Below are 46432 nucleotides of genomic sequence, written 5' to 3'. Positions count from 1 at the left end.
GGGAGGGCCCGGGCCCTCCCGCCGCGGCGCGCCTACCCGGGGATCCCGTACCAGTGGCGCGCGGTGCCGCCCTCCACCCGGGCGAGCCCGGCCGCCGAGGTCGCGGCGGCGACGGCCGCGCGCAGCGAGCCCCAGGCGGTGGCGTGGTCGGCCGCGAGGCGGACGACCGGCCAGTTCCCGGCCAGCATCGCCCGTTCCGGACCGAAGGCCTCCAGCGCCCGCCCGACGTAGGGGGCCAGGGCACCGGCGTCCCAGTCCCACCCGGTCAGCACGTCGCCCCCGACGGAGACCTTCACCGCGACCGAGGGCAGAGCCGCCAGACGGGCGATCCACTCCCCCCACGCCCCGGTGTCGGGGCGGCCCAGCGGCGGCGTGGCCAGGTGGTCCACCACGATGCCCAGGGAGGGGTGGGCCGCGGCCACCTCCTCCACCAGCCGCACGTGGGACTCGCCGGTCACGACGATCTCCCACACCAGCCCGGCCTCCCCCGCCGCCGCCATCACCCGCAGCAGCTCCCCGTCGGCGCGGGTGCCCGGCGGGACGGCCGCCCGCAGGCCCCGGACCAGCGGCGTCAGGGCGCGCACCCGCGCCAGCTCCCGCTCCGCAACGCCGGCGTCGTCCAGCGGCAGCCAGGCCACCACGGCCCCGACCGGCGCGAAGGCCGCCGCGTACGCGGCCAGCCGGTCGTTCTCCGCGGGCCCGGCCGCGCACTGCACCAGCACCGTGCGCGCGATCCCGCCGGCCAGTTCGCGTTCCAGGTCGGCAGGGGCGAACGCGCGGTCGAGCACCGCCGTCCGCGGATCCCTCGGGCGCACCCCCGCGGGCCAGAAGTGCTGGTGGGCGTCCACCGCCCCGGACGGTGGTGAAGAGGTCTGCACGGGGGGCTCCTCGCTCTGGACGACCGGTCCCCGAAATTGTAGACAATAGATCGCTAGCTGATAGTCGAACCAACCCCACGCTCTCCCCTCCAGAGACGGTGAGAGCGGATGAGGCCTCATCGTCGGCCCCCGTGTGCTTCGGCATGGCGGCCGAGCCGCCGGTGCGGTCCAGGCCGGCCTCCCCGGAAAGCGGCCGTTGGAGCCGGCGGTACCGAATCCGGAATGGGGGCGAGGAATCCGGGGCAGGCGCCCGACACCACCGCGATCCGCACTACAGGTCGACCCCGGCCGGAACGTCTCCAGGGGCCGCCCGGTCACCCGGGGCGGCCCCTGATCGGCGCCCTCCGAAGCCTTTGTGGAGAACACCGGCCGATTCAGTCGACCTGGACCGTGACGGGCTCCTCCATGGAGAACGCGTCCTGGATCTCGACGGCCGTGATCTCGGTCCCCTCGGGAACGTCGAAGACAGCGGTCCCGGACTTCTGGTTCCCGGGATTGATCTGCTCCAGGAACAGGGAGTCCTCACTCCCCGTGGTCGACGCCGAGTGCGTGTTGCCGTCGGCGTCGATGAGGGACAACGCGCTGCTGTCGAAGGTCGTCGACTCGGTGCCGATGTTCTCGACGGTCAGCGCCACGAGTTTGAACTCGCCCTGAGGGCTCGTCTCTTCGTAGCTCGACGCCGTTTCGATCGATTCGATCGTGACGCGCCACTGCCCCAGGTCGGCGGGCTCCCCGAGACCGACAGAGGTCTCCTGGGCCCCGTCGCCGGACGTGTCCTCCGCAGGCCCCGTGAACGCGGAGAAGAACGCCCCCGTGCACGCGACCGCCAGAATGATGACCAGCAGGGCCGCGATCCCGCAACCGAGCAGCACCCAGGGCCACTTCTTCTTTCGCGGAGGGGGCGGTCCCTGCTGCCAGGGTGGCTGTGGCCCGCTCGGCGGCTGCGCTCCGCTCGGTGGTTGCTCGTACATGGGCGTGCTCCTTCGAGAACGAAGGGATCGACCGGCCATCGATTCCTCCAGCCTTCACACAAGGATCGCCCAGCGACAGCCGAAAAATGGAATAAAAGCCCCAAAAACCACCGAAGGAGATCACAGATCAGCGGAAATTCCTGTGAATATCTCATCCACAGGAACAACCACAACAGACCGCATTCTCTCAACCGCAAAGGGCGACGACTTTCCCGAAAAACCGACTCGCCCACCCCTGGACGGATTCCTCGGAAAAAGACCTGCGGGTCTTCACTCCTCCCGAGACGACAACCCTAGTCCAACAGGATTTCCAGCGGGGCGCCGGCCCCGGAGACCTCCAGAACAGTGGACTGCGCCCCCTCGGGAAGGTCGAAGGCGACCGTGCCCGTCACCCGGTTCCCGGGGTTCACCTGCTCCGAAGACAGGGCATCGTCGGCGAGGATCGAAGTGTCGGCCTCGTGTCTGTTGCCTTCCGCATCGATCAGGGTCAGATCCTCCTCGGAGAAGTGACCGACCTCGCGCCCGATGTTCTCGACGATCAGGCCGACGAGGTGGAACTCTCCTTGGGCTTCCTCCAGGGAGTACCCGTCACCGTAGGTGGGAGAGGTCTCCACCGAATCGACGGTGATGCGCCAGTCGGCCATGACCCCGGGCTCCCCGATGCCTATGTCCTGACTCTCGCCTTCGGCACTGGTACCACCGTCACCATCGCCGGGGGCATCAGGACCTCCCGAGGTGTCCTCGGAGGTCCCGGCCCCGCCCTCGCCGCTCCCCGAGGGACTCAGGACGGTACCGAAGAACGAGGCCGTGCAAGCGACCATCAGGATGAGGACCAGCAGAGCGGCGATCCCACAGCCGAGCAGGACCCAGGGCCAGTTCCCCTGGGACGGCGGGGGTCGCCGCCACGGTTGCTGTGGCTCGCCGGGGGGTTGCTCGTACATGGACGCCCCTTACCGAAAGACGGCGGAATCGACTCTCCACCGACCGCTCAATCCTCATTCAAGGATCCTCCATCCGAAGAAGAAAAACCGGCAATCCCCTCCAAAGATTCATTGAAGGATCTCCAAGGCCAGGAAAACGCCTATTCATATACCACCCCAGGGCGGCCCGACCCTCCCAGCATTTCTCCAGACCACCCGGCGGGGTCGACTCGGTTTTTCAGAGCAGACCCCGCGCAACGCCCATCCGAACAGAATTCGGAATCGATCGGTTTCGGATGCCCGATGCCGCGCATGATCCAGGAGAGCACGCGATCGCGCGGGGCAGAAGTAGGGTCCAACAGGCCCTGGGCGCCGTCTCGGCTTTTTCGAACGTGCTCGACCATGGGCTCGTCTCCGATGACCTCCAGGGCCGGGAGACGGTCCTCACGGCAATGCCTCGCGCTGATCCACGGACGCCTCTGCCCTATCACCGCCGCACCGTCCGCCCCGGGGGTTCCCGGGGCGGACGGTGGGGTGCGGGTCAGGCCGACGGGGCCGAGGCCGTCCAGTACAGGGCCTGGGCCACCTGGGCGAAGAGGCCCTTGGGGTGGTGGCGGAACATCGGCTCGGTGCCGAAGAGCACCACCGCGGCGCCGTCCGCCGTGCCGCTGACGACCGCGGCCCGCCCGGCGGCCGCGTCCGGGCCGCCGGCGCCGTTCGCGTCGGCCCGCCAGTGCCCCGCCACCAGCGGGTCGTCGGCGTAGGTCTGCTCCACCGAGACCCCGGCGCCGAGGTCGGTGAACCAGCCCGGCGAGTACACGAACGTGTGCCCGCCCGTGCCGGTGAGCACGCCCTCGCCCGCCTCCGCGGCCACCACGCCGTTGGCGTCGGAACGGCCCGCGGCGCGGGTCACGTCCAGCAGCCCCGCCTGGTCGTTGAGCCGGGCGCCCGTCGCGCCGCGACCGACCAGGCCCCCGCCTCCGGCGAGGAACCCGTCCAGGGCCGCCCGGGCGCCGGCGTCCAGGTCGGCGTACACCAGGCCCGAGCCCGCGTACAGCACGTCCACGTCCGACCAGTCGAACCCGCCGTTGAGCACCGCGGTGGACACCGGCACCAGGTCGAAGCCGAGCGCCTGGAGCGTGAACACCTCGTCGGCGGCGCCCGCCACCGCCACGGTCACCGGTTCCAGGGCGGCCCCGCCCGGCTCGTCGGCGGCCGCGAACACCGCCCCGTGCCGGTCGGCGGCCTCGGCGACCGCCCCGGCCGCCTCCGGTGCGACCACCGCGCCGCCCCCGTCCCAGGTCACCGCGGCCCCGGCCGCGAGCAGGCCGTTGAGGGCCGCGGCGTCGGAGCCGTCGGCCACCTCCAGCCGCCACCCGGCCGCGCCGGGCTCCTCCACCCGGCCGGTGGGCGCGGCCGCGGCCACCGGCCCGGTCGGCGCCGCCACCGCCTCCTGGACGGGGTCGACCCGGGCGCCCCACAGCAGGCCGTGGCTCCATCCGGAGATGTCGTACATCGCCTCCACGTCGCCGCTGATGTCGCGGCCCGCCTCCAGCAGCACGTTGGCCATGCCGCGTTTGGGCTGGTGCATGTCGACCACGTAGGACCCCGCCGGGTAGGTGCTCCCCCCGGCGGTGAACCCCTCCTCCGCGCGGTCCACCCGCACGTCGTTGGCGATGAGGAAGTCGACCAGCCGCGCGGTGGCGCGGTCCCGTCCCGGGAGCACGTAGGCCTGCGGGAACTCGGTGGTGTACACGTCCTCGGGGCCGAACCCGGGCACCCACCCCTGGGGCGGGACCACCTGCTCCTCGCCGGCCGCGCCGCGGCGGAACACCTCGATCTGGTCGGCGATCAGCTCCTCCCGGTTCTCCCGGGCGAACTCGATGGTCGCCTCGATGGTGGCGGCGGAGATGTCGGTGTTGATGGACGAGCGCCGCCGCAGCTCCTCCTCCGGCAGGTCCCTGTAGTCGGCGTTGTTGACCCGCATCGGGAACTCGACCGTGGCCGAGGCGACCGCGCCCTGGTAGGGCGCGTACATGGGCGTGAAGATCGGCGGCCAGTCGTCCCAGCCGTCGGCACTGTCCCGGAACGGGATCTGCGGCGGCCGCACCCCGTCGTCCTCGGGCGTGTAGCCCAGCTCCAGGATCGCCTCCTCCATGGCCAGGGCGTTGGCGTAGGTGTTCTTGATGAACAGGTCGTACTCGTAGTTCTGGCCGTGCGGGGGCGTGCACGGCTCGATGAGGGTGCCGTTCACGTACCCGTGCTGGTCGACCATGACCAGCGGCTGGGTGTCGATCATGACCTGGCGCACCGCCGCGGTCTCCGGCTGGGACACCGTCACGAAGTCCCGGTTGAGGTCGAACCCGGCCGCGTTGGCCCGGATCCCGGCGACCCGCCCGTCGGGGTTGGCGGTGAGCACGAAGTACAGCCGCGCGCCCTCCAGCAGCTCCTCGGTGGCGGGCTCCTCGCTGTGGGCCAGCTCCTCGATGACGCGCAGCGAGGCGTCGGTGCCCTCCCACTCGTTGCCGTGGATGTTGGCGTTGACGAGCACCGGGGTCTTGTACCGGTCGGGCAGGGTGCGGTCGCGGGCGGCCCGGGCGGGGTCGTCGGCGATGAGCTCGCGCATCCGCCGCTGCTGGTCGGCGCGGGCCCGGTTCTCCGGCTCGGTGAGGGTGACCAGGTACAGGTCCCGGCCGCGGGTGCTGGTGCCGATGATCTCGGCGCTGACCCGGTCGGAGTCGTCCATCAGCTCGTTGAGGGCCGGGGCGAGGTCGTGGTACGGGGTCAGGCCCAGTTTGACGGAGTGGTCGCCGGGGTCCTCGGGGTGGACCGGCAGTTCGCTCTGGCGCGGGTAGGGGGTGTCGGGGTCCACCCCGGGCACCTGCGGCGGGGCGGGGGCGGTGAGGGTCCGGGCGGGGTCCTGGAGCGGGACGGCCGCGACGTCGTTGCGTTCGGGCCCGTTGCCGTGCTCGCGCAGGGCGGGGTCGGCCAGGGCCGGGGCGGGGGCGGCGAGCACGCCGGCGGCGACCGCTGCGGCCACGGCCGTCAGGGCGCTGCGGCGGCGGGCGGATGGGGGTGCGTACACGGGGGTCCTTCCTGGGGGCTCTCTGCTTCCTATCCCGGCCGCGGCCGGGGGGACAAGACGGCCTGCCGTGAAAACCGTGTTTCGTGCGACGCCACGCCTCTTGACCGGCCCTTTCCCCCGACACGGTGTCGTCCGGATCCGGGGGCGGGGTCCGGGTCGCCGGGCGTCGGCCGCGTCCCGGGCGGTCCGGAGGGAGGGCCCCGGTGGCGGCCGTCACGGACGACCCGATTGAATTTGCAGCTACTGTTACTTAAGATACAGTTGCTGCACATTGACATGGAAAGGAGTCCGTGATGAGGACCACGGGAAGCACGGGAGGTCCGGCGGCCCTCAGGGCCGCCGGGGTGATGCGCACCTACGGGAAGGGAGGGGCCGCCTTCACCGCACTGCACGGGGTCGACGTGGAGGTCGCACAGGGGCGTTCACTGGCGATCGTCGGGAGATCCGGATCGGGGAAGTCGACGCTGATGCACCTCCTCGCCCTGCTCGACCGCCCGACGGCCGGCGACGTGGAGGTCTCCGGCCGATCCGCCTCGTCCCTTCGCGCGGACGAACTCGACCTGATCCGCAACAGGACCTTCGGCTTCGTCTTCCAGCAGTTCTTCCTCACCGCGGGGCAGACGGTCCAGGAGAACGTGAGCCTGCCCCTCGTCATCGCCGGGGTGCCCCCGAAGGAGCGTCGGGAGCGGACCACGGCCGTCCTGGAGGAGCTCGGTCTCGCCGACAAGGCCGGAAACCGCGCCAACGAACTCTCCGGCGGCCAGAAGCAGCGGGTGGTCATCGCCAGGGCACTCGTCAACGAACCGTCCGTGATCTTCGCCGACGAGCCCACCGGGAACCTGGACACCGCCACGGGCGCACAGGTGGAGGACATCCTCTTCGGGCTACAGCGCGACCGTGGCCTGACTCTCGTGGTGGTCACCCACGATCCGGACCTCGCCGCCCGCTGCGACGGCTCCATCACGATCGCCGACGGGCGCATCGTCGAGCGGGTGGAGGCGGCGTGAAGACCTCCGATGTCATCCGCATGGCGGCGCGCAACGCCTTCCGCAGCAGGCTCCGGACCCTGCTCACCGTCCTGAGCCTGTTCGTGGGCGCCTTCACCCTGACACTCACCACGGCCCTCGGAGCCGGCGTCAACGACTACGTCGAACGCCAGGTCGCGACACTGAGCGCGGGGGACATCCTGCTCGTGAGCCCCGCCGCGGCGACCGGCCCGGAAGAAGGCCCCCGGGAATGGGACCCCGACGGCCGGCAGCGGTCGGGGGAGACCGCACCGCTCACCACCGGCACCCTTCTGAACGCCGACGACATCGAAGCGATGGAAGGCATCGCGGGTGTGCGGCGGGTCCAGCCGATCGACCAGGTCTCGGTCGAATGGATCACCGCCCGGGGCGTCGGCGACGGCACCCGGTACGACCTGGACGTCAACCCCACCTCCTCCATCGGCCGCAGCGACCTGGTGGCCGGTCGGCAGCTGGACCAGGACGGCTCACGGAGCGAGATCGTGCTACCGGAGGACTACGTCGAAGCCCTCGGGTTCTCGGATGCGGAGCACGCCGTGGGCCGGGTCGTGGCCCTCGGCTACAGCGACGCCGCGCAGGGGCCGCAGGAGATCGAGGCGACCGTGGTGGGCGTGGCCCGGGAGAGCCTGTTCGCCGCCGGGGCCGGCGCGAACTCCGCTCTCACCGAGACGGTCTCCGACGCCCAGGCCGCGCCCGGCAGCCCGGAGGCGTGGCCGCTCGCCGTGGTGCAGGTGGAGCCCGGCGAGGGGGGCACCGTCGACACGGCAGAACTCGAACGCGTGAAGGACGAACTCGCCGACGCCGACCTGGCGGGTCAGACGATCGAGGACCAGCTGGGTGTGGTGCAGACGGTCATCAACGGCATCATCGGGGTACTGAGCGCCTTCGCGGTGGTCGCACTCGTCGCAGCGTCGTTCGGCATCGTGAACACCCTGCTCATGAGCGTCCAGGAGCGGACACGGGAGATCGGGCTCATGAAGGCTCTGGGGATGTCGAACAGGCGGGTCTTCGGCCTGTTCAGCCTTGAGGCCGTCGTGATCGGCTTCCTGGGTGCGGCGCTCGGGGCCCTCGTCGCGGTCGGCCTGGGCTCGGTGATCGCCGCGTCCGCCGCAGGCACGGTGCTGTCGGCTCTTCCGGGGTTGCAGATCCTGCTGTTCCAGCCGGCGACCGTCGTCTCCGTGGTCCTCGTGGTCATGCTGATCGCGTTCGTCTCCGGCGTTCTCCCCGCCCGCCGTGCGGCACGGCAGGACCCGATAGAGTCACTGCGTTACGAGTGAGGGAAGGGACCGCGGAACATGTCGACCCCACCGCCTCGGCGTCGTCGGGACGCGATGGAGAAGGCCGCGGCCATCGAGCGGGCCGCCACCGATCTCGTCCTGGAACACGGCTACGACGCGGTGACGGTCGACATGGTCTGCGAGCTGGCGGGCGTGAGCCAGCGCACGTTCTTCAACCACTTCAGGACGAAGGACGCCGCGCTCCTCGGCCTTCGGCCGCCGGAGATCGACGAGCGCGCGGCGAGGGAGTTCGTCGTGTCCACGGGGCCGTTGCTGTCAGAGGCGGCGCGGCTCATCCGGGTGGACCCGGGCGCACTGGGCGACGACCCGGCCCAGCTGGCGCGTCGCATCCGCGCCGTCGGTTCGAGCCCGACACTGATGGCACGGCAGATGGACCGCGTCCAGGCCCTGGAGGGCGAGGTCCGCGAGATCGTCCTCCTCCGGTTGCGGGCCCAGTACCCCGGCGAGGACGAGGCCGACCTCCGCGGTCAGGCGGACCTCGCCACCCAGCTGGCGATGGGCGTGATGCGCTTCGCCGCGCACAGCTGGGCGGAACAGGCCGACGCGGGCGAGATCCCCGTGACCGACCCGGCTGCCATCGAAAGGCTCCTCGGGCGCCTGGTCGAGAAGCTCTCCTCGGCCTGAGCCGACGCCCGCCCTCCGGAGGCGCCGCGTTGCACCGACGGAACCGCCCGGTGCCCCGGCCGTCTGGCACCGGATACCCGGACCCGCGGCGGAGCGGTCGCACCACGGGGACCGCTGCCCACCCCCCGACGCCGGCGGCCCGGGCCGCCTCCCCGCGGCGGCGTGCCCCCGAGCGCCCGGTTGCGGCGGGCGGGTAGGGCACCGCCCACGGGGAACCGCCGTGCGGACGAGGCGGTCCGCCGTGAAAAGGGCCGTCCGTGCGACACCCCGCCCTTGACCTGCGCCTGGGGCCGACACGGTGTCGTCGGGATGCGGCCTTTACCCGATCCGGGCCTCCGGTCGGTGCGGTTCCGCCCGTGGGGGTCGCCACTGTGCCCCTTTTCCCCTGTCGCGCAGGGGTTCGCGCCACCGTAATCCGGATCACGGGGTTCTTCCCGCGCGTCCGGGATTTTCCCGGCCCCGGACCCTTGTTGGAGCCGGGAGTGCGGCCCTTCGGGGTCACTCCACGGCGCCCCGCCCGAAGGCGGTTCTCGGCGCCGGCGCACCGCGCGTTCCGCGCACCCCTGAACGTCCCGATCCCGGTAGGAGATTCTCCGGTGACCCTTGCCTCCGTGCGCCCCGATCGCCGCCACGCGGCGACCCCGACAACCGTTCCCGCGGCCCCGGCGCCCGCGGCCCCCGCGCCGCAGCCGAACGCCACGGCCGCCCCGGCGGCCCCGGCGGCCCGGCCGCCCCGCCCCGCTCCGGGCCGGGCCCGCGCCCTGCTGCTCGCCGTCGTGCTGGGCGCCCTGTCCGCCGTCGGCCCGCTGGCCACCGACCTGTACCTGCCCGCGCTCCCCGACATCGCCGCCGACCTGGGCACCAGCGAGTCGGCCGTCAAGTTCACCCTGACCTCGGTCATGGCCGGGATGGCCCTGGGCCAGCTGGTGGTGGGGCCCCTCAGCGACCGCTGGGGGCGCCGCCTCCCGCTGCTCGTCGGCACCGCCGTGTTCACCGCGACCACGGTCGCCATCGCCTTCTCCCCCACCGTCGAGGTCTTCTCCGTCCTGCGGTTCCTGCAGGGGCTGTCGGCGGCCGCGGGGCTGGTCGTCTCCCGCGCGATCGTGAGCGACGTCTTCGACGGCGAGGCCGCCGCCGTGTTCTTCTCCCGGCTGGTGCTGCTGTCGGGCCTGGCCCCCATGCTCGGGCCGATCCTGGGCGGGCAGCTGCTGCTCCTGGGCCCGTGGCCGGTGCTGTTCGGCGCGCTGGGCGCGGTCGGCCTGCTCGCCACCGCCCTGGTCTGGTGGGCGCTGCCCGAGAGCCTGCCCCGGGAGCACCGCACCGCGGTGGACCCGCGCGGTCAGCTGCGGGTGTTCGGCGCGCTGCTGCGCGACCTGCGGTTCCTGCTGCCGACCCTGACCCTGGCGCTGGGCTTCGGCATGTCGTTCACCTACATCTCCGCGTTCTCGTTCGTGTCCCACAACGAGCTGGGCGCCGACGCCCAGCGGTTCGCCCTGGTGTTCGCGGTGACCACGCTCGGGATGATCCTGGGCAACCAGGTCAACGCCCTGCTGGTGCGGCACGTGGAGATCCACCGGCGGCTGCTGCTGGGCCTGGCCGGTTCGATCGCGTCGGTGGGGGCGCTGGTCGCGCTGGACGCCGCCGGCGCGGCGTCGCTGCCGTCGGTGACCGCGGCCCTGTTCGTGATGATGCTGTTCACCGGGCTGGTCTCGCCCAACGCCACGGCGCTGGCGCTGGCCCACCTGCCCGCCGACCGGGCCGGGAGCGGCTCGGCGCTGCTGGGGACCCTCCAGTTCGGCCTGGGCTCGGCGGTGGCGGCGCTGGCCGGCTGGGGCGGCGCGGTGACCCTGGCGGGCATGAGCACGGTGATGCTCGCCTCCGCGGTGGGCGCCGCCGCGGTGTTCTCCGTGACGGCGGTCGGCGCGCGACGCGCCCGGACGCAGACGGCGTGAATCCGGGGTGAATGTCGGCCGGGGCCGTTAACCTGGGCGGTTCGTGCAAGGCGACCAGGGGGAAGCGGTATGTCCACCTTTCCGAACCCGCAGGCCCGTCCGCTGACCGGGCGGGGACCGGCCGAATGGCAGGAGGCGCTGGCCCGGCTGTCACGGGGGGCGGGGGCCGCGTGGCTGACGGCGGTGCGCCCGGACGGGGCCCCGCACACCCGGCCGGTGCTGGCGGTGTGGGTGGACGGCCAGCCGTTCTTCGCCTCCGGTGCGGGCACCGCCAAGTCCCGGCTGCTGGCGGGGGCGCCGCGGGTGAGCCTGGCGTTCACGGTCGCGGGGATGGACGCGGTCGTGGAGGGGGCGGCCGAACCGGTGGGCGACCGCGACCGCCTCACCTGGGTGGCGGCCGCCTACGCCGAACTCCACGGCTGGGCCCCGGTGCCGGGCGAGGGCGAGCTGACCGGCCCGGAGGGGGCCCCGACGGCGGGTCCGCCCCCGTACGAGGTGTACACGGTGGTGCCCTCCGACGTGTACGCGTTCCCCACCGACGAGGACGGCCCGGCGCCCACCCGGTGGCGGTTCGACGTGTGGCCGTGATCACGGGAAGGTGAAACGCCCGATCTCAGGGGTAAAGGTCTGCTGAAGACAAAGGACGGTACAGCCTCGACCCCCCTTGCGGAGGCGGACCCATGCGAACGAAGATCGTGATCTCCGTACTCGTCGTGATCTGGCTGGTGATCGGTGTGATCGCCGTGTTCCAGCGCGGCCTGTTCAGCGACGAGCCCTCGTGCTCCAACGTCGGCTACACCCTCGGGACCGTTTTCGTCGGCCCCCTGAACTACATGGGCGTGAACCCGACCATCGAGTGCCCGCCCCTGCCCGAACCCTCGGAATGACCCGCGGGTCCTCGGCCGTGCCGGGGGATCACCTCCCCGGCACGGCGCCGCGCCCCCTCAGTCCAGCAGGCGTTCGACGAGTGCCTGCCAGCTGTCCGCCAGCGGGTGGCAGGCGCCCGGCTCCGGCGGAGCGGCCTCGTCCCTCGACAGGAACAGCGTCAGGGGCCCCTCCAGGGCCCCGGTGAGCTGCACCGCGAGGCCGTCCAGGTGCGGCGGGGGGACGGGGAGGGCGGCCAGCAGCATGCGGAAGTGCGGGAGGGTCATGCTCACCGCACCGCCCGGGGCGGGCTGCGCGTAGTCCACCGCGGCCCGGACGACGGCCAGGTGCTCCAGTAGGAAGCCGATGCGCAGGCGTCCGTAGGCGATCAGCCGCTCCCGGGGCGGGGCGCCCGGCCCCAGGGGCGGCGGACCGGACAGCACGCGCTCCTGGAAGCGGTACTCGCTGTCGTCGAGCAGCGCCCGGAAGATGCCCGCCCGTGTGCCGAAGCGCCGGAAGACCGTGCCCTTGCCCACACCGGCGCGCTCGGCGAGGGCGTCCATGGTCACGTTCTCCACGCCGTTCTCGGCGATCATCGCGCGCGCCGCGGCCAGGAGGAGTTCGCGGTTGCGCGCCGCGTCCGCGCGTTCGGGGCGCGGTTTCCCGAAGGGCACCAGTGGGAGGTTCACGGGGCCAATCTACCCCGGGAACAATAAGCGGGGTAAAGTCCGTTTAGGATGGCGTGCGAACGCGCGACCCGGGTCCCCCGGTGCGCCGCCCGTCCCGTGCGCCGTACCCGGCGCGCCCGCAACCCCGGCTGAAACGAGTGAGTTCCGTGAACCTGTTCCGTCTGGACGCCAGCATCCTGCCCGCCGCCTCCGCGAGCGCCGAGATCGCCGACCTGACCGAGGCCGAATGGGCCGCCGCCCACCCCGGAGGCCGCGTGGTCCGCCGCCACCTGGGCACCGACCCGCTGCCCTCCGACGCCTGGGCCCTGGCCACCACCGCCGGTTTCACCGCCGAGGCCGACCGCACCCCGGGCCAGCGCGAGGCGCTCGACCTGGCCGCGTCCCTGGCCGCCGAACTCCAGGACGCCGACGCCGTCATCCTGGCCGTGCCGCTGTACAACTACGGCGTCTCCCAGCACTTCAAGGCCTGGGCCGACCTGGTGATCTCCGGCGGCGGGGCGGGCACCCCGCTGCTCAAGGGCACCCCGACCGTCCTGGTCACCACCCTGGGCGGCGGCTACGGGCCCGGAGCCCCGCGCGAGGGCTGGGACCACTCCACGCCCTACCTCCAGCGGCTGGTCGCCGACCTGTGGGAGGCCGACCTCACCCTCATCAAGCGCGAACTGACCCTGGCGGCCACCACGCCCGCCATGGAGGGGCTGCGCGGCCTCGCCGAGGAGCAGCGCGCCCGGGCCCTGGACACCGCCCGCGACGCGGGCCGCGCACTCGCCGTCGAGTAGCCCCCGGGTGGGGCGGGCCCGCCGGCCCGCCCCAGCCGGAACCCCGGCCCCGGTCGCCGTCAGGCGCGAACGGTGAAGGGGGCCCGCAGCAGGTCCTCCTCGCGGGAGGACGGGCCGACCCGCAGCTCGAAGCCGCCCGGCTCCACCCGCCGCACCCCTGCGGCGTCCACCAGGGTGCAGTCGGCCACCGGCACCTCCAGCGCCACCCGCCGGACCTCCCCCGGGGCCAGCTCCACCTGCCGGAAGGCCTTGAGCTCCCGGTCGGCCCAGGTGACCGAGGTGACGGTGTCGGAGACGTACACCTGCACGGTCTCCAGCACCGGCCGGCCGCCGGTGTTGGCGACGGTGACCTCGGCGCGCACGGTGTCGCCCGGGCCCAGGTCGGCCTCGGCGACCACCAGGTCGGAGTACTCCACCCGGGTGTAGGACAGCCCCTCGCCGAACGCGAACGCGGGCCGCTGGGTGAGGTCGGCGTACCGGTCCCCGTGCTGGCCGCGCACCTGGTTGTAGAAGGTCGGCTGCTGCCCGGCGTGGCGGGCGTAGGAGACGGGCAGCCGGCCGGACGGCTCGATCAGCCCGAGCAGCAGTTCGGCGACCGCCCGGCCGCCCTGCATGCCGGGGTTGGCGGCGTGCACCAGGGCGGCGGCGTTCAGGGCCGACTCCGGCAGCACCAGCGGCTTGGAGGAGACGACCACGACCGTCATCGGCGTGCCGGTGGCGGCGAGCGCGTCCAGCAGGGCGGTCTGGGCGCCGACCAACTCCAGGGTGGCGGTGGAGCGCCCCTCCCCGACCAGCTCGATGCGGTCGCCCACGACCGCCACGACGTGGTCGGCGGCCTCGGCGGCGGCGACCGCCTCGGCGATCATCGCCTCGTCCGGTTCGGCGGGGTGGACCACGGGCGGCCGGGGCTGGCCGTCGGGGAAGGCGGCCCCGGCGGGGTCCGGTCCCAGGCTGCAGATGTCGGCCCCGCGGGCGTGCACGACCTTCCAGCCCTCGGGCGCGTGGTCGCGCAGGCCGTCCAGGACGGTGCGGGTCAGTTCCCGGGGGTGGCCCTCGGGCAGCCAGTCCACCTGGCCGGAGGCGCCCGCCCAGTCGCCGAGCTGGGTGTGGGGGTCGTCGGCGTTGGGGCCGACGACGGCGATGGTGCGGGCGGCCTCGCCGGTGCGGGCCACGGCGCGGCCGTCGGGGCCGGGGGCGCGCTCGTCGGTGAGCGGCAGCGTTCCGTCGTTGGCGAGCAGGACCAGGGAGCGGCGGGCGACCTCCAGGTTGAGGTCGGTGTGCTCCCGGCGGCCGATGACGGCCCGCTGGCGGGCGGGATCGGGGTGGCGGGGGTTCTCGAACAGGCCCAGCTCGAACTTGAGCGCGAGGATGCGAGCGACGGCGGCGTCGATCTCCTCCTCGGCGAGCATGCCCCGGGCGACGGCGTCCTGGGCGCCCTCGAAGAAGCCCGGGGTGGTCATGACCATGTCGTTCCCGGCCCTGACGGCGGCGGCCGCGGCGTGGGTGTGGTCGGGCTGGATCTTCTGCTCCCACACCATGCGGCCGACGTTGTCCCAGTCGGTGACGAGGGTGCCGGTGTAGCCCCACTCGCCGCGCAGCACCTCGTCGAGCAGCCAGGAGTTGACCGTGATCGGCACCCCGTCCATGGACTGGTAGCCGAGCATGAAGGTGCGGCAGCCCTCGCGGGCGACCCGCTCGAACGGGGGCAGGAACCAGGAGCGCAGCTTGCGCCGGGAGATGTCGGCCTCGGTGGCGTCGCGGCCGCCCTGGGTCTCAGAGTACCCGGCGAAGTGCTTGGCGCAGGCCAGGATCGCGGTGGGGTCGTCGAGGCCGTCGCCCTGGTAGCCGCGGACCATGGCCGAGGCGAACTCGCCGATCAGGTGGGGGTCCTCGCCGAAGGTCTCGCCGACCCGGCCCCAGCGCAGGTCGCGGGTGATGCACAGGACCGGGGAGAAGGTCCAGTGGATGCCGGTGGCGGCGACCTCGACGGCGGTGGCGCGGGCGGCGCGCTCGATGAGCCCGGGGTCCCAGGTGGCGGCCATGCCGAGCTGGGTGGGGAAGACGGTGGCTCCCTCCCAGAAGGAGTGGCCGTGGATGCAGTCCTCGGCGATGAGCAGGGGGATGCGCAGCCGGGTCCGCTCGGTGAGGGCGGCGGCCTCCAGGACGAGCTCCGGGGAGGTGTGCAGCAGGGAGCCGGCGTGCATGTCCTCGACCAGGGGGCGCACCCCGCCCCGGGCGTCCAGCTGGAGCATCTGGCCGACCTTCTCCGGCAGGGTCATCCGCGCGACCAGGTCGGCGACCCGTTCGGCGACGCTCAGCGCGGGGTCGAGGTAGGGGTGCGGGGCGTTCACCAGGGGTTCCTCCTGCGGTGGCGGATTGTAGCGGTCGGTCACGGACAGGCATGGGAGCGATCCCACGGCGTCTACGCTACGACATCGGGCCATGGGACGAGGGGGCGGGGACGCGTCATCCCCTCGCCGGCCGCGCACCCCCGTCCCGGCGTCCGGAAGCCCGCTCCCCACAGGCCCGGCCGCGCGCTCCGAGAGGGGCCGGGCTCAGGCGATCGGTCCGAACAGGTCGGTGCGGTCCAGGTCCCCGGTGTCCAGGGCGTCCAGGGCGGCGCCGATCCTGCGCTCCTCGTACCCGAAGTGGGTCTCCATGACCGCCTCGATGCCGTCGAGGTGGCGGTGCAGCTCCTCGGCGTCCCCGCCCCGCTCCAGGGCCTTCTCCAGGGCGCCGATGAGGTGGTCGAGCATGGAGTGGTCCTGCTTGAGCTGCGCGACGACCGGGGCCAGCCCCGGGTCGGCGGCGACCAGCAGGGGGAAGAGGGTGGTGTCCTCGCTGCGGTGGTGGCCGGTGAGGGCTCGGCAGAACCCGTGGCAGTACAGCAGCAGGTCCTGTGCCGCGCTCCCGGTGTCCTCACCGCGGTCGACGGCGGCCCGTGCGACGCCGATCGCGTCGCGCAGCCTGCGGTGGACCGCCTCCAGCTCCCGCCGCCACGCCGCGGCCCGTCCCTCGCCCATCGTCCCCCTCGTCGCCTCGGTCCCCGTGAAGAGCCTCCGGAAGGCTAGCAGCCGCCCGGCCGCGGGGTCAGGCGGCGGGCAGGCGGTGGCGGGCCGCGAACAGCCACAGCTCCCGGTACGCCGGGACGGTGTCGGTGGTGCGGCCCGGACCGCTGGCGGAGGCCGCCCCCGGCCAGGTGTGCCCGCCCCGGGCCACCACCAGGTGCCGGACGTCGGCGCCCCCGGCGCAGCCCGTCCACTCCAGCGCGGTCACGTCGGGTCCCAGCCGCTCCGCCCGCGGACCCCGGAGGCAGCCGTTGGCCGCGGCCCGGTCGGCGTTCCACCGGGCGACGTCGGGCAGCCCGCGCCCGGGGTCCCCGGTGTAGGGGATGGTCTCGTCCGCCGTGCCGTGGAAGGAGACCACCGGCACCGCCCGGGAGGTGTCGCACTCCAGGCCGTGCGGGTAGAAGGCCGCCGCCACCGGCGCGATCGCCGCGATCCGCCGCGGCGCCGCGCAGGCCAGCACGGCGGTGAAGCCGCCCCCGTTGGACATGCCCGCGGCGTAGACCCGGGTGCGGTCCACGCAGGTCAGCGACTCCACCGTGTCCAGGAGCGCGTGGGTGAAGGCGACGTCGTCGGCCCCGGGCGGGGAGTAGGGGGCGCCCTGCCAGGCCGACCGGTCGTCCTCGCCGGTCAACGCGTCGGGCAGCACCACCACCGCGGGCAGCCCGGTCAGCCCCGAGTACCCGGCCATGCCCTCGGCGCTGCCTCCGCGCCCGTGGTAGGCCAGCAGCACCGGCCAGGCGCGGCCGGGGGTGTACCCCCGGGGCAGGTGGACCAGGTACTCGCGCTCCACACCACCGCTGACCAGGGAGTACCGCACCGCCTCCCCCGGCTCCTGGGGCGCGGGCAGCCCGCAGCCCGTGGAGCGGTACCCCGGGTCCGGGTCGTGCGGGACCGCCGCGCCGGGGGCGGCCACGGCCAGGGCCGCCAGGGCGAGCACCAGCACCGAGCGGACGAGCATGCGCAGGGGCACGCGATACTCCTTCCGGCGACGACATTCGGACAACGGAGACGTTATCGACTTCCCGGTTATAAATCGGTTCTCTCGCGCGCGGCTGTTTTGCTACGTTCGACCCGCGGGCCGTGGGACTTCGGCCGTGACTTCCGAGAACTGCCTTGTACGCACCATTCACGCCGGTCACGCCTACATCACCCCGGTCCGCACCCCTTCTTCTCCCTCCCGGACCCTCCCCGAACGATGACCGACACCTACACCGACCTGCTGGCCTGCGAGGACCTGCTGCTCTTCGCGGCCGCGGCGATCTCCTCCACCGGTCAGCACGAGTTCCACGTCGACGCGGAGGGCCAGCGCCTGTCCCTGGACTTCCTGCACGAGTACGTGCACGGCACCCTGCCCGACCTGTACGCGCTCATGCTCACGCTGCACGTCAACGACCACAACGCCGCCCGGATCGTGCACACCCTGCTCGCGCACCCGCGCCCCGGGCAGGACCCGGATGCCCGGGACCGGGAGAACTCCCTGATCCGCCGTCGGCTGGCGCTCATGCCGCCCCAGCGCGTGTACCGCCTGTTCCGGGCCCTGGCCGCCGAACGCGTCAACAACCGCCGCACCCGCGCGGTCATCCGCGCCTGGATCGCACGGCGCCCCCTGGAACTCGACGCCCTGAAGTACCGCGACGGCCTGCGCGCCGCCGTCCGCCACGCCCGCGTGCGGCTGCCCGGCGAGGTGGCCCGGTTCCTGTTCTCCTCCCCCGCCGTCCGGCGCTCCCTGCCCTACACCGCCCCGCTGCTGGAGGCCCACCGCCGCGCCCACTACTCGGCCCGGGCCCTGTACGGCCTGCCCTTCACCGTCGCCGAGGGGTTCGCCGCCCACCACCGGGTGCCCCGGGCCGTGTTCCTGGAGGGCATCGCCGAACACGCCACCGCCGCCGAGCGGCTGCGCCTGGACCGCACCGCGCGACGGCACGGACTGGACTCCCCATTGGCCGACCCGGGCTCGGCCCCGCTCCTGCGGCTGTGCTCCCACGTGCTGGCCCTGCCGGTCGCCGAACGCCGCGAGCGGCGCGCGGAGCTGGAGTCGGCGCTGGAGCGGGCCGCCCGGCGCACCGCCGGCCCGCTGGCCGGCACCTGGCCCCGGACCGCCGCCGTCCTGGACGACAGCTACTCCTCCATCGGCTCGACGGCGCGCCGCAACCGCCCGCTCGCCCTGGCCCTGGCCTGCCACCACCTGCTGCGGGTGCTGTCCCCGCAGGGGACCTCGCACTGGGTGTCGGGGCACACCGACCCGCTCACCGTCCGCCCCCAGGGCCCCACCCGGCTCGCCGAGCCCGTCCTGGACGCCCTGGACACCGGGCCCGCCCGGGTGGTCGTGGTCTCCGACGGGTACGACGACACCCCGCCGCTGCTCTCCGACGCCCTCCTGCTGTGGCGGCGGCGCGTCGACCCCGACCGTTCGGTGACGATGGTGCACCTGTCCCCGGTACTGGACGACTCCTGGTCCCCGCACCGGCTGTCCCCGGCCGTGCCCACCATCGGCCTGCACGACCCCGCGGTGCTGCCCTCCCTGGTGGAGCTGGCCCGGTTCGGCGAAGGGCGGCTGGGCCTGTCCGACCTGCGCGCGCACCTGGTGGCCACCGCCGACACCCTGCTGGCCGCCGACCGGCGGAAGGGGGCGGCGTGAGCGACGCCCAGGGCCTGGACCTGACCGGGGTCACCACCGGCACCGCCCAGCAGTGGGGCGCCGTCCGCCTGGTGCCGCTGCTGCGCGCCGCGCCGGTCCCGGGGCTGCGGCTGCACCCGCTGGCCGCCGACGACCTGCGCGACGACCCGCCCCTGGCCCGGGAGTACGCGGACGCGTGCTGCTACGTCCCGCACGCCTACGTGCTGACCTGGCAGGAGGACGACGCGCCCAGCGCCGCCTACGGGACCCGGATCGTTCCTCCCGGGCGCTCGTCGGCGCCCCGGCGCATGCACCTGGACCCGCGCGGCCGCGGCGTGCGCACGGCCTACCGGGGGCGGGGCCGGTTCCTGCCGATGCGCCTGGCCGTGGACGGGCTGCTGTCGCTGTTCTCCGGCGGACCCGAGATCGCCTGGGCGGAGTGGTCGCGGCACCTGCTCCTCCAGGGGCTGTCCGCCCCCGCGATGGACACCTACATCGGTGCGGAGATCCACGGCCTGGCCGCGGCGCTGCGGGTCTTCGAGATCCACCGGGACCAGTGCGGTGTGGCGGTGTACGTGGCCGACGCCCTGGCGTCGGTGCACCTGTACCCGCACCCGGACGACTACCGGGCGCTGCACACGAGCATGCTGATGGACCTGTTCGGCGAGACCCTGTACACCTACGGGATGCTGCGGGCGACGGTCCCCCCGCTGTACACGCCGTTGCGGGAGTCGCGGGTGCGCTCCCTGGCGGACCTGCGCCGGGAGGTCGCGCGCAGCCGCGACCGGACGCGGGAGGGCCACGACTCCCTGATGCTGTCGGCGCTGACCGACGGGCTGTACCGGAGCGGGCGCGGTGTGGACTTCGGCGGATGGGAGCACGCCGGGCCGGACGGCGGGGACCGCCGGCCCCGGTTCCGCACGGGGTGGCTGGCCCCGGAGCCGACCCGCGGGGACGACCTCCACGTCGGCGAGGTGATCCAGGACCGGCACGGCCGGACCGCCTACCTCAAGACACTGCGGCTGTCGGCCGCCCAGGCGCGGCAGGCCCGCCTGCTGTACGCGCTGGGCGCGGCGCAGTGGCGGCTGAAGCAGGCCGCCGCCGATCTGGGGATCACGGAGCCGGCGCTCATCGACCGGCTGGACCGCGCGGGGCTGGGCCACCTGCTCGCCCCGGGCCTGCTGCAGGCCCACCGGGCCGAGCGCCGCCGCGCGGCCCGGCGCCGCTGACGCGGGCGCGGCCGACCGGCCCGCCGGCGTGCGGCGGCAAGAGGCGGACCGACGTGCGGCGGGCCGGGCGGCGGCAGACAGGCCGACGGGCGATGGCGACAGGCGGGCCGGGCGGCGGGCGCGGCCGCTCAGCGGTCGGCGGACCGGCCGTCGGCGATGCGGCGTTCGACGCCGTCGAGCAGCCAGGACAGGCCCTCCTCGAAGACCTCCTCCGTCCCCGGGCCCGGTTCGGTGAGGCGCTCGACCGCGGGGAACCGGCCGGAGGGCGCGCGGTCGGCCAGGTACTCCAGCTGGGCGTCCGACCAGGCGCGGCCGCCCGGGGCGACCCGGCGGGCGGTGCGGTCGGCGTCCACCGCCCGGGCGGCGTGGCCGCGCACGTAGCCGTCCACGGCCCCGATCACCGCGAGGGCCTCCCGGTCGGCCAGGCCGGTGCCCCCGAACACCCGCAGCGCCGAGTCGGTCCAGGCCAGCGCGCCCGGGCCGACGGGGCGCTCCGTGCCCATGAGGTCCACCAGCCAGGGGTGGGCGCGGTAGCCCGCCAGGTCGGCGCGGGCCCAGGCCGCCACCTTGTCCCGCCAGGTCCCGGGCAGGGTGTGCGGCAGCGGCGCCTCCGCGATCACCGTGTCCACCATCAGGGCCAGCAGGGCCGCCTTGTCCGGGATGTAGGTGTACAGGGTGGCCGCGCCCACGCCCAGGGCGGCGGCGACGCGGCGCATGGACAGGGCGGCCAGGCCCTCCTCCTCCGCGACCGCGGTGGCGGCGCCGACCACGCCCCGGACGGTGAGCCGGTGCCGGGGTCCGCGCCGGGGCGGGTCGATGCCGTTCCACAGCAGGTCGAGGATCGGCCGCGGGTCGTCCTCGGTCGCCACTGGCGCCTCCCGTCCCCCCGACGTACATTGAAACTCCGAACGTTGTACGGAGTATAGCCGGGAGGCCCCATGACCACCCCGCCACCACCCCCCTCCCCCGGCCGGGCGCGGGCCGGGGCGGTGGCCGCGGCCGCCGGGTTCGCCCTCCTCGCCGCCTTCGCGCCCCCGCCGGCGGTCCCGCCCGGCGCGGCGCTGCTGCTGTGGGTGCTGCTGCGCGCCACCGGGACGCCGCTCCCGGCCCTGGGCCTGACCGGCGGAGCCCGGTCCGCGCTGGCGGCCGCGGGGACCGGGCTGGCCGCGGCGCTGGCCGGGGCGGCCCTGGTCCTGGGCGCGGCGCTGGCCCTGGGCGCCTGGACCCCGGCCGCACCGCCCGCGGCGGCCTGGGGCGCGGCCGCGCTGGCGCTGGTCGCGGTGGTGCTGCCCGAGGAGGCGGTGTTCCGGGGCTACGTCCAGTACGCCCTGGGCACCCGCCGGCGGGGACTCGGCGCGGTGGCGGCGCAGGCCGCGCTGTTCGCCCCGGCCGCCGCGCTGGTGCAGGGGGACCCGGGCACGCTGGCCACGGGTTTCGCCTTCGGGTTCCTGCTGGGGTACCTGCGGCTGCGCTCGGGCCGGCTGTGGACCGCCCTGGGGGTGCGCGCCGGCCTGCTCCTGGCCGGGGTCTGGGCCGCCGGGCTGTCCCCCGGCTGGGCGGCGGCGCTGTCGGCCGCCGCGGGCCTGGCCGCCCTGGCGGCCGTCCGCCCTGCGGCCCCGGCCCGTTCAGCGGCGGCCGGGGACCCGCCCCCGCGCCGCACCCTGGCCCAGAGGGGCGTGCTGTACGACGTCGGCTCCTCCTACCTGCCGGGGCAGCACTCGCGGGAGCGGTGGCGGCCCGACGTGGTGGCCGGGGAGATGCGGGTCATCGCCCAGGACCTGCACTGCAACGCCGTCACCGTGTTCGGCCACGACCTGGGCCGGCTGGAGGAGGCCGCCCGGTCGGCGCTGGACCACGGGCTGTTCGTGTGGGTGCAGCCGCGCCTGGTGGACGGGACCCAGGACGAGATCACGGAGCGGCTCGGCCGCGCCGCCGCCTTCTGCGAGCGGCTGCGCGCCGACCACCCGGACCGAGTGGGGCTCAACGTCGGCTGCGAGCTGTCGGTCTTCACCCAGGGCATCGTCCCCGGGGACACGTTCGCGGTGCGCACCGCCCGGCTGGCCTGGCTCTTCCCCCTGTCGCCGCTGTTCGACCGGAGGCTGGACCGGCTGCTGCGGCGGCTCGCCCGCACCGCCCGGGCCGGGTTCGCGGGCCCCCTCACCTACGGGTCGGGCGGCTGGGAGAACGTGGACTGGTCCCCGTTCGACCTCGTGGGCGTGGACCACTACCTCGACGGCAGGGGCCTGCGCGCCTACCGCGACGGGCTGCGGGCGCTGCACGGCTGGGGCAGGCCGGTGCTGGTCACCGAGTTCGGCTGCTGCGCCTACGAGGGCGCCCGCGAGGCGGGCGGGTCGGGCTCCGACATCCTCGACTGGAGCGACCCGGACGACCGCAGGGTGCGGCCGGGGTACCGGCGCAGCGAGAAGGTGCAGGCCGACACCCTGGACGAGCTGCTGGACGTGTTCGAGACCGAGGAGGTGCACGGGGCGTTCGTGTGCATGTTCATCGAGGGCGACTGCCGGTACTCCGAGGACCCCGAGCGCGACCAGGACAAGGCGTCCTTCGGGATCGTGCGCCCGCCCTCCCTGGAGTCGGGCCTGTCCCCCGACGACGGGCACTGGGAGCCCAAGGAGGCGTTCCACCTCCTGGCCCGCCGCTTCGCCGCCGCCCCGGAGCCCGGTCCCGGCACCGGCCCGCGGCACGGGTGAGGGGCGTCACGGGGCGCCCGGGCTCCCGCCGGGAAAGGTGGGATGACAGACTTCCACCATGCTCGGCATCACCGACCTGCCCACCTACCTGGCGGGTCTCGTCCTCATCGTGCTCCTGCCCGGCCCCAACTCCCTGTACGTGCTCTCCGTCGCCGCGCGCGGCGGGACCCGTTCCGGGTACACGGCCGCCGCCGGGGTCTTCACCGGCGACGCCGTGCTCATGCTGCTCGCCGCGGCCGGGGCCGCCACGCTCCTGAAGACGAACCCGGTCGTGTTCGCGGTCGTGAAGTTCGCGGGCGCCGCCTACCTGGTCTGGATGGCCTTCGGGATGCTGCGCTCCGCCTACGCCATGTGGACCACCCGGCACCGGCGCAGCCTGGAGCAGCAGGCCGCCGACGCCTCCGGGGCCGAGGCCGCCGAGCGCCCCTACCGGCGGGCCCTGGTGGTGTCGCTGTTCAACCCGAAGGTGATCGTCTTCCTGATCTCCTTCTTCGTCCAGTTCGTCGACCCCGCCTACCCCTACCCCGCGGTGTCCTTCCTGGTCCTGGGCCTGCTGCTGCAGCTGGTCAGCTTCCTGTACCTGTCGGCGCTGATCTTCAGCGGCACCCGCCTGGCCGCCGCCTTCCGGCGGCGGCGCAGGCTCTCGGCCGGGGCCGCGTCCCTGGCGGGCGCCCTGTTCCTGGGCTTCGCGGTGAAGCTGTCCCTGAGCTCCGCCTGACGCCCGCGGCCGGTGCGGGGCGGCTCAGGTGCCGCGCAGTTCGCGCTTGAGGATCTTGCCGGAGGCGTTGCGGGGCAGGTCGTCGACCAGCCGGACCTCCTTGGGCGCCTTGAACGCCGCCAGGCGCCCGCGCACGTGCTCGGCCAGCGCCTCCTCCAGCCCCTCGGTGTCCGCCCAGGCGGCGGGCACCACGAACGCCGTCACCGCCTCGATCCACTTCTCGTCCGGCGTGCCCACCACGGCCGCCTCCGCCACCGCCGGATGGGTGTACAGGGCGTCCTCCACCTCGCGGGAGGCCACCAGCACCCCGCCGGTGTTGATGACGTCCTTGATCCGGTCCACCACCTCGATGTAGCCCTCGGCGTCGGCGCGGACCAGGTCGCCGGAGTGGAACCAGCCGCCGCGGAACGCCTCCTCGGTCTCCTCCGGCTTGTCCCAGTACCCCTGGCACAGTTGCGGCGACCGGTACACCACCTCGCCCGGCTCCCCCGGCGGGACGTCCTCTCCCTTGTCGTCGACCACCCGCAGCTCCACGAACAGGGCGGCCCGCCCCGCCGACGCGGGCCGGTCGGCGTGCTCCTCCGGGCGCAGCACGGTGGCCAGCGGGCCGATCTCGCTCTGCCCGAAGCAGTTGTAGAACCCCAGGTCGGGCAGGGCTCCGCGGAGCTTCTCCAGGACCGGTCCGGGCATGATCGACGCCCCGTAGTAGGCCTTGCGCAGGCTGCCCAGGTCGCGTTCGGCGAACTCGGGGTGGTTGGCCAGCGCCACCCACAGGGTGGGCGCGGCGAAGAACGCCCCGTGCCGGCCCGCCTCGATGCGGCGCAGCAGGTCGGCGGGGTCGGGCGCCTCCACCAGGGTGTTGCGCGCGCCCACCGCCAGCCACGGCATGAGGAAGACGTGCATCTGGGCGCTGTGGTAGAGCGGCATGGCGTGCAGGGGCTCGTCGTCGGCGCGCAGGTCCAGGCCCACCACGCACGACAGGTACTCGTGCACGAGCGCCCGGTGGGTCATCATCGCGCCCTTGGGCCGGGAGGTGGTCCCGGAGGTGTACAGCAGCTGCACCAGGTCGGTGTCGGCGGTCTCCACCCCCAGGTCGGGGACGGGTCCCTCGGAGGCCGCGGCCAGCAGGCTGCCGGGGGTGTCGCGCAGCTCCACGACCTGTTCCACCCCGGCGCCGTCGCGGACCGCGTCGACCGCCGAGCGCAGCGCGGGGTCGGCGAGCACCATGGTGCTGCCGGACTGCTCCAGCAGGTAGAGGAGCTCCTCGCCCTGGAGGGCGTGGTTGACGGGGACGTGGACCAGTCCGGCCCGCGCGCAGGCCAGGAACCCGATGAGGTAGGCGTCGGAGTTGCGGCCGTAGGCGGCGACCCGGTCCCCCCTGGCCGCCCCCAGGGCCAGCAGCCGGGCGGCGGCCCGGGTGACGGCCGCGTCGAGCCCGGCGTAGGTCCAGGTGCGGTCGCCGAAGACCAGCGCGGTGCGGTCGGGGGTGCGCGCCGCGCTGCGGTGCAGGACGCCGTCGACGGTGCTGGAGGTGGTGGGGCTCAAGTCGCCTCTCCCTGTTCGCCGGTGCGCCCCTCCGCGGGGCGCGGACACCCCCATCCTGGTGTGACCGGGGCCACTCGGACAAGGGCCGCCCGGTCGGCGGGGCGGCTCCGCGCCCGGGCCCCGCCGGCCGGGCGTCAGCCCTTGAGGGCCCCGGCCATCAGGCCGCGCATGAAGTAGCGGCCCAGCACCAGGTAGACCACCAGCGTGGGCAGCGACGCCAGCACCGCCGCGGCCATCTGCTGGTTGTAGGGCACCACCATCGACCCGGCGACGTTGTTCAGCTGCACCGTCACCGGCCAACTGCCGGGGCCGGTGAGGAAGACCGCGAACAGGAAGTCGTTCCACGCCGAGGTGAACTGCCAGATGAGCGTCACCGCGAACGCCGGCGCCGACACCGGCAGCACCACCGACGCGTAGGTCCGCAGCATGCCCGCCCCGTCCACGCGCGCCGCCTCGATCAGGGTCCGCGGGATGCCCGCGTAGTAGTTGCGGAAGATGAGCGTGCAGATCGGGATCCCGTACACGGTGTGCGCCAGGATCAGCGGGAACACCCCGCCCATCAGGTTCGCGCCCACCAGCATCTGCTGGAGCGGGATCATCACCGCCTGGTAGGGGATGAACATCCCGAACAGGAACAGCGTGAACACCGTGTCCGCGCCGGGGAACCGCCAGCGCGCCATGACGAAGCCGTTCATCGACCCCAGCACCGCGGAGACCGCCGCGCTGGGCACCGCCACCGCCACGCTGTTGCGCAGCCCCGAGGACAGGGCCTCCCAGGCCGCCGCCCAGCCCTCCGTGCTCCAGGTCTGGGGCGGCGACCACGCCCGGGCCGCGGTGGCCTCGGCGAAGGGCTTGAACCCGGTCACCAGCAGCACGTACATCGGCAGCAGGAACAGCACCGCCAGCGCGAACAGGACGGCGAACTTGACCGCCTGCCCGCGGCGGGTGGTCCCCGCCGCCCGGCCGCCGGGCGCGGTCACCCGGTCGGGCGCGCTCTGAACACTCAACGGCCCTCGCTCCGTTCCTTGCGCACCGTCCACACCAGGTAGGGGACGACGAACAGCGCCACCGCGAACAGCAGGTAGGAGGCGATGGTCGCGCCCTTGGCCGGGTCGCGGACCTCGAACACCATCGCCCACATGTACACGGCGGGCACGTCCGCGACGATCTGCTGTCCGGCGATGGCGATGATCAGGTCGAACACCTTCAGCGACATGTGGCCCAGGATGATCACCGCGCTGAGCAGGACCGGCCGCAGCTGCGGCATGACCACGTGCCGGTACACGCCCCACTCCGAGCAGCCGTCCACCCGGGCCGCCTCGCGCAGCTCCTCGGGCACCCCGCGGAACCCGGCCAGGAACAGCGCCATGATGTACCCGGCCAGCTGCCAGATCGCGGGCAGCGCCATCGCCGCCATCCCCAGGTCCGGCGCGGTCCACCAGTCGTTGACCAGGAAGTCCAGGTTGAAGTGGACGAACAGGGCGTTCAGGCCGGTGGCGCGCTCGGCGGGGGCCGGGTTCATCAGCCACCGCCACACCACGCCGGTGGCGATGAAGGACACGGCCATCGGCGCCAGGAACAGGGTGCGGAAGACCGGCTCGCCGCGGATGCCCTTGTCCAGCAGCAGCCCCAGCAGCCAGCCCAGCACCAGGGCGCCGCCGACGAACACCACCGTGAACACGACCGCGTTGCCCACCGCGGCCGGCCAGCGGGCCTCCTGCCACAGCGCGACGAAGTTGGCGAGGCCGACGAACTCGCCCTCCTGGATCGGCGCGTGCTTGTCGCTGAGCGCCAACCGGAGGTTCCAGCCGATCATGCCGTAGACGAAGACGCCGATGAGCAGGATCGACGGGGAGACCAGCAGCAGCCCGGGCAGCCAGGCGCGGGCCCGGTGCAGCGCGCGGCGCGGCGCCGGGCGCGGGCCTCCGCCGGAGGTGCGACCGGGGCCGCCGACGGCGGCCCCGGACCGGTTCGGCGACGTGCTCATTCGGCCCGCGCGGCCGTGACCAGCGCGTCCTGGAGCGCCTCGACGTCGCCGTCGCCCAGGTAGAGGCCGACTGCGGTGTCGACGTCGTTCTTCCACCGGTTGCCGACCGTGACCCCGTGCCAGAACGAGCCCGCCAGCTCCGGCCCGGCCTGCCACTCGGCCAGGGCCGACTCCAGGTAGGGGCTGTCGGCGTAGTTGGCGGGGTCGGCGTCCTCGCGGGCGGGGATGGAGCCCTTGAGGGGGTTGAAGATGTCCTGGCCCTCCCGGCTGCCGACCAGCGCGAGCCAGGTCAGCGCCGCCTCCTCGTTGGGCGCGCCCACGGGGAGGGTGAAGCTGTCGGAGAGCCACATGTAGGTGCCCTCGGTGCCGGGGAAGGCGGCCCAGTCGTAGTCCTCGCCCGGGACCGCTCCCAGTTCGTCGAAGTACCCGGCGGCCCAGTCGCCCATGATGTTGAAGGCGGCCTCGCCGTCGGCGACCCGGCGCGCGGCCTCCTGCCAGTCCTCGGCGGCCGACTCCTCCTGGGTGTGCTCCATGATCCGGTCGAACGTGGCCAGCGCCGCGGCGACCTCGGGGGTGTCCCAGTCGGCGCCGGGCTCCCACAGGGCGTTGTAGGCGTCGGTGCCCAGCGAGCCCAGCAGCACCGACTCCAGCAGGTGGTCGACCGTCCACTGGGCGCCCACCGCCATGGGGATGGCGTCGGTCTCCTCGGCGACGGTCTCCAGCGCCTCCACCAGCTCCTCGGGGGTCTGCGGCGGGGCCTCGATCCCGGCCTCCTCCAGCACCGCGGGGCTGTACCACATCACGTTGGAGCGGTGGATGTTCACGGGGACGGAGTAGACGCTGCCGTCGTAGGTGATCTGCTCCACCAGCTGGTCGGGCAGGGCGTCGTGCAGGCCCTGCTCCTCGAAGAAGTCGTCCAGCGGGCTGAGGTAGCCCGCCTCGATGTAGTCCTGGAGCTCGGCCCCGGCGTGCCCCTGGAAGGAGTCCGGCGGGTCCTGGCTCTGCAGGCGCCCCTCCAGGACCGCCTGGGCGTTGGTGCCCGAGCCGCCGGCGACGGCGGCGTTGACGAACTCGATGTCGGGGTTCTCGTCCTCGAAGCGCTCGATGAGCGCGTTCAGGCCGGCCTCCTCGCCGCCGCCGGTCCACCAGGAGAACACCTCGACCTGGTCGCCGCCCCCGTCCCCGCCGCCCCCGCACCCCGAGGCCACGAGCGCCAACCCGAGCGCTCCCGCCGCGACCGACCACCGCCGTGCACGCATGATCTCTCCTCCCGGAGCGGCGGGGCCGTCTCACGAAGGCGCCCGCCCATCGTGTCGTGGATCACAAAAGCCGTCTGCCGTGCCATCCTTTGCAGTCCGCGCACAACGGGTCAAGGGCTGTAGGGATCCGACGCCGAGGCGTGACCTGACGGCCGTTCCCGTATATGGGAGCGTGACCACACCCGCCTCAGGGCACCAGCCCGTTGACGACCACGGACCCCACGCCGACCCCTATACCGCTGTCCCGGCGGGAGTAGGCGACGACCGCGCCGGGCACCGGGACGACCAGGGCCCGCCCGACCCCGGGGCCGGCGCCGATCCCGATGCGCCGCGGTTCTCCACCGGCGGCACCGTCCAGATCGATGACCAGCACCGTGTCCGAGCCCTGCGTTCCCACCATCGCCTCCCCCAGGGGCAGGCCCCGGGCCACCTCCTCGTACCGTTGCGAGAGCTCGGTGGTGCCGGCCACTTCCCCGGCTGCGCTCGTGCGGTGCACCAGCACGGGTTCGGAGCCGCCGGGGTCCTCCATCACCACCGCGCCCCCCGTGTCCAGGCGCAGGTAGGCGCTCCGGTCCGGTATGCCCCCATCGGCGAACAGCAGGTGGTCGGGGACGATGCCGACCTCCTCCCCGGTGTGCACGTTCAGGGCGACGTCCGAGGTCAGGACCACCGGATCGGTCCCGGGGCGGGCCGGACCGCCCAGGACGAGGATCGGGGCCGCCTTGTCCGGATCGCCCGGACGCTCGTCCCGCCACAGCAGCTCACCGGTGGCCAGGTAGTACCCCGTCACCACGGCCCTCTCCCCGAGGCGCTCCATCTCGTCGCGCTGCTCCCTGTACTCCAGGTCGGCCCAGCGGGGTTCGGCGCCGGGGTCGCGGTCGGTGCACTGCGCACCGACCAGGACGACCCCCTCCTGGACCGCGAGCCCGCCTGTGTCGGCCGTACAGGCGCGGTCGGGGTCCGACGACCCCACCGGCAACCGCCACTCCCCGCCGCCGAAGGGGTCGTAGAAGGTCAGGACCTCGTTCCACTCCGAGATATGGGAGGGAGAGTGCTGCGGGAAGCGGGCCACCGAGAAGGCCGGCCCGTCCGCTTCCCGCTCCTCGAAGGGTCCCTCCTCGACCACCCGGCCGGTGGCGGTGTCCAGGACGGTGCGGATCCACTCCGTCTCCCCGGCCGACGGCTCCTCCTGCGGGTGCGGAGCGTGAACCACGTAGGCGCGCTCCGGCCCGTCGGGGAGCACCCCGGTCTCCAGCACCGGGCTGTAGGGCCTGCGGTAGGTCCACAGCACCTCACCGGTCTCTCCGGCCAGGCCGACCAGGCCGTCGTCCAGAACGACCAGCGGACCGTGCGTCCCGGCCTCCACCCGTCGCACCGCGGTGCTCTCGGGGGACCGCCAGGTCCACCCCGCCCGGGTGATGTCGGTGGGCACCTCGGGGGCGGTCCCCGGGGCCGCGTCGAGGAAGGTGTGCTCCAGCGGCCGGTACCGGGCCGCGGGCCCCACCAGCGCGGCGCACAGCGCCACCACCAGCGCGCCGGCCGCCAGGCCCCCGTACCGGTACCGCCGCGCCCTCTCCGGCCACGTGGCCGATCCGGCCAGGAACAGCACCGCTCCCAGGGAGACCAGCGGCAGCACCGCCCACAGGGCGAGTGTCCGCTCCGACTCCCCGAACACCGTCGGGTCCGCGGTCGGCGCGAAGGAATCCGCGGGGAAGGCCGGGACAGAGCACAGCACGGCGAGGGCGGCCGCCCCCGCCGACCACAGCACCAGGCTCCGGGGCGGCGGCTCCTCCGGCCGGCTCATCCGGTACCCGGCCGCGAACGCGACCACCGTGGCGGTGATCAGCGCCACCGGCACCGCGAACACGCCGTTGCGCACATCCTCGTGGGGACCCTCCGGAGGTGCCCCCGGGGGCAGAGTGAACGCCCACACCCCGAACACCACCGCGGCCGCCGTCACCCCGATCCCCGCCCATGCCAGCGTGTACCCGAACGGCACCCGAGCCCTGGCTCGCTCCACGTCCGCCCCCACCTCTTCCGTTCTCCTCACGGCACCAGCCCGTGGAGGGGCGCGGGGGTCGCCGCGCCGTCGATGAAGGACACCACTGCCCCGGGCACGGCCACGACGCGGTGGGCGGGCGGCCTGTCGCCCGGCCCGTCGCCGGGAACGCGCTCGCCCTCGAAGCGGATCTCCTCCGCCTCGCCCGCCGCGACCGTTCCGCCCAGCGGGACCAGCGTGACGGCGCGGTCCCGCGGGGCCCCGGCCGCTTCCGGGGACGGGAGCACCGCCGTCCGCGCGAGCGGCACCGCCCGTTCCACAGCGGTGTCCGCGGGCAGTCCGTGGACCCTGGTGCGCTGGACGACCCCGCCGTCGGTCCCGGTGCGCAGCAGCTCCACCGGAGCCCCGCCGTCACCGGAACGGCGCAGCACGACCGCCCCCCGGGTGTCGGCGGCGATCCACGCCCGGCCGGCCTCCGTGTCCGTCCCGGGCAACAGGGGCAGCTCCTCCCCGGTGGACGCGTCGAACACCGCGTCCAGGTCCACGACCACGGTCCGCGCGCCCTCCTGCTGCGGTGCGCCCCCGGTCACGGGCGGGTGGTCGTCGTACCTGTTCCGGGCCGGGGCCTCGTGCCGCCAGACCTGTTCCCCCGTGGCCGCGTCCAGGGCGGTGACGCTGCGGACCGCCCCCTCGGGCACCTCCGAGGGCGGGTACAGGCTCCCGCCCTCCTCGACGAGTCCCTCCTCGTCCATGCCGTGCCGGGCGATGAGGACCCGGTCCCCGTGCACGACCATTCCCTCGTCCCCGTTCCAGTGGCACCACCGGCCCGGGGCCTCGTCCTGCACGGTGTGCTCCCACAGTTCCCCGGTGGAGTCCGGGGAGTGCGCGACCACGGTGGCCCTTCCGTCAGCGCGGACGACCCGGACCCGGACGTCGGCGCCCAGGTGCCCGACCCGGATGGGGTCCTCCGGGTCCGGCTCGGGCATGGGCGCGTCGTGCACGACCTCGCCGGTGGCGGTGTCCAGCACGACGAGGGTCCGGGTCCCGGTCGACGGATCCTGGCGGTGCAGCAGGAAGGCGCGCTCCGGTACGCCGCGGAAGACCCCGGTCTCCACCTCCCGCCCGTAGCGCAGCCGGTAGGTCCACAGCTCCTCGCCGGACGCCCCGTCCAGCGCCGTGAAGCCGTCGGCATGGCGGACGACCGGTCCGCGCGGCCCCGCCTCCACTCCCAGGACGGGCGACCCGGGCTCCCACGTCCACCCCACCCGCGCGACCTCTTCGGGGACCGGCGCGCCCTCGCCCCCGGCCGCCACGGTGTGCTCCAGGGTCAGGAGGGGGCGTGCGAGCGGCACACCCGCCCAGACAAGGCTCGCCGCCGCGGCGCCCGCCAGTGCCCCGGCCGCGGGCCCCTGCCAGGGGCGGGCCCGCAGCCGCCACGGGCCGAACACGGACAGGAGCAGGCCCAGGGCGACGGCGCACACACCGCCCCAGAGGGCGAACAGCGGGACCGGGTACATGCGGTAGCCGTCGTTGACCAAGGTGAGGGCCATGTGCCGGGTGGGCAGGGTCCACCACACCAGCAGCGCCCCCAGGGCGGCGGCGGCCACACGCACCGCGAGGGCGGCCCGGATCCGCCACCGGTCCGGGGCGTCCTCCCCGTCCGGCTGGAAGATGAACGCCCGGGCGACCACGGTGCACACCGCCGTGCCGCCCAGGGCGAGCGCCGCCATCAGGAGCGGCCGCAGGTCCTCCGAGACGCCCTGCGTCTCCTCGGCGAACCGCTCGTAGTCCGGATAGAGCAACGCCACACCCGCCACGAGGGCGGCCAGGCCCGCCCATCCGAACGCCGACCGCACCCGAGCGCCCATCGGCGGCCCCCTGTCCCTCGTGTCCCGATTCCGCACGCGGGAGGACAGCGTAGACCGCCGGTGGGTGCGCGTTCACAGCGGGTCGCGGTTCACCGGAGGGCGAACTCCCCCTTCGGGCCGCGCAGGACGGCCTCCAACAGGGGCTCCGGGCCCTGTGCCAGGTCCAGGTCCACGCCCAGCGCCGCCAGTGCCCGGCCCGCCTCGTCCGGGTCCGGGTGCTCGGCGCGCAGCGACACCAGCTCCAGCGCGGGCAGGTCGCCCAGCCCCGGCTGCGGGGTGCCGCCCCAGTCGATGAGGAACGGCACCGGCTCCGGGTACCGCTCGCTCTCCTTCTTCGCCAGCGACCACCGCAGCTCGCGCCCGTCCGGGGTGGCCCGCGACCACGGCTCGGCGTCGCCCGGGTCGTGGCCCGCGGCGCGGGCCCGCGCCACCGCGGCGGCCAGGTCCGCGACCCCCACCGCGAACGTGGCCAGGTGCGGCCGCTCCAGCGACGCCAGCCCGAACACCCGCACCGGCCCCGGGTCGGCCCGCTCGGGGTCGGGCCCGATGACCTCCAGGTAGTGCGGCGCCCGCTCGCCGCCCACGGTGAGCGCCACCAGCGCGTTCGCGCTCCCCACCGGGTGCCGCCCGCCCGGGGCCGGCCGCACCCCGGTCAGCTCCTCGAACGCGTCGACCCCCTCCGCCAGGTCGGGCACCGCGTACACCAGGTGGTCGAGCGCCTTCGGGAATCCCATTCACTGCTCCTCGGTCGGTCGGGGCCGGCCGCCCCCGCGGCGGGCGCGGCGGGCGCGCGGTCGGGCCGCGGAGCGGCCGCTCCACGACCGGGCCCGGTACGGTCCCGGCCACGGTATCCCCCGGTCCCGGGGCGCCGCCGCACGGACCCGGGGGAACGGCGTTGACCCGGCGCGCCGGGGTCGGTACCTTCTCCGGGTTCCCCCGCTTCTCCCCGTGCCCCCGCCAGAGAAGGCCCCGCAGCCCCACCTTCTTTGAAAGGCCCCTCCTTGCCGTACGGCACCCACGAGCAGCAGGCCCCCGCCCCCTCCCGCCGCAGGGCCCTGGCCCTGGCCGCCGGGCTCGGCGCGGCGGTCCTCGCCGCCGACGCCCTGCCCGCGCACGCCGCCGAGCGGACCTGGCGCACCTCGGGCCCGAACGTCCCCGCCATGGCGCACTTCGACACCGTCATGCGCGACTACATGCAGGCGCGCGGGATCAGCGCCGGGTCGCTGGCCGTGTCCCGCCAGGGCAGGATCGCCCTGGCGCGCGGCTACACCTGGGCCGACCCCGCGGTGGCGACCACCCGGGAGACCGACGTGTTCCGCATCGCCAGCCTGAGCAAGAACATCGCCGGGACCGCCGCGATGCTCCTGGCCCAGCGCGGCGACCTGGACCTGGACGCCCCGGTCGGCGACTTCGTCGACCTGTCGCCGCTGCCGGGCCGGACCGCGGACCCCCGCCTGGGACAGGTCACCGTCCGGCGCGCCCTCCAGCACCTCGGCGGCTGGAACCGGGACGTCTCCGGGGACCCCCTGTGGCGCGACCACGCCCTGGCCGCCGAGTCGGGGTTCGGTCTGCCGCTCTCGGAGGAGGACGTGGTGGCCCACGTCAGCGGCCTCCCGCTCGACGCCGCCCCGGGGACGGCGTACTCCTACAGCAACTACGGCTACCTCCTGGTGTCGCGGGTGATCGCCGCGGTGTCCGGCTCGACCTTCGAGGACTTCACGGTCTCGGACGTCCTGGGGCCGGTGGACGTGGCGCGCATGCGCGCCGGGCGCTCGCTCGCGCAGGGCCAGGCGGGCGAGGTGCGCTACGAGTCGAAGTACACCGCGACCACCGTCCTGGACGCCTCCGGCGCGAAGGTCCCCACCCCCTACGGCGGGTTCAACCTGGAGAACCAGCTGGGCAACGGCGGGTGGGTGGCCTCCGCCGTCGACCTCGTGCGGTACTGCACCGTCTACGACACCCCCGGCGCGGCCGGGGTGCTGACCCCCGCGTCCATCGACGAGGTGATGGCGGTCCCGGAGACCGGCGGCGGGGCCACCCACTACGGGCTGGGCTGGTACGTGCGGCCGACCGCGAACGGGCGCAACACCTGGCACTTCGGCAGCATGCCCGGCACGTACACGTTCCTGGCCCGGTCCAACGGGTACACGATCGCGGCGCTGTTCAACCGGCGCGGCGAGGGCGACGGGCTGAACTGGGGCGAGATCGACCCCAAGCTGTGGTCGGCGGTCAACGCGGTCGGCACCTGGCCGTCCGAGGACCTCACCCCCCGCTACTTCTGACCGGCGGCGCGGGCGGGGCCGCCCCGGCCCCGCCCGCGCGGGACGGCGGGACCCGCCCCGGCCTTGCCGCGAGCCATCCCATGGCCCTACGTTGTTCGATGTTCAACGAACCACTCCATGGGAGCAACAGTGAGAATCCTTGTCGTGGGCGCGGGCGCCGTCGGCGGCTACTTCGGGGCCCGCCTGGTCCAGGCGGGCCGGGACGTCGACTTCCTGGTCCGCCCGGCCCGGGCCGACCTCCTGAACGAGCACGGCCTGCGGGTGCGCGACCTGGACGGCTCCGTGGAGACGGTCCCCGTCACCGCGGTCACCGCCGACACCCTCGCCCCCGACTACGACCTGGTGGTCCTGGCCGTGAAGTCCTACGGGTTCGACGCGGCGCTCAAGGACATCGCCCCCGCCGTGGGCCCCGGCACCGCCGTGCTGCCCTTCCTCAACGGCATGCGGCACATGGACGCCCTCATCGACCGGTTCGGCGCCGACCGCGTGTACGGCGGAGTGGCCATGGTGCAGACCCGCCTGGGCGAGAACGGCGAGATCGTCGAGGTCGGCCGGATGGCCCAGCTCATCTACGGCCCGGTCTCCGACACCCCCGTCGTCCCCCTGGACGCGGTGCACGCCGCCCTGGACACCGGGACGTTCTCCGCGACCGCCGCCGAGGACGCGGTGCAGGAGCTGTGGGACAAGTGGGTGTTCCTGGCGAGCATGGGCGCCTGCAACTGCCTGATGCGCGGCCCCATCGGCCGCATCAACTCCGCCGAGGGCGGCCGGGAGTTCTCCCGGGCCGTGTTCGAGGAGGCCGCCGCCGTCGCCGCCGCGTCCGGGTACCCGGTCCGGCCGAAGGTGCGCGAGCGCGCCGACCGGATGCTGGGCGACACCACCGCCGGGACCACCACCTCCCTGTACTGGGACCTCACCCACGGCAACCCGGTGGAGGCCGACCACATCATCGGCGACCTGGTGGCGCGCGGCCGCGCCCTGGGCGTGCCCACGCCGATGTTCGCGCTGGCCGACCTGCACCTGCGTGTGTACGAGGCCGGGCGCGCCTGAACCGCCGTGTGTCCGGCGGGGCGGCGGGTATCCTCCCCGCACGCCCCCTCGATCGGAGTCCCATGCCCCGCCGCCACCGCCCCCTCCCCCTGCTGCTGTGCGCCCTGCTCGCGACCGCCTGCGGGAGCGGCCCCGCCGCCGACGGCGACCGGGGGGAGGGGGCGGAGCAGGTGCGCGACCACCCGTCGGCCCCCGTCCCCGAGGGCACCGGGTCGCGGACGGCCGGGGACGTCAACGGCGACGGGTACCCCGACCTGGTCTTCGCCGCCGGCATGGACACCGAGAGGCTGACCGACACGGCCGACCGCGTCATCGTCGTGTACGGCTCCGCCCGGGGCCTGGACCCCGCCACGCGGACCGTGCTGGACCCGGGGCCGGTCCGCGCGGTGGCCGTTCCCGGCACCGGCGGCGACGGCACCCGCGGGGAGGCCGCCGACCTGGACGGGGACGGGTTCGCCGACATCCCCCTGGTCCACCACCCGGAGGGGGAGGACGGCCCCGCGGTGCACGCGGTGTACCGGGGCGGCCCCACCGGGCCCGGCGCCGACCCGGTCCCGCTGGCCCTGCCCGAGGACGGGAGGTCACCGTCGGGGTGGCCCCCGGCCGCGGTCGGCGACTTCGACGCCGACGGGGCGGCCGACCTGGCGCTGGTCCGCGAGGACGGCACCGGCGGGCAGGAGGAGATCACCGTGCTGTACGGCCCGATCGGCCCGGACGGGGCCCCGGCCCGCACCGGCTCGCGCCCCTTCCCGTCCTGGATCGGCTCCCTGGTCGCCGGCCCCGCCGACCCCGCCGGAACCGGCGGCTCCCCGCTGCTGGTGCAGCACTCCAGCGACGGCGAGCAGACGAGCAACACCCTGCTCCTGACCGGCCCCGGCGACCCGTCCGGCTGGGCGCAGGCCGACACGGTGGGCGGGTCCATGGCCGCCTTCGGGGACCTGGACGGGGACGGCGCCGCCGACCTCGTCGTGGGCGACGACGGCAACCGCAACAACGAGCCCGGGTACGAGACCGAGCCCCCTGAGGTCCACCACCGCCTCAACCTCTACCCCGGCCCCCTCACCGCGGACCCGGGCGACCCGGTCGGCCTCGACCTGCCCGGGGAGGCGACCGCCGCCTACGGCGGCACCCGGGCCCTGGCCCTGTGCGACACCGACGGCGACGGCACCCGGGAGGCCGCCGTGGGCCGCGCCGGGCACGGGGTCGACACCGTGCACTGGGCCGACGGGGCCCTGCGGATCGCCGACACCCCGCCCCTGGTGCGCTCGGGCCCCGAGGAGGGCCCGCTGGCCGGCGGCTCCGGGACCGAACGCGTGGCGGGCCTGGAGGGCTGCGCCGACCACGACGCGAACGGCTCCGACGAACTCCTGCTCTCCTACTCGCCCGGGCCCCGGACGCCCTCCCCGGCCCGCTGGTGGGTCACCGACGGACGCGAGGACCTGGCCTCCTTCGACAGCGCGGCGTTCGGGGACTGACCCCGCGCCGCGGCGGGGTTCGGCCGGGCCCCGCGGCGGGCAGGACCCTGGGAACGCACCGCGCCCCCGCCCCGCCGCCGGGGGCCGGTCGCCGGCCCCGGGGACCGCGCCGGTTAGGTTACCCCTGCAAACGTGCGGGGCGTACACGGGATGCGCCCACCGTCGACGGGGCCGGTGGCGCACGCGCGATGCGGCCCGTGCCGTTCCCACCGACCAGAAGGACACCATGTTCCGTACAGTGCTTGTGGCCAACCGGGGCGAGATCGCCATCCGGGCCCTGCGCGCCGCCTACGAACTGGGCGCCCGGACCATCGCGGTCTTCCCCCATGAGGACCGCAACTCACTGCACCGGCTCAAGGCCGACGAGGCCTACCAGATCGGTGAACCGGGCCACCCGGTCCGCGCCTACCTTTCCGTCGACGAGATCGTCCGCGCGGCCCGCGAGTCCGGGGCCGACGCCGTCTACCCCGGGTACGGGTTCCTGTCGGAGAACCCGCAGCTGGCCCGCGCCTGCGCCGAGGCCGGGATCACGTTCGTGGGCCCGCCCGCCGACGTCCTGGAGCTGACCGGCAACAAGGCCACCGCGGTGGCCGCCGCCCGCGAGGCGGGCGTGCCGGTCCTGGCCTCCTCCGCCCCCTCCGCCGACGCCGACGCCCTGGTCGGGGCCGCCGCGGAGATCGGGTTCCCGCTGTTCGTCAAGGCGGTCGCCGGGGGCGGCGGCCGCGGCATGCGCCGGGTGGACCGCCCCGACCGGCTGCCCGAGGCCCTGGCCGCGGCCATGCGCGAGGCCGAGTCGGCGTTCGGCGACCCCACCGTGTTCCTGGAGAAGGCGGTCGTCGACCCGCGCCACATCGAGGTGCAGATCCTCGCCGACGGCGAGGGGAACGTGGTGCACCTGTACGAGCGGGACTGCTCCCTCCAGCGCCGCCACCAGAAGGTGATCGAGCTGGCCCCCGCGCCGGGCCTGGACCCGGAGCTGCGCGCGCGGATCTGCGACGACGCCGTCCGGTTCGCCCGGCGCATCGGCTACCGCAACGCCGGGACCGTGGAGTTCCTGGTGGGCGCGGACGGCTCCCACGTGTTCATCGAGATGAACCCGCGCATCCAGGTCGAGCACACGGTGACCGAGGAGGTCACCGACATCGACCTGGTGCAGTCCCAGATGCGCATCGCCTCCGGCGAGACCCTCGCCGACCTGGGCATCTCCCAGGACACCATCGTGGTGCGCGGGGCCGCGCTCCAGTGCCGCATCACCACCGAGGACCCCGCCAACGGGTTCCGCCCCGACACCGGCATCATCAGCGCCTACCGCTCCCCCGGCGGCTCGGGCATCCGCCTGGACGGCGGCACCGCGGCGGCCGGCACCGAGATCAGCCCGCACTTCGACTCGCTGCTGGTCAAGCTCACCTGCCGGGGCCGGGACCTGACCACCGCCGTCAACCGGGCCCGCCGGGCGGTGGCGGAGTTCCGCATCCGCAGCGTGGCCACGAACATCCCGTTCCTCCAGGCGGTGCTGGACGACCCGGACTTCCAGGCGGGCCGGGTCACCACGTCCTTCATCGAGGAGCGCCCGCACCTGCTGACGGCGCGGCCCTCCGCCGACCGCGGCACCCGGCTGCTCACCTACCTGGCCGACGTCACCGTCAACAAGCCGCACGGGGAGCGCCCGCACCTCATCGACCCGTCGGTGAAGCTGCCGGAGCTCCCGGCCGGGTCGCCGCCCGCCGGGTCGCGGCAGAGGCTGGCCGACCTGGGCCCGGAGGGGTTCGCCCGGTGGCTGCGCGAGTCGCCGCGCGTCGCGGTCACCGACACCACCTTCCGCGACGCCCACCAGTCGCTGCTGGCCACCCGGGTGCGCACCAAGGACCTGCTGGCGGTCGCCCCGGTGGTGGCGCGCACCCTGCCCGAGCTGCTGTCCCTGGAGGCGTGGGGCGGTGCCACCTACGACGTGGCGCTGCGGTTCCTGGCCGAGGACCCCTGGGAGCGGCTGGCCGCGCTGCGCGAGGCCGTCCCCAACATCTGCCTCCAGATGCTGCTGCGCGGGCGCAACACCGTCGGCTACACCCCCTACCCCACCGAGGTCACCGCGGCGTTCGTGGAGGAGGCCGCCGCCACCGGCGTCGACATCTTCCGGATCTTCGACGCCCTGAACGACGTGGAGCAGATGCGCCCGGCCATCGAAGCGGTCCGCGCCACCGGCACCTCCGTCGCCGAGGTCGCCCTGTGCTACACCGGCGACCTGTCGGATCCGGCCGAGGAGCTGTACACCCTCGACTACTACCTGCGCCTGGCCGAGAAGACGGTGGAGGCCGGAGCGCACATCCTGGCGGTCAAGGACATGGCGGGCCTGCTGCGGCCCCCGGCGGCGGCCACTCTGGTGGCGGCGCTGCGCCGGGAGTTCGACCTGCCGGTGCACGTCCACACCCACGACACCGCGGGCGGCCAGCTGGCCGCCTACCTGGCCGCCGTGGACGCGGGCGCCGACGCCGTGGACGGCGCGGTGGCGTCCATGGCCGGGACCACCTCCCAGCCGTCGCTGTCGGCGATCATCGCGGCCTTCGACCACACCGACAGGAGCACCGGGCTGAGCCTGGCGGCCGCGGGCGACCTGGAGCCGTACTGGGAGGCGGTACGGCGCGTCTACGCCCCGTTCGAGGCGGGCCTGTCCTCGCCGACCGGCCGGGTGTACGACCACGAGATCCCCGGCGGCCAGCTGTCCAACCTGCGGACCCAGGCGATCTCGCTGGGGCTGGGCGACCACTTCGAGGAGATCGAGGCGATGTACGCCGCCGCCGACCGGATGCTGGGCCGGCTGGTCAAGGTCACCCCCTCCTCCAAGGTGGTGGGCGACCTGGCGCTGCACCTGGTCGGTGCGGGGGTGTCCCCGGCCGACTTCGAGGCCGACCCGTCCCGGTTCGACATCCCCGACTCGGTGGTAGGGTTCCTCCGCGGCGAGCTGGGGGTGCCCCCGGGCGGCTGGCCCGAGCCGTTCCGCACCCGCGCCCTCCAGGGGCGGCCGGCGGCCCGCCCGGTGGTGGAACTGGACGAGGAGCAGCGCGAGGGCCTGGAGAAGGACCGGCGCGCCACGCTGAACCGGCTGCTGTTCCCGGGGCCGACGGAGGAGTTCCAGAAGCACCGTTCGGCCTACGGCGACACGAGCGTGGTCTCCAGTGCCGACTTCTTCTACGGCCTGCGCCAGGGCCGGGAGTGCACGGTGGACCTGGACCCGGGGGTGCGGCTGCTCATCGAGCTGGAGGCGGTTGGCGAGCCGGACGAGCGCGGGGTGCGCACCGTGCTGGCCCGGCTCAACGACCAGCTGCGGCCGCTGCAGATCCAGGACCGGTCGCTGGCCTCGGCGGTGCGCGCCGCCGAGAAGGCCGACAAGAACGTGCCCGGGCACGTGGCGGCGCCCTTCGCGGGCGTGGTGACGCTGGTGGTGGGCGCCGGTGAGGCGGTCGAGGCCGGTGCCACGGTCGCCACGATCGAGGCGATGAAGATGGAGGCGGCGATCACCGCGCCGGTGGCGGGCACCGTCGCGCGGGTGGCGGTCGACCGCGTCCAGCGCGTGGACGGCGGCGACCTCCTGGCCGTCCTGGAGTAGCGCCCGGCGGTGCGCCCCCGCCGCGTCGCGGCGGGGGCGCACCCGTGTCCGGGGACGGAAGAGAGAACAGAGGAGAGGGGGAGGGGGCCTGTGTGGTGAGGAGACACCGTCCGGCCCCGCCCGGGGAGGACGCGCGCGGCGCCGTTCCCCAACCTGATGGAGCCCCCTCACCCGGCAACCGAATCCGTTGCCTCCAACAAATCTTACAACCATCTCCGCTTTTCAAAGCAAAATCCGAACAGATTTCCGTTGCCCGGACCTTGACTCGCGACGGTGCGCGCATCCCCGGACCCACCGCCGGCCGCACGCGGGTGCGGCGGCCGCCCGCGGCCGGGCGCGGTCCGGCCCCGGCCGCGGGCGGGGCCGTTCACTCCTCGGCGTGCACGGCGCGGGCCGGGGCGGGCGCCCGTCCCCACTCCATACGCGACCAGGGCGCCGTCAGCCCGGCGGTGTCGCGGACGGCCACCGGCTCCAGTGTGCTCACGTCCGGCGCCTCGCCGTGGCGGGCGAACACCGACTCCACGTACCGGTGCCCGGTGTCGGCGGCCACGAACACCACCCGCCGCTCCGGCGCCCGCCGCGCCTCCCAGCGGGCCACCAGGTGCGCGGCCCCGCTGGACAGCCCGGCGAACACCGCGTGCTCGCGCAGCAGCGCCACGCTCCCGGCCAGGGCGGCGTCGAACCCCACCCAGTGCACGACGTCGTACAGGGTGTGGTCCACGTTCCCGAAGGGGATGGAGCTGCCGATCCCCGCGATGATGATCTCCTTGTCGCGCACCGCCTCCCCGCCGAAGGTGACGCTGCCGAAGGGCTGCACCCCCACCAGCTCGGTGTCGGGCGCCCGCTCGCGCAGGAACGTCGCCAGCGCCCCGGTGGAGGCGCCCGACCCCACCCCGCCGACCACCGTCAGCGGGGCGGGGTCCAGCTCCTTGGCTATCTGGTCGGCCACCGCCCGGTACCCCAGGTAGTGCACCGAGTCGTGGTACTGGCGCATCCAGTGGTAGTCGGGGTGCTCGGCCAGCAGCTCCCGCACCCGGGCGACCCGCCGGCTCTGGTCGAACCGCAGGTCGTCGGAGGGCGGCACCTGCTCCAGGGTGGCGCCCAGGATCTCCAGCTGCACCCGGGTGGTCCGGTCGATGGTGGTGGACCCCACGATGTGGCAGCGCAGCCCGTACCGGTGGCAGGCCAGGGCCAGGCCGTAGGCGTAGATACCGCTGGAGCTGTCCATCAGGGTGTCGCCGGGGCGCACGACCCCGGTGTCGAGCAGGTGGCGCACGGCCGCCGCGGCCGAGGCCACCTTCATGGATTCGAACCGCAGGCACACCAGCCCGCCGCCGAGGTCGATCAGGTCCGGTCTGCCAAGGGTCTCGCACACGTGGTCGTCCACGTCGTCTCTCCAGGGGTCGGGGGGCTGGTGGGAAAGACCCGGGTGGGGACGAGGCCCGCCCCGCGCAACCGTTCCAGGGCGGTGTCGATCCGGGCCCCCAGGTCGTCGGCTCGGGCGTCGAAGAGCACACCGGCGACGTTGCCGCTGTGCGCGACCTGGACGCCGACCGCCCCGCACAGGCGGGCGACGCCCTTGAGCGTCCCCAGTTCCGGCTTGGGCAGAACCCGTTGGTTCAGGACGGCGCTCTCGGTGCTGATCCGCCCCACCTCGGCGGCGTCCTGGGCCGCCACCGCCGCGCGCAGGGCGGCGCGCAGGCGCTCGTGGACCGCGGCCTCGCCCCGGTCCACCCGGGCGCGCAGGCCCAGGGTGTTCACCGGTGCGCCCCCGCCGGTGAGGCAGCCCACCACGACCAGGGGCGGCAGCGGGGCGCCCAGGTCCTCCAGGACCCGGCCCTCGCGCTGGGCGAACAGCAGCGCCCGGCCTCCCTCCCACATGATGGGGTCGCTGGCCCCCTCGGCGGCGACGGCGATCCGGGCCACGGTGGCGGGGGCGGGGTCCACCCCGAACGCGGCGCACACCGCGCGCACCGCCGCGGTGACGTCGCTGGTGGAGGAGCCCAGGCCCAGCCCGGTGGGGGCGCCGCCGCGCAGCCGCAGCGTCCCCCCGCACACCCGGGCGCGGCGGGCCGCGCACTCGGCGGCGGCCAGGGCGGCGGCGCGGGCCGCCTTGACCCGGCCCGGCGGGTACACCCTCATGCGGTGCGCGGGGGTGCCGGGCCGGGGGGTGAACACCGCCTCGGTGACGGGGTCGGCCATGGGCAGGGTGACCAGGCCCCGGCGGGGGCGGCCGCCCCGGTCCAGGAACACCCCCTGGACGATCTCTCCGTGGTGGCAGGCGGCGCGGCCGGTGCCGGTGGTCACGAACCGGCCCCCGCCCCGTCGGCGCGGTACCGGTACAGGGCGGTGGGGACCGCGCTGAACTGGGAGAACGGGAAGGGTTCGGCGGACAGGGCGGTGACCCCCTCGCCGAGCAGGGCGCGGGCGGCGGCGGCACCGCTCTGGGCGTACACCACCAGCGGGATCCCGCGCTCGCGGCAGCGCGCGAGGATGGTGTCGAAGCTGCCGTTGCCCAGGGTCATGCCGGTGGCGACCACGGCGTCGGCCTCCTCCAGCACCCCGTCCATGGACGGGGCGACCTCGTCCCCCCACCGGGTGCGGCGCAGGTTGAGGTCGCAGGGTAGGCACTCGCCGCCCCGTTCGCGGATGGCGGCCACCAGCGGGTCGACCACCCCGATCAGCCCGATCCGGCGGCCCTCGGGGTCGGGCAGCAGCCCGGCGATGGCGGCGTCGCGGGCGACGGCGCGCTGCTCGGGGGTGCCCTCGGGCAGGGTGACGGCCTCGGCGCGCGGGTCGCGGTGGTGGGGCAGGGCCGCGGCCAGGTGGGCGTCCAGGGCCGCCAGGCGCAGCGGCTGCGGGAGGTCGTCGGCGAGCAGCTCGCCCAGGGGCCGCCCGGACGCCTCGGCGCACACCGCCGGGTCGAGTTCGCCGTCCTCGAAGGCGCAGGCGCCGAAGGCGGGGCCGACCCGGACCAGCACGTACCGGTTGAGGTAGGTGACGTCGCCCCCGGCCAGGCGGGTGCCGTGGTGGACCCAGAACACGCTGGTGGCCACCGGCAGCGGGGCCGGGGAGGTGCGGGCCGCCTCGAACAGGTCGCTGAGGGTCTTCACGCGTTCCCTTCCCGGGTCAGGCGGAACAGGTAGGTGAGCACGCCGTCCTCCCAGTCGTGCAGGTGGGCGACCTCGGCGGTGAACCCCAGGTCGGCGGCGCGTCCGATGATGGCGCGCAGGTCGGCGGTGTTGGAGACGATGAGGTGGACCTCCCCGCCCGGGGCGAGCAGGCCGCGTTCGGCGATCTGGGTGAAGAACGCGTCGGTCACCGGCGCGCCCACGCACACGTTGCGCACCACGTCGGGGTCGGTGCTCACCACCTGGCTGACGGCGGGCGGGTTGAAGGTGACGACGTCGAACACGGTGCCGGGGGGCACGGCGGAGAACTGGTCGGACACCAGGGCGGTGAACTCCGTGCCGGGCGCGGTGTCGCCCACGACGGTCCGGTACACGGCCTCGGCGGCGGCGACGCTGGCGGGGTGCACGTCCAGGGCGTGGACGGCGCGGGCGCCGCGCAGGGCGGCCACGGCGGCCTCCACGCCCAGGCCGCAGCCCATGGCGGCGTAGCGGCGGCCGCGCACGTCGATGGCGTCCTCCAGGATCCTCTGGTGGATCATGCGGCTGGTGGCGCCGGGCAGGAAGACACCGGGGGGAACGTCCAGGGCCCACCCGTTCCACTCGTGGGTCCGGTGGGTGGCCAGGTCGGCGCGGGGCCGGTTGAGGTCGATGATCTGCGCGGCCGGGAGCGGGGGCGGCAGCGTGGCGATGAGCGAACGGTCCACGCGGTTCCTTTCGGGAAGGGGGTCGTCCTGAGCGGCACTATAGAGGAAATGAAAATCGTTGTCATCGAATCGTGAGAACACGGAACGTGATCCGCCCCGCACCCACCGGCGCGGGGTGCCGCGCCCGGAACGGACATTCCCACTTCTCCCCCCGCGAAAGCGGGCCACTTCCGGCCCACCGGAGCCGCCGCAGGCCCGCCGCGGGAGCAGATGTCCCCGACAAGGTCGCTACTGATAATCGTTTTCACTACAGTGGACGAGCAGCCATCACCGCCTTCCGGAGAGTGAGAACCACCGCGTGTCCTCGACAACGGCGCCGAACACCGAACCCGCCGCCCGCCCGGGCGGCCCGCTGCGCGACCCCGCCTTCTGGCGCCTGTGGAGCGCCACCACGGCCTCGGGGCTGGCGACCTGGGCGCTCCCCTTCATCCTGGGCCTGGCCGTCCTGGACGGCTCCCTCACCGCCATCGACCTGGGCCTGGTCCTGGCCCTGCGCACCGCGGGCTTCCTGGCGGCCGTCCCGGCGGGCGGCCTGCTCGCCGACCGGTACTCCCGGCGCGCGGTCGTGCTCTGGTCGGGGCTGGCCGCCGCCCTGGCCACCCCCGTCATCGTCCTGGGGATGGGCTCCTCCACCGCCCTCATGGCGGCGGCCGCCACCGTGGTGGGCGCCGGCCAGGGCGCCTGCCGCCCCGCCTTCCAGGCGCTGACCGCCGAGGTCGTCCCCGAGCACCACCGGCAGCAGGCCAACGCCGCCCTGACGTTCTCCACCCGGGTCAGCACCCTGGTGGCCCCGGGGCTGACCGCCCTGCTGGCGCTGGTCACCGGGCTGTGGGTGCTGCTGCTGGGCACCGCCGTGCTGTGGCTGGTCGCCGCCCTGGCCCCCGCCCGCGGCGCCTCCGCCCCGCCCGCCCGCGCCCGCGCGCCCTTCCACACCGAGTTCCTGGACGGCCTGGCCGAGGCCCGCCGCCACCCCTGGTTCCTGGCCGGGCTGGGCGCGCTCACCGTCGTCATCGCCACCGGCTACTCCGCCACCGGCGTCCTGCTGCCGGTGGCCGGCCGCGACCACTACGGCAGCGAGGCCGTCCTGGCCGGGGCGCTGACCGCCTACACCGCCGGCGCGCTGCTGGGCGCGGTCATCGTGTCCCGCTTCAAGCCCCGCGCCCAGGGGTGGACGGCCCTGGCGGGCCTGGGCCTGTACGCCCTGGCCCCGCTGAGCCTGGTCGCCCCGGTGGGCCCGGTCGTGGTCATGGCCGCGTACGCGGTGGTGGGGGTGGGCATCGAGCTGTTCAACGTGCCCTGGTTCACGGCCGTGCAGCGCGAGGTCGCCCCGGACAAGCTGGCCCGGGTGTCCTCCCTGGACTTCCTGTTCTCCTACGGGCTGGCCCCGGTGGGCCTGGCGCTGATCGGCCCGGCGGCCGCCGCCTGGGGCGCCGGCCCGGTCCTGGTCGCCTGCGCCCTGGCCTGCGCGACCGCCCCGGCCCTGGCGGCGCTGGCCCCGGGCGGGCGCACCTTCTCCTCGCCCCGCCCCGCCCCGGCCCGGAGCACCGCGGACCCCGCCGCCGAACCCGCCACAGGCTGACCCGCCCGCCGGGCCGTGCCCGCACGAACGCCCGGGGTCGGCGCGCCCGCCGACCTCCGGGCACACCCGCGCGAACGCGCCTCTCGGAGGCCCGTCGCACGCCGAGGAGCGGGCCCGGCCGCGGGCGCGTCGGCGCCCCGGGCGGCCGGGCGGGAGGCGGCTCGCGCCCCCGAGGTCACGGCCCCGGGCGGTGTCGTGTATGTTTTGAAAACGGTTTTCATTTTCAATGAGAGGAGGCGACCATGCGCGTGGCCGTGATCACCGGCCTGCACCGCCGTGCGCGCGAGCGCGCCGTCGAGGCGGCCCTGGGCCTGCCCCGCACCCTCGTGGTCCACCACGACCTGTCGGAGATCGGCGAGGGAGCCGTCACCCGGGTCACCCGCGACCACCGCGGCGAGCTCGGCCGCGACCCCGTCCACCTGGTCCACGCCTGCGCCTCGTGCACCCTGCGCGAGGACCTCGTCCCCTTCCTGCTGGCCACGGCCGCCATCGGCGAGTACGACCTGTGCGTGGTGGACGCCTGGGAC

Annotated in this window: 37 protein-coding genes (1 of these 37 only partly in view); 17 read left to right on the top strand and 20 right to left on the bottom strand. The window is 74.7% G+C overall.

What is annotated here, in order from left to right:
• Positions 1 to 32: 32 nt before the first annotated feature.
• The 4 genes from ACFVNO_RS20350 to ACFVNO_RS20335 form a co-directional block, all read right to left on the bottom strand.
• On the bottom strand, positions 33 to 878 hold the full coding sequence (locus ACFVNO_RS20350) for an amidohydrolase family protein (RefSeq protein WP_378894684.1): 846 nt from the start codon (positions 876 to 878) through the stop codon (positions 33 to 35).
• Positions 879 to 1252: 374 nt separating this feature from the next.
• Entirely contained in the window at positions 1253 to 1750 is a 498-nt protein-coding gene (locus ACFVNO_RS20345; protein WP_378894681.1) for a DUF4352 domain-containing protein, read from the bottom strand.
• Between the two features lie 392 nt (positions 1751 to 2142).
• The gene (locus ACFVNO_RS20340) at positions 2143 to 2790 is read right to left on the bottom strand and encodes a DUF4352 domain-containing protein (protein WP_378894678.1); all 648 of its coding nucleotides are present in this window, start codon (positions 2788 to 2790) and stop codon (positions 2143 to 2145) included.
• A gap of 520 nt (positions 2791 to 3310) precedes the next feature.
• The gene (locus tag ACFVNO_RS20335; RefSeq protein ID WP_378894675.1) at positions 3311 to 5854 is read right to left on the bottom strand and encodes a M14 family zinc carboxypeptidase; all 2544 of its coding nucleotides are present in this window, start codon (positions 5852 to 5854) and stop codon (positions 3311 to 3313) included.
• 293 nt (positions 5855 to 6147) lie between these two features.
• Between ACFVNO_RS20335 and ACFVNO_RS20330 the strand changes: the two genes are divergently transcribed.
• From ACFVNO_RS20330 to ACFVNO_RS20305, 6 genes are all read left to right on the top strand, one after another.
• The gene (locus ACFVNO_RS20330; RefSeq protein WP_378894672.1) at positions 6148 to 6861 is read left to right on the top strand and encodes an ABC transporter ATP-binding protein; all 714 of its coding nucleotides are present in this window, start codon (positions 6148 to 6150) and stop codon (positions 6859 to 6861) included.
• Positions 6858 to 8156 (top strand): ABC transporter permease, encoded by a 1299-nt coding sequence (locus tag ACFVNO_RS20325; protein WP_378894669.1) that lies wholly within the window; start codon positions 6858 to 6860, stop codon positions 8154 to 8156. Before ACFVNO_RS20330 ends, ACFVNO_RS20325 begins: the two co-directional genes overlap by 4 nt.
• Before the next feature lie 18 nt (positions 8157 to 8174).
• The gene (locus ACFVNO_RS20320; RefSeq protein WP_378894666.1) at positions 8175 to 8801 is read left to right on the top strand and encodes a TetR/AcrR family transcriptional regulator; all 627 of its coding nucleotides are present in this window, start codon (positions 8175 to 8177) and stop codon (positions 8799 to 8801) included.
• 596 nt (positions 8802 to 9397) lie between these two features.
• The gene (locus tag ACFVNO_RS20315; protein WP_378894663.1) at positions 9398 to 10753 is read left to right on the top strand and encodes a multidrug effflux MFS transporter; all 1356 of its coding nucleotides are present in this window, start codon (positions 9398 to 9400) and stop codon (positions 10751 to 10753) included.
• A 69-nt stretch (positions 10754 to 10822) separates the two neighbouring features.
• A complete protein-coding gene (locus tag ACFVNO_RS20310) occupies positions 10823 to 11341 on the top strand; it encodes a pyridoxamine 5'-phosphate oxidase family protein (RefSeq protein WP_378894660.1) in 519 nt (172 codons plus the stop codon).
• Positions 11342 to 11433: 92 nt separating this feature from the next.
• A complete protein-coding gene (locus ACFVNO_RS20305; RefSeq protein WP_378894657.1) occupies positions 11434 to 11640 on the top strand; it encodes a hypothetical protein in 207 nt (68 codons plus the stop codon).
• A gap of 57 nt (positions 11641 to 11697) precedes the next feature.
• Here the strand turns inward: ACFVNO_RS20305 and ACFVNO_RS20300 are convergent, their stop codons facing one another.
• On the bottom strand, positions 11698 to 12306 hold the full coding sequence (locus ACFVNO_RS20300) for a TetR/AcrR family transcriptional regulator (RefSeq protein ID WP_378894654.1): 609 nt from the start codon (positions 12304 to 12306) through the stop codon (positions 11698 to 11700).
• A gap of 146 nt (positions 12307 to 12452) precedes the next feature.
• Here ACFVNO_RS20300 and ACFVNO_RS20295 point away from each other — a divergent pair, with 146 nt between their 5' ends.
• Positions 12453 to 13085: an FMN-dependent NADH-azoreductase gene (locus tag ACFVNO_RS20295; RefSeq protein ID WP_378894651.1), complete on the top strand. Its 633-nt coding sequence runs from the start codon at positions 12453 to 12455 to the stop codon at positions 13083 to 13085.
• A 59-nt stretch (positions 13086 to 13144) separates the two neighbouring features.
• On the opposite strand, the gene ACFVNO_RS20290 is transcribed toward ACFVNO_RS20295, so the two are convergent.
• The 3 genes from ACFVNO_RS20290 to ACFVNO_RS20280 all read right to left on the bottom strand — a co-directional run bounded on the left by ACFVNO_RS20290 (position 13145) and on the right by ACFVNO_RS20280 (position 17123).
• Positions 13145 to 15502, bottom strand: a complete 2358-nt coding sequence (locus tag ACFVNO_RS20290; RefSeq protein WP_355259557.1) for a glycoside hydrolase family 3 N-terminal domain-containing protein — start codon at positions 15500 to 15502, stop codon at positions 13145 to 13147.
• A gap of 138 nt (positions 15503 to 15640) precedes the next feature.
• Positions 15641 to 16108 (bottom strand): hemerythrin domain-containing protein, encoded by a 468-nt coding sequence (locus ACFVNO_RS20285; RefSeq protein WP_378894647.1) that lies wholly within the window; start codon positions 16106 to 16108, stop codon positions 15641 to 15643.
• A 67-nt stretch (positions 16109 to 16175) separates the two neighbouring features.
• Positions 16176 to 17123, bottom strand: a complete 948-nt coding sequence (locus ACFVNO_RS20280; protein ID WP_355259551.1) for an acetylxylan esterase — start codon at positions 17121 to 17123, stop codon at positions 16176 to 16178.
• A 225-nt stretch (positions 17124 to 17348) separates the two neighbouring features.
• On the opposite strand from ACFVNO_RS20280, the gene ACFVNO_RS20275 reads away from it, so the two are divergent.
• Both ACFVNO_RS20275 and ACFVNO_RS20270 read left to right on the top strand, forming a co-directional pair.
• A complete protein-coding gene (locus tag ACFVNO_RS20275) occupies positions 17349 to 18791 on the top strand; it encodes a hypothetical protein (protein ID WP_355259548.1) in 1443 nt (480 codons plus the stop codon).
• The gene (locus ACFVNO_RS20270; protein ID WP_378894642.1) at positions 18788 to 19999 is read left to right on the top strand and encodes a hypothetical protein; all 1212 of its coding nucleotides are present in this window, start codon (positions 18788 to 18790) and stop codon (positions 19997 to 19999) included. Before ACFVNO_RS20275 ends, ACFVNO_RS20270 begins: the two co-directional genes overlap by 4 nt.
• Before the next feature lie 128 nt (positions 20000 to 20127).
• Here ACFVNO_RS20270 and ACFVNO_RS20265 read toward each other — a convergent pair whose 3' ends face one another.
• Positions 20128 to 20868: a TetR/AcrR family transcriptional regulator C-terminal domain-containing protein gene (locus ACFVNO_RS20265; RefSeq protein ID WP_378894639.1), complete on the bottom strand. Its 741-nt coding sequence runs from the start codon at positions 20866 to 20868 to the stop codon at positions 20128 to 20130.
• Between the two features lie 69 nt (positions 20869 to 20937).
• Here ACFVNO_RS20265 and ACFVNO_RS20260 point away from each other — a divergent pair, with 69 nt between their 5' ends.
• Both ACFVNO_RS20260 and leuE read left to right on the top strand, forming a co-directional pair.
• Entirely contained in the window at positions 20938 to 22707 is a 1770-nt protein-coding gene (locus tag ACFVNO_RS20260) for a type II CAAX prenyl endopeptidase Rce1 family protein (RefSeq protein WP_378894636.1), read from the top strand.
• Between the two features lie 58 nt (positions 22708 to 22765).
• Positions 22766 to 23425 carry a leucine efflux protein LeuE gene (leuE, locus tag ACFVNO_RS20255; protein ID WP_355259532.1) on the top strand — a complete coding sequence of 220 codons (660 nt, stop codon included), beginning with the start codon at positions 22766 to 22768 and terminating at the stop codon, positions 23423 to 23425.
• Between the two features lie 24 nt (positions 23426 to 23449).
• Here leuE and ACFVNO_RS20250 read toward each other — a convergent pair whose 3' ends face one another.
• From ACFVNO_RS20250 to ACFVNO_RS20220, 7 genes are all read right to left on the bottom strand, one after another.
• A complete protein-coding gene (locus tag ACFVNO_RS20250) occupies positions 23450 to 24970 on the bottom strand; it encodes a fatty acyl-CoA synthetase (protein WP_378894632.1) in 1521 nt (506 codons plus the stop codon).
• A gap of 134 nt (positions 24971 to 25104) precedes the next feature.
• The gene (locus ACFVNO_RS20245) at positions 25105 to 25977 is read right to left on the bottom strand and encodes a carbohydrate ABC transporter permease (protein WP_355259526.1); all 873 of its coding nucleotides are present in this window, start codon (positions 25975 to 25977) and stop codon (positions 25105 to 25107) included.
• Entirely contained in the window at positions 25974 to 26957 is a 984-nt protein-coding gene (locus ACFVNO_RS20240) for a carbohydrate ABC transporter permease (protein WP_378894629.1), read from the bottom strand. Before ACFVNO_RS20240 ends, ACFVNO_RS20245 begins: the two co-directional genes overlap by 4 nt.
• A complete protein-coding gene (locus tag ACFVNO_RS20235; protein ID WP_378894626.1) occupies positions 26954 to 28216 on the bottom strand; it encodes an ABC transporter substrate-binding protein in 1263 nt (420 codons plus the stop codon). Before ACFVNO_RS20235 ends, ACFVNO_RS20240 begins: the two co-directional genes overlap by 4 nt.
• 187 nt (positions 28217 to 28403) lie before the next feature.
• Positions 28404 to 30236, bottom strand: coding sequence for a hypothetical protein (locus tag ACFVNO_RS20230; protein ID WP_378894623.1), 1833 nt, complete (start codon positions 30234 to 30236; stop codon positions 28404 to 28406).
• Positions 30237 to 30262: 26 nt separating this feature from the next.
• The gene (locus tag ACFVNO_RS20225; RefSeq protein WP_378894620.1) at positions 30263 to 32083 is read right to left on the bottom strand and encodes a PQQ-binding-like beta-propeller repeat protein; all 1821 of its coding nucleotides are present in this window, start codon (positions 32081 to 32083) and stop codon (positions 30263 to 30265) included.
• Between the two features lie 89 nt (positions 32084 to 32172).
• Positions 32173 to 32817 (bottom strand): VOC family protein, encoded by a 645-nt coding sequence (locus tag ACFVNO_RS20220; RefSeq protein WP_378894617.1) that lies wholly within the window; start codon positions 32815 to 32817, stop codon positions 32173 to 32175.
• Positions 32818 to 33084: 267 nt separating this feature from the next.
• Between ACFVNO_RS20220 and ACFVNO_RS20215 the strand changes: the two genes are divergently transcribed.
• The 4 genes from ACFVNO_RS20215 to ACFVNO_RS20200 all read left to right on the top strand — a co-directional run bounded on the left by ACFVNO_RS20215 (position 33085) and on the right by ACFVNO_RS20200 (position 40491).
• Positions 33085 to 34365: a serine hydrolase domain-containing protein gene (locus tag ACFVNO_RS20215; protein ID WP_355259515.1), complete on the top strand. Its 1281-nt coding sequence runs from the start codon at positions 33085 to 33087 to the stop codon at positions 34363 to 34365.
• Positions 34366 to 34494: 129 nt separating this feature from the next.
• On the top strand, positions 34495 to 35415 hold the full coding sequence (locus ACFVNO_RS20210) for a ketopantoate reductase family protein (RefSeq protein ID WP_378894614.1): 921 nt from the start codon (positions 34495 to 34497) through the stop codon (positions 35413 to 35415).
• A 62-nt stretch (positions 35416 to 35477) separates the two neighbouring features.
• Entirely contained in the window at positions 35478 to 36890 is a 1413-nt protein-coding gene (locus tag ACFVNO_RS20205; RefSeq protein ID WP_378894611.1) for an FG-GAP repeat domain-containing protein, read from the top strand.
• 226 nt (positions 36891 to 37116) lie between these two features.
• Positions 37117 to 40491, top strand: a complete 3375-nt coding sequence (locus tag ACFVNO_RS20200) for a pyruvate carboxylase (protein WP_220561460.1) — start codon at positions 37117 to 37119, stop codon at positions 40489 to 40491.
• A gap of 367 nt (positions 40492 to 40858) precedes the next feature.
• Here ACFVNO_RS20200 and ACFVNO_RS20195 read toward each other — a convergent pair whose 3' ends face one another.
• Genes ACFVNO_RS20195 through ACFVNO_RS20180 form a run of 4 tightly spaced genes read right to left on the bottom strand, consistent with a single transcriptional unit; the run spans position 40859 to position 44326 of the window.
• Positions 40859 to 41878 (bottom strand): pyridoxal-phosphate dependent enzyme, encoded by a 1020-nt coding sequence (locus ACFVNO_RS20195; protein WP_378894607.1) that lies wholly within the window; start codon positions 41876 to 41878, stop codon positions 40859 to 40861.
• Positions 41836 to 42798 (bottom strand): GHMP kinase, encoded by a 963-nt coding sequence (locus ACFVNO_RS20190; RefSeq protein ID WP_220561462.1) that lies wholly within the window; start codon positions 42796 to 42798, stop codon positions 41836 to 41838. The genes ACFVNO_RS20195 and ACFVNO_RS20190 overlap by 43 nt, the downstream gene beginning before the upstream one ends.
• Positions 42795 to 43604 carry a Rossmann-like domain-containing protein gene (locus ACFVNO_RS20185; RefSeq protein WP_355259502.1) on the bottom strand — a complete coding sequence of 270 codons (810 nt, stop codon included), beginning with the start codon at positions 43602 to 43604 and terminating at the stop codon, positions 42795 to 42797. The genes ACFVNO_RS20190 and ACFVNO_RS20185 overlap by 4 nt, the downstream gene beginning before the upstream one ends.
• On the bottom strand, positions 43601 to 44326 hold the full coding sequence (locus tag ACFVNO_RS20180) for a methyltransferase (RefSeq protein ID WP_355259499.1): 726 nt from the start codon (positions 44324 to 44326) through the stop codon (positions 43601 to 43603). The genes ACFVNO_RS20185 and ACFVNO_RS20180 overlap by 4 nt, the downstream gene beginning before the upstream one ends.
• 298 nt (positions 44327 to 44624) lie before the next feature.
• On the opposite strand from ACFVNO_RS20180, the gene ACFVNO_RS20175 reads away from it, so the two are divergent.
• Complete coding sequence (locus ACFVNO_RS20175) at positions 44625 to 45905, top strand: MFS transporter (protein WP_355259496.1); 1281 nt, start codon at positions 44625 to 44627, stop codon at positions 45903 to 45905.
• A gap of 242 nt (positions 45906 to 46147) precedes the next feature.
• Positions 46148 to 46432, top strand: partial view of a GTP-binding protein gene (locus ACFVNO_RS20170; RefSeq protein ID WP_355259493.1) — the start only. 801 nt of this gene lie beyond the right edge of the window; the window shows 285 of its 1086 coding nt (coding positions 1–285); its start codon is at positions 46148 to 46150; the stop codon falls past the right edge of the window.

Source organism: Nocardiopsis sp. NPDC057823 (assembly GCF_042797335.1).
GTDB lineage: Bacteria > Actinomycetota > Actinomycetes > Streptosporangiales > Streptosporangiaceae > Nocardiopsis > Nocardiopsis changdeensis.
This window is presented reverse-complemented; position numbering and strand designations above follow the sequence as displayed.

Excerpts from the sequence above, each read along its gene's own strand:
- ACFVNO_RS20340 (WP_378894678.1), bottom strand. The coding sequence starts at position 2,790 with ATGTACGAGCAACCCCCCGGCGAGCCACAGCAACCGTGGCGGCGACCC.
- ACFVNO_RS20330 (WP_378894672.1), top strand. The coding sequence starts at position 6,148 with ATGAGGACCACGGGAAGCACGGGAGGTCCGGCGGCCCTCAGGGCCGCC.
- ACFVNO_RS20320 (WP_378894666.1), top strand. The coding sequence starts at position 8,175 with ATGTCGACCCCACCGCCTCGGCGTCGTCGGGACGCGATGGAGAAGGCC.
- ACFVNO_RS20310 (WP_378894660.1), top strand. The coding sequence starts at position 10,823 with ATGTCCACCTTTCCGAACCCGCAGGCCCGTCCGCTGACCGGGCGGGGA.
- ACFVNO_RS20305 (WP_378894657.1), top strand. The coding sequence starts at position 11,434 with ATGCGAACGAAGATCGTGATCTCCGTACTCGTCGTGATCTGGCTGGTG.
- ACFVNO_RS20285 (WP_378894647.1), bottom strand. The coding sequence starts at position 16,108 with ATGGGCGAGGGACGGGCCGCGGCGTGGCGGCGGGAGCTGGAGGCGGTC.
- ACFVNO_RS20275 (WP_355259548.1), top strand. The coding sequence starts at position 17,349 with ATGACCGACACCTACACCGACCTGCTGGCCTGCGAGGACCTGCTGCTC.
- ACFVNO_RS20260 (WP_378894636.1), top strand. The coding sequence starts at position 20,938 with ATGACCACCCCGCCACCACCCCCCTCCCCCGGCCGGGCGCGGGCCGGG.
- leuE (WP_355259532.1), top strand. The coding sequence starts at position 22,766 with ATGCTCGGCATCACCGACCTGCCCACCTACCTGGCGGGTCTCGTCCTC.
- ACFVNO_RS20240 (WP_378894629.1), bottom strand. The coding sequence starts at position 26,957 with ATGAGCACGTCGCCGAACCGGTCCGGGGCCGCCGTCGGCGGCCCCGGT.
- ACFVNO_RS20235 (WP_378894626.1), bottom strand. The coding sequence starts at position 28,216 with ATGCGTGCACGGCGGTGGTCGGTCGCGGCGGGAGCGCTCGGGTTGGCG.
- ACFVNO_RS20225 (WP_378894620.1), bottom strand. The coding sequence starts at position 32,083 with ATGGGCGCTCGGGTGCGGTCGGCGTTCGGATGGGCGGGCCTGGCCGCC.
- ACFVNO_RS20220 (WP_378894617.1), bottom strand. The coding sequence starts at position 32,817 with ATGGGATTCCCGAAGGCGCTCGACCACCTGGTGTACGCGGTGCCCGAC.
- ACFVNO_RS20205 (WP_378894611.1), top strand. The coding sequence starts at position 35,478 with ATGCCCCGCCGCCACCGCCCCCTCCCCCTGCTGCTGTGCGCCCTGCTC.
- ACFVNO_RS20200 (WP_220561460.1), top strand. The coding sequence starts at position 37,117 with ATGTTCCGTACAGTGCTTGTGGCCAACCGGGGCGAGATCGCCATCCGG.